This is a genomic window from Ferrimicrobium sp., assembly GCF_027364955.1.
GTDB lineage: Bacteria > Actinomycetota > Acidimicrobiia > Acidimicrobiales > Acidimicrobiaceae > Ferrimicrobium.
In genome coordinates this window covers 1-57671 of the sequence record NZ_DAHXOI010000003.1, presented here as the reverse complement: position 1 = coordinate 57671, position 57671 = coordinate 1, and the positions used below count along the sequence as shown (strand labels likewise).

At 56.7% G+C, this 57671-nt stretch carries 40 protein-coding genes (1 of these 40 running past the window's edge); 22 read left to right on the top strand and 18 right to left on the bottom strand.

Features of this window, described 5'->3' with window-relative positions; all coding sequences use genetic code 11:
• The 11 genes from secF to M7Q83_RS02985 all read left to right on the top strand — a co-directional run.
• Positions 1-637, top strand: the 3' portion of a protein-coding gene (gene secF, locus M7Q83_RS03035; RefSeq protein ID WP_298335242.1) for a protein translocase subunit SecF. It extends 449 nt beyond the left edge of the window; the window shows 637 of its 1086 coding nt (coding positions 450-1086); the start codon falls outside the window, past its left edge; the stop codon is at positions 635-637.
• Between the two features lie 8 nt (positions 638-645).
• Positions 646-2838, top strand: coding sequence for a bifunctional (p)ppGpp synthetase/guanosine-3',5'-bis(diphosphate) 3'-pyrophosphohydrolase (locus M7Q83_RS03030; protein WP_298335240.1), 2193 nt, complete (start codon positions 646-648; stop codon positions 2836-2838).
• Between the two features lie 116 nt (positions 2839-2954).
• Positions 2955-3308 carry a DUF948 domain-containing protein gene (locus tag M7Q83_RS03025; protein WP_298335237.1) on the top strand — a complete coding sequence of 118 codons (354 nt, stop codon included), beginning with the start codon at positions 2955-2957 and terminating at the stop codon, positions 3306-3308.
• 44 nt (positions 3309-3352) lie between these two features.
• Positions 3353-3556 (top strand): hypothetical protein, encoded by a 204-nt coding sequence (locus M7Q83_RS03020; protein WP_298335235.1) that lies wholly within the window; start codon positions 3353-3355, stop codon positions 3554-3556.
• Positions 3546-6113: an alanine--tRNA ligase gene (gene alaS / locus M7Q83_RS03015; protein ID WP_298335233.1), complete on the top strand. Its 2568-nt coding sequence runs from the start codon at positions 3546-3548 to the stop codon at positions 6111-6113. The genes M7Q83_RS03020 and alaS overlap by 11 nt, the downstream gene beginning before the upstream one ends.
• Positions 6110-6514, top strand: a complete 405-nt coding sequence (ruvX, locus tag M7Q83_RS03010) for a Holliday junction resolvase RuvX (RefSeq protein WP_298335231.1) — start codon at positions 6110-6112, stop codon at positions 6512-6514. Before alaS ends, ruvX begins: the two co-directional genes overlap by 4 nt.
• Before the next feature lie 40 nt (positions 6515-6554).
• Positions 6555-7562 carry an endolytic transglycosylase MltG gene (mltG, locus tag M7Q83_RS03005; RefSeq protein WP_298335229.1) on the top strand — a complete coding sequence of 336 codons (1008 nt, stop codon included), beginning with the start codon at positions 6555-6557 and terminating at the stop codon, positions 7560-7562.
• Positions 7559-8404: a shikimate dehydrogenase gene (gene aroE, locus M7Q83_RS03000; RefSeq protein ID WP_298335227.1), complete on the top strand. Its 846-nt coding sequence runs from the start codon at positions 7559-7561 to the stop codon at positions 8402-8404. Before mltG ends, aroE begins: the two co-directional genes overlap by 4 nt.
• A 503-nt stretch (positions 8405-8907) precedes the next feature.
• Positions 8908-10614 carry an ATPase, T2SS/T4P/T4SS family gene (locus M7Q83_RS02995; protein WP_298335225.1) on the top strand — a complete coding sequence of 569 codons (1707 nt, stop codon included), beginning with the start codon at positions 8908-8910 and terminating at the stop codon, positions 10612-10614.
• A 31-nt stretch (positions 10615-10645) separates the two neighbouring features.
• A complete protein-coding gene (locus M7Q83_RS02990; RefSeq protein WP_298335223.1) occupies positions 10646-11743 on the top strand; it encodes a type IV pilus twitching motility protein PilT in 1098 nt (365 codons plus the stop codon).
• Positions 11727-12944, top strand: a complete 1218-nt coding sequence (locus M7Q83_RS02985) for a type II secretion system F family protein (RefSeq protein ID WP_298335221.1) — start codon at positions 11727-11729, stop codon at positions 12942-12944. Before M7Q83_RS02990 ends, M7Q83_RS02985 begins: the two co-directional genes overlap by 17 nt.
• Positions 12945-12976: 32 nt before the next feature.
• Here the strand turns inward: M7Q83_RS02985 and M7Q83_RS02980 are convergent, their stop codons facing one another.
• Positions 12977-14248, bottom strand: a complete 1272-nt coding sequence (locus tag M7Q83_RS02980; protein ID WP_298335219.1) for an MFS transporter — start codon at positions 14246-14248, stop codon at positions 12977-12979.
• Positions 14249-14445: 197 nt separating this feature from the next.
• On the opposite strand from M7Q83_RS02980, the gene M7Q83_RS02975 reads away from it, so the two are divergent.
• The 4 genes from M7Q83_RS02975 (at position 14446) to M7Q83_RS02960 (ending at position 19368) form a co-directional block, all read left to right on the top strand.
• Complete coding sequence (locus tag M7Q83_RS02975) at positions 14446-15786, top strand: MBL fold metallo-hydrolase (RefSeq protein WP_298335217.1); 1341 nt, start codon at positions 14446-14448, stop codon at positions 15784-15786.
• 281 nt (positions 15787-16067) lie between these two features.
• Positions 16068-16634 (top strand): IS607 family transposase, encoded by a 567-nt coding sequence (locus tag M7Q83_RS02970; RefSeq protein ID WP_298335215.1) that lies wholly within the window; start codon positions 16068-16070, stop codon positions 16632-16634.
• Positions 16631-18229 carry an IS607 family element RNA-guided endonuclease TnpB gene (gene tnpB / locus M7Q83_RS02965; protein WP_298335213.1) on the top strand — a complete coding sequence of 533 codons (1599 nt, stop codon included), beginning with the start codon at positions 16631-16633 and terminating at the stop codon, positions 18227-18229. Before M7Q83_RS02970 ends, tnpB begins: the two co-directional genes overlap by 4 nt.
• Positions 18230-18474: 245 nt before the next feature.
• Positions 18475-19368 (top strand): hypothetical protein, encoded by an 894-nt coding sequence (locus tag M7Q83_RS02960; protein WP_298335211.1) that lies wholly within the window; start codon positions 18475-18477, stop codon positions 19366-19368.
• 187 nt (positions 19369-19555) lie between these two features.
• Here M7Q83_RS02960 and M7Q83_RS02955 read toward each other — a convergent pair whose 3' ends face one another.
• Positions 19556-20068 (bottom strand): GtrA family protein, encoded by a 513-nt coding sequence (locus M7Q83_RS02955; protein ID WP_298335209.1) that lies wholly within the window; start codon positions 20066-20068, stop codon positions 19556-19558.
• A gap of 294 nt (positions 20069-20362) precedes the next feature.
• Between M7Q83_RS02955 and M7Q83_RS02950 the strand changes: the two genes are divergently transcribed.
• Positions 20363-21295, top strand: a complete 933-nt coding sequence (locus M7Q83_RS02950) for an NAD(P)-dependent oxidoreductase (protein WP_298335207.1) — start codon at positions 20363-20365, stop codon at positions 21293-21295.
• Positions 21296-21615: 320 nt separating this feature from the next.
• Here the strand turns inward: M7Q83_RS02950 and M7Q83_RS02945 are convergent, their stop codons facing one another.
• The 5 genes from M7Q83_RS02945 to M7Q83_RS02925 all read right to left on the bottom strand — a co-directional run bounded on the left by M7Q83_RS02945 (position 21616) and on the right by M7Q83_RS02925 (position 30641).
• Entirely contained in the window at positions 21616-22455 is an 840-nt protein-coding gene (locus M7Q83_RS02945; RefSeq protein ID WP_298335206.1) for a molecular chaperone TorD family protein, read from the bottom strand.
• A 17-nt stretch (positions 22456-22472) separates the two neighbouring features.
• The gene (locus tag M7Q83_RS02940) at positions 22473-25376 is read right to left on the bottom strand and encodes a molybdopterin-dependent oxidoreductase (protein WP_298335204.1); all 2904 of its coding nucleotides are present in this window, start codon (positions 25374-25376) and stop codon (positions 22473-22475) included.
• A 60-nt stretch (positions 25377-25436) separates the two neighbouring features.
• Positions 25437-26972 carry a 4Fe-4S dicluster domain-containing protein gene (locus M7Q83_RS02935; protein ID WP_298335202.1) on the bottom strand — a complete coding sequence of 512 codons (1536 nt, stop codon included), beginning with the start codon at positions 26970-26972 and terminating at the stop codon, positions 25437-25439.
• A gap of 235 nt (positions 26973-27207) precedes the next feature.
• Complete coding sequence (locus M7Q83_RS02930) at positions 27208-29790, bottom strand: hypothetical protein (protein ID WP_298335200.1); 2583 nt, start codon at positions 29788-29790, stop codon at positions 27208-27210.
• A gap of 47 nt (positions 29791-29837) precedes the next feature.
• Positions 29838-30641: a glycosyltransferase family 2 protein gene (locus M7Q83_RS02925; RefSeq protein ID WP_298335198.1), complete on the bottom strand. Its 804-nt coding sequence runs from the start codon at positions 30639-30641 to the stop codon at positions 29838-29840.
• Positions 30642-31066: 425 nt separating this feature from the next.
• Here M7Q83_RS02925 and M7Q83_RS02920 point away from each other — a divergent pair, with 425 nt between their 5' ends.
• The 3 genes from M7Q83_RS02920 (at position 31067) to M7Q83_RS02910 (ending at position 38049) form a co-directional block, all read left to right on the top strand.
• The gene (locus tag M7Q83_RS02920; RefSeq protein ID WP_298335196.1) at positions 31067-33817 is read left to right on the top strand and encodes a vitamin B12-dependent ribonucleotide reductase; all 2751 of its coding nucleotides are present in this window, start codon (positions 31067-31069) and stop codon (positions 33815-33817) included.
• Positions 33818-34805: 988 nt separating this feature from the next.
• Positions 34806-35780 (top strand): hypothetical protein, encoded by a 975-nt coding sequence (locus tag M7Q83_RS02915; protein WP_298335194.1) that lies wholly within the window; start codon positions 34806-34808, stop codon positions 35778-35780.
• An 898-nt stretch (positions 35781-36678) separates the two neighbouring features.
• Positions 36679-38049 (top strand): dihydrolipoyl dehydrogenase, encoded by a 1371-nt coding sequence (locus M7Q83_RS02910; RefSeq protein WP_298335192.1) that lies wholly within the window; start codon positions 36679-36681, stop codon positions 38047-38049.
• Between the two features lie 331 nt (positions 38050-38380).
• Here M7Q83_RS02910 and M7Q83_RS02905 read toward each other — a convergent pair whose 3' ends face one another.
• The 4 genes from M7Q83_RS02905 to M7Q83_RS02890 form a co-directional block, all read right to left on the bottom strand.
• Positions 38381-39385 (bottom strand): IS3 family transposase, encoded by a 1005-nt coding sequence (locus tag M7Q83_RS02905; RefSeq protein WP_298335515.1) that lies wholly within the window; start codon positions 39383-39385, stop codon positions 38381-38383.
• Positions 39370-39801 carry a hypothetical protein gene (locus M7Q83_RS02900; RefSeq protein WP_298335190.1) on the bottom strand — a complete coding sequence of 144 codons (432 nt, stop codon included), beginning with the start codon at positions 39799-39801 and terminating at the stop codon, positions 39370-39372. Before M7Q83_RS02900 ends, M7Q83_RS02905 begins: the two co-directional genes overlap by 16 nt.
• 452 nt (positions 39802-40253) lie before the next feature.
• Positions 40254-40580: a hypothetical protein gene (locus M7Q83_RS02895; RefSeq protein WP_298335188.1), complete on the bottom strand. Its 327-nt coding sequence runs from the start codon at positions 40578-40580 to the stop codon at positions 40254-40256.
• 257 nt (positions 40581-40837) lie between these two features.
• A complete protein-coding gene (locus M7Q83_RS02890) occupies positions 40838-43510 on the bottom strand; it encodes a right-handed parallel beta-helix repeat-containing protein (RefSeq protein ID WP_298335186.1) in 2673 nt (890 codons plus the stop codon).
• A 366-nt stretch (positions 43511-43876) separates the two neighbouring features.
• Here M7Q83_RS02890 and M7Q83_RS02885 point away from each other — a divergent pair, with 366 nt between their 5' ends.
• A complete protein-coding gene (locus M7Q83_RS02885) occupies positions 43877-44302 on the top strand; it encodes a hypothetical protein (protein WP_298335184.1) in 426 nt (141 codons plus the stop codon).
• A 526-nt stretch (positions 44303-44828) separates the two neighbouring features.
• On the opposite strand, the gene M7Q83_RS02880 is transcribed toward M7Q83_RS02885, so the two are convergent.
• The 4 genes from M7Q83_RS02880 to M7Q83_RS02865 all read right to left on the bottom strand — a co-directional run bounded on the left by M7Q83_RS02880 (position 44829) and on the right by M7Q83_RS02865 (position 48151).
• Positions 44829-45908, bottom strand: coding sequence for an ABC transporter permease subunit (locus M7Q83_RS02880; RefSeq protein WP_298335182.1), 1080 nt, complete (start codon positions 45906-45908; stop codon positions 44829-44831).
• On the bottom strand, positions 45905-46795 hold the full coding sequence (locus tag M7Q83_RS02875) for an ABC transporter ATP-binding protein (RefSeq protein ID WP_298335181.1): 891 nt from the start codon (positions 46793-46795) through the stop codon (positions 45905-45907). The genes M7Q83_RS02880 and M7Q83_RS02875 overlap by 4 nt, the downstream gene beginning before the upstream one ends.
• The gene (locus tag M7Q83_RS02870) at positions 46792-47184 is read right to left on the bottom strand and encodes a GntR family transcriptional regulator (RefSeq protein WP_298335179.1); all 393 of its coding nucleotides are present in this window, start codon (positions 47182-47184) and stop codon (positions 46792-46794) included. The genes M7Q83_RS02875 and M7Q83_RS02870 overlap by 4 nt, the downstream gene beginning before the upstream one ends.
• A gap of 352 nt (positions 47185-47536) precedes the next feature.
• Positions 47537-48151, bottom strand: coding sequence for a TIGR03086 family metal-binding protein (locus tag M7Q83_RS02865; RefSeq protein ID WP_298335177.1), 615 nt, complete (start codon positions 48149-48151; stop codon positions 47537-47539).
• 146 nt (positions 48152-48297) lie between these two features.
• Between M7Q83_RS02865 and M7Q83_RS14185 the strand changes: the two genes are divergently transcribed.
• A complete protein-coding gene (locus tag M7Q83_RS14185) occupies positions 48298-48561 on the top strand; it encodes a VOC family protein (protein WP_366526364.1) in 264 nt (87 codons plus the stop codon).
• Positions 48562-49219: 658 nt separating this feature from the next.
• Here M7Q83_RS14185 and M7Q83_RS02860 read toward each other — a convergent pair.
• Together M7Q83_RS02860 and M7Q83_RS02855 are read right to left on the bottom strand one after the other, a co-directional pair.
• Positions 49220-51589 carry a hypothetical protein gene (locus M7Q83_RS02860; protein ID WP_298335175.1) on the bottom strand — a complete coding sequence of 790 codons (2370 nt, stop codon included), beginning with the start codon at positions 51587-51589 and terminating at the stop codon, positions 49220-49222.
• A 446-nt stretch (positions 51590-52035) separates the two neighbouring features.
• Positions 52036-54387 carry a choice-of-anchor Q domain-containing protein gene (locus M7Q83_RS02855; RefSeq protein ID WP_298335173.1) on the bottom strand — a complete coding sequence of 784 codons (2352 nt, stop codon included), beginning with the start codon at positions 54385-54387 and terminating at the stop codon, positions 52036-52038.
• 472 nt (positions 54388-54859) lie between these two features.
• Between M7Q83_RS02855 and M7Q83_RS02850 the strand changes: the two genes are divergently transcribed.
• Entirely contained in the window at positions 54860-55066 is a 207-nt protein-coding gene (locus tag M7Q83_RS02850) for a hypothetical protein (RefSeq protein ID WP_298335171.1), read from the top strand.
• A gap of 1318 nt (positions 55067-56384) precedes the next feature.
• Here M7Q83_RS02850 and rsgA read toward each other — a convergent pair.
• The gene (gene rsgA / locus M7Q83_RS02845; RefSeq protein WP_298335169.1) at positions 56385-57434 is read right to left on the bottom strand and encodes a ribosome small subunit-dependent GTPase A; all 1050 of its coding nucleotides are present in this window, start codon (positions 57432-57434) and stop codon (positions 56385-56387) included.
• Between the last annotated feature and the right edge of the window lie 237 nt (positions 57435-57671).

Below are 57671 nucleotides of genomic sequence, written 5' to 3'. Positions count from 1 at the left end.
CTCCTCGGCGGTCGCGATCGAGTTTGTGGGTCCGACTTGGGGAGGACAGATCACCAACGCTGCGGTCAAGGCCTTGATCGCGTTCTTCGTCGGCATCGTCCTGTACATCTCCATTCGGTTTGAGTGGAAGATGGCCGCCGCCGCCTTCATTGCGGTGGTGCATGACCTTTTGGTGACGGTTGGGATCTATGCGTTGAGTGGTTTCCAGGTCACTCCTTCGACGGTGATCGCCGTACTCACGATCCTTGGCTATTCGCTCTACGATACCATTGTGGTCTTTGATCGTATTAAGGAAAACGTGGGTGGACTCGTCGACCCCGGGAAGATGAATTACTCGGATGCGGTCGATCTTTCCGTGAATCAAACGTTGGCCCGCTCGTTGAACACGTCGTTGGTTGCCGTCATCCCTATCCTGTCCGTGTTGGTCTTGGGAGCGTACGTGCTTGGGGCCACCACACTAAAGAATTTCGGTCTCGCACTGGTGGTTGGTCTCACGAGTGGGGCCTACTCTTCGCTGTTCATCGCCGCACCACTGTTGGCGCGTTTCAAGGAGCGTGAGCGGCGCTATCGGCAGATCAGAGCTCGTCTTGAGCGTCGCAACGCTCCCGTCGAGGCTGAAGGCTTACCGGCATCGTAGCGAATATGGTGGCCGATCGTGATCTGCAATCACTCATCGATGCGATGGCACTTGACCCATCAAGTGAGGCGGGTGCGACCATCGAACGGGCGTTGGAGTTTGCGCGCGTGGCCCATGGTTCCCAGCGGCGACGATCTGGTGAACCCTATGTGACTCATCCCATCGGGGTGGCGACGATCACGGCTGCACTTGGAGGCGACATGACCGCGGTGGTGGCCGCGCTGCTCCACGATACGGTCGAGGATACTTCGGTGACGTTAGCCCAGATCAGTGCGGAGTTCTCACCCGCGGTTGCAGAGGTTGTCGACGGCCTCACCAAGCTCGATCGCATCAGCTTCGACTCACGCGAGGCCCAGCAGGCGGCGACGATGCGCAAAATGCTGATCGCTATGGCGAAAGATGCACGGGTCTTGGTCATCAAACTCGCTGATCGGCTCCATAACATGCGCACCATTGCTGCACTGCCAGTGGAGAAACAACGCCGCATCGCGCAGGAGACGATGGACATCTATGCGCCGCTTGCGAACCGCCTCGGTATCGAGGATATGAAGTGGCAGCTTGAGGATCTTGCGTTCGCCACCTTGCATCCACGACGTTACGCCGAGATCGATCACATGATCGAGACGAGGGCGCCCGAACGGGAGCGCTATCTGGCCCAGGTTATCGAGGAGTTGGGGAAGCGACTTCAGGTGGTAGGCATCGATGCAGAGGTGACGGGTCGGCCAAAACACCTCTGGTCAATCTATGAGAAGATGATCATCAAGGATAAGGACTTCGATTCGATTTACGATATCATCGGGGTCAGAATTGTCACAGATAACGATCGAGACTGTTGGGCTGCGCTCGGCGTCGTGCATTCATTGTGGGCACCTATCCCTGGCCGCTTCAAGGATTACATCAACGCGCCGAAGTTCAACCTCTACCAATCCCTTCATACCACCGTGCTGCTCGACAAGGGGAATCCGCTCGAGGTGCAGGTCAGGACGCGCGAGATGCACCGGCGGGCCGAGTTCGGCATCGCTGCGCACTGGGGTTACAAGGAGGGTTCGAACTCCACGAATGCTGCCTGGGTAGATCGCATTATGGAACTTCAAGAGGAGCTACCTGACCCGCTGGAGTTTCTTGAACACCTCAAGTCGGATCTTGAGATGGATGAGGTCTATGTGTTTACACCCAAGGGTAAGGTTGTCACCCTCCCGGTCGGTGCAACCCCTCTCGACTTTGCCTACTCGATTCACACCGAGGTTGGGCATCGTTGCATCGGTGCGAAGGTAAACGGTCGACTGGTCCCGCTAGAGTCGACATTGCGCTCTGGGGATACGGTGGAGATTGTGAGCTCTCGGTCGAGTTCCGCAGCGCCTTCGCGTGACTGGCTCTCCATTGTGGTTACCCCGAGGGCGAAGGCGAAGATTCGACAGTGGTTTTCCAGGGAGCGGCGCGAGGAGTCCGTTGAGATCGGCCGTGACGAACTGACCAAGGCTTTTCGTCGGGAGAATCTGGCAGTCAACACCCATCTTTCGCAGGCTGGTCTCGCCAAGTTAGCCAAGATGAACGGTCTCCATGATGGTGAGGGACTACTGGTAGCCATTGGTGAAGGACACGTCTCGGCACGAGCAGTTGCGCAGCGCGTCCAACGCAATGAGCTTGAGACCGACGGCTACGCTCCCACGGTGTCGCACCAGCGCCCTCGCCATCTGTCAAAGGGTCCCATGGTCTTCGTCGAGGGGATGGAGGATGTGCTCGTTCGCATATCCCGCTGTTGCAACCCAATTCCCGGTGACGAAATTGTAGGTTTCATCACGCAGGGACGTGGGGTGGGGATTCACCGTGCTGACTGTCCAAACGTTCTCGACCTTCTTAAACGAGCTGGTGAGCGTCGTGTCGACGTTGAGTGGGCACATGAAAGCGGTGCGAGCTATCAGATGGCGATCGAAGTTTTGGCCTTGGATCGAGCACGATTGCTCGCTGACGTTTCGAAGGTGCTAAGTGAGCACCACGTCAATATCACCATGAGCTCATCACGGACGGGTGGCGACCATGTCTCTCGCATGCGCTTCGAATTTGAGTTGGTTGACCCAGGCCATCTCTCGTCGGTACTTGGTGCCATCCGCCAACTCGATGGGGTTTTCAATGCGTATCGCATGCTGCCCGGTGGTTCACGCCAGGCAGCCGATACTGTTCAGGATGGTTCGCGTTCATGAGTAAGTTCCAATACCAAGATGGCCTGTCTGGAGTTATCCGCACGGTGCCCAAAGGCGGTTCTCTGGTTCATGATGCTCGATAGACTGAGCGCAAACCCAGCCCTGGAGGTCGCGCGTTGGTTTCTTTGATAGCATCGATCGCATCGATCGTCTTGCTGGTCATCTGTCTGATCCTTGTGGCACAGGTCCGTACCTTGCGCTCCCAGATGGACACCTTTGCCAGCGAATGGCGCCAGGAGATGATCGACCTTATTCGGTATGCCAGTACGCTGGCTCACGACGCCACGACAACAGCGAGTGAAACGAAGGAACTCCTCGAGGAGCGTGCGAGTGATGTGCAAGCCCTCGATCGCATGACGAAAACCGTCGTGCATACCATCGGTTATCCGTTTATCTCGATAGGACGACTTCGCCTTGCCGTTCGACGTGGTCGCAATGTGTTTCGAGACCGAAGGGAGGGCTACAGTTGATGCGACGAGGCCGTTGGTTCTTACTAGGGATTGGTGTGGGAGTTATGGGTACGCGCCGCTTGCGGGCCCTGGCGCATCCGATGCTGGAGCGTTCCCTCGAGCGGACAGCGCGCCATGCGGTGGCGCGTATGCGGGGTGACTTGCGTGTGGCACTTCGAGAAGCGATTGCGGCCTATCGTGATGAGCCCAGTCGGGATCGCAAGACTCGTGTACTCGAAGGAGAGGTAAGGGAGATTCATGGACTCTAATGAACTGCGACGCGCGTTTCGCGACTTCTTTGTCGAGCGTGGCCACACCCCGGTGCCATCGGCCAGCCTGATCCCCTTTGATCGGACGGTGTTGTTTACCGTGGCAGGGATGGTCCCGTTTAAGCGATATTTCTTGGGCGAGGAGCCAGCTCCGTATCCGCGAGCGACAAGTATCCAAAAATGTATGCGTGCCGGCGGAAAGCACAACGATCTCGATCAGATCGGCCAGACACTTCGTCACCTCACCTTCTTTGAGATGCTGGGGAACTTCTCGTTTGGTGATTATTTCAAAGAACAGGCCATTCCCTACGCCTGGGAGCTCGTGACCAATGTCCTGGGTTTAGAACCCGATCGGCTGTGGGTAACGGTACATACCAGTGATGATGAGGCCGCTGAGATCTGGCGTGATGTCATTGGGGTTGACCCGATTCGCATTCAGAGGTTGGAGGAGGACAACTGGTGGCAGATGGGGGACACTGGTCCCTGTGGCCCGTGCTCTGAGATCTACTATGACAAGGGAAGCGAGTACGGTGCCGATGGTGGGCCAGCATATGGATCGGATGAGCGGTTCCTAGAGATCTGGAATCTCGTCTTTATGCAGTTTGAGCAGCAAGCAGATGGTGGCCTTGTGCCGCTACCCAAGCCCTGCATCGATACGGGGGCTGGCCTTGAGCGCATCGTCCCTATCCTCCAGGGCCGACCTTCGGTCTTTGAGACTGATCTTGTGTACCCTATTCTCCAAGAGGCGGAGTCGTTGACGGGTCGGACCTATGGCGTCGAGCACCGACAGGATGTTGGACTCCGCATTATTGCAGACCACTCGCGCGCGATGACCTTTCTTCTCGCCGATGGGGTGGTACCCACCAATGAAGGTAGAGGATATGTACTGCGACGAATTATTCGTCGCCTGGTCCTGCGTTCGCAGCTCCTTGGTGCACGCCACGAGGTAGTTGCGCGTCTCGTCAACGGAGTCATTGAAGCCATGGGGGAGGCCTACCCTGAGCTGATCGAGCGGCGGGAACGGATTCTCGAGCTCGGCACCCGAGAGGAGGCGAGGTTTGAGCAGACGCTAACGATTGGTGCACCTATTCTCGAGACGGCAATCAGTGGTGGCAAGGTCGCCGGAGACGTTGCCTTTCGTCTTCATGATACCTTCGGAGTGCCGATCGAACTAACGACCGAGATAGCGGCTGACCGCGGTGTCGAGGTTGATCTCGATGGCTTCCACGCTGCCATGGCCCAACAGCGACATCGCTCGCGCCAGGCTGGCCTTGGTGATGAAGCCATGAGCGAACAGGTAACGGGCGCGCTATGGGTCCTCGAAACACACGGCAAGACTGAGTTCCTTGGTTACGAGGTCGAAGAGGCGGTTGGCGAAATCCAGTTTGTGGAGCAAGAGGCAACGGGACTCGCACTGTATTTGGATCGCACCCCCTTCTATCCTGAGGGTGGTGGACAGGTGGGCGACACGGGTTGGATCGGCACCGCAGGTTTCCGTGCCAAGGTTGTGAATACTGATCAGCCAGTACAGGGCGTCGTTCGTCACTGGATTGAGCTCGTGGAGGGCGAGCCCGTGGTGGGTACCTCGCTCGAGCTCGTGGTCGATCGAGCGAGGCGCGCTCAAATCCGAGCAAATCATACCGCTACTCATCTGTTGCAGTGGGCGCTCCGCGAGGTGCTTGGCGAGCACGTAGCGCAACAGGGGTCATTGGTTGCACCAGAGCGGCTGCGCTTTGACTTCACCCACTGGTCATCGCTCACTGCCGAGGAGATAGAGCGAATTGAACAGCTCATTATGGAGCAGGTGGTGACTGCCGACACGGTGGTAACGGAGATCAAAGATAAAACAACTGCCGTCAACGAAGGCGCCATCGCCTTTTTTGGCGATCAATATCAAGACGTTGTTCGCGTGGTCCACGCGGGCGCGCACTCGGTGGAACTCTGTGGTGGCACCCACGTTGGTTCGCTCGGTGAGATTGGGCTTTTCAAGGTTCTATCAGAGGGTTCCATTGGTGCGAACACCCGAAGGATTGAGGCGGTCACCCAGCTAGCAGCCCTCGATGCAGTGCATGCGCTGGAACGTCAACTCGATACGATCAAGAGTATCCTACCCGGAGGGCGTGAAGCGCTTGCTGAACGTATCGAATCCTTAGTTGTGAAGAGTAGAGAGCTTGAGACACAGATCGCAGCCATGCGTCAAGAAGAGCTACGCGCACTCGCTCGCACCGTCGCAGCACAACACCCTTCCCGGGTGCTGATTGAACGACTTGATGGTCTGTCCGCGCAGGAGTTGCGCTTTGTTGCCCTTGAGTTGCGCAATCGTACCGATGCCGAGGTCGTTGTCTTGGCGAGCGTGCGGGAGGCAAAGGTGGCCTTAGTGGCGACGGTAGCAGATTCTACTGTGCTCAATGCGAGCGAGGTGCTTGCGCCGCTTGCTCAGGCCGTCGGTGGCCGCGTCGGTCCTCAGCGTGAACTTGCACTTTCGGGTGGCCGTCTGGTCGATCAGTTGGATCGAGCACTCGAGGAGCTCCGTAACGGGTTTGATTCCCAACAATGAGGATCGCTGGATTTGATCCTGGTCTTCGTCGGATCGGGATTGCACTGAGTGTCGACGGAGCTGGTTTCCCACTAGCAGTGATTCCTCGCGCCGCCGGTTGGCAAGATCATGTCCGACAGATTGTTGCTGAGTACAATGTGGAGATGGCTGTCGTCGGCGTACCGCTCTCCCTCGCAGGTGCAGAGACCGAGAGCACCCGCATGGCCCGACGTTTCATCGAGCAACTACAGCCGTTGTTCAAAACGCCTATTGTCGAGGTGGACGAGCGCTTCTCGAGCCGCGGGGTGGAGCGCGCGTTGGGAGAGGCTGGGGTCTCGACCCGCGACCAGCGCGGTCGAGTCGACGATCTCGCTGCCGCTGATATCCTCCAGCGCTATCTTGATGGGTCCAATCATGCATAGGTTGGGCCATGCATAGGTTGGGCCATGCATAAGTTGGGCCATGCATAGGTTCCGTCAGGTACTTTGGGCGGGCGTCGCCGTCGTCTTGATCGCAGTTAGCGTGGTGGGAATCAGTTATTACCTTGAGTCGCGACCGAGCCCACACGGGCATTCAGTGGCGGTGGTAGTGGCTCCGGGAGAGTCTGTGAATGCTATCTTTGATCAGCTCGGGGATGCAAGGGTAGTGCGTTCCCCACTCCTCTTCAAGACGTATGCAGAGATTAAAGGTGTCGGCGTGATTGACGCTGGTGTCTACTTCTTACGCACCAATGAGGGGTACGCCAAAACGCTAGGCATCCTTACCGGTGGTCCTTCCTCGTTGAAGATCACCGTATTGCCCGGCATGACTGTCAACGCTATAGCGGCGGAATTAAAGGGCTTACCGGGAGAAGGCCTCTCAGGAGCAAGTTTCCTGCGTCAAGCCAGCGATTTGCGTGCCTTTCATTCTCCGTTCCTTGCGACAGCCTCGAGCTTGGAGGGACTGCTCTATCCCGATACCTACTTTGTCGACCCACTTGGAACACCCAAGGAGCTTATCCAACAGATGTTGGATCGCTCGACCCAGGAGTTTGAGACGGTCGGACTCTCGCCCACAGGAAGATACCACTCACTCACGGCGAATCAGGTGATCGTGGCGGCCTCGATTGCAGAGCGGGAGGCCAACACACCGGTGGGGTATGCAAAGGTTGCCCGGGTTATTTTCAACCGGCTTGCCGCAGGCATGCCACTCGAGATGGACTCGACAGTTCGCTTTGCGACCGCTAACTATTCGAACCCTATCACCGGTGCGCAGCTGCAGGATGCGTCGGCTTACAACACCTATACCCACGTGGGTCTGCCTCCTGGACCAATCGGAGCAGTCGATGCTGCGGGCATCTCAAACGTTCTCCATCCGGCGCGCGGGTCGTGGCTATACTTCGTTGCCCTTCGAGGGCATCGACATCTGTCGTTTTACGATACCTTTGCTCAGCAGCAGGCGGCGATCGCGCGTTACGGAGAGCAGTCGTGAGCAGTACGGTCAGCCAACCGAGTGTGCCATTGGCCTGCGTGCTCGGTGATCCGATCGCCCAGAGCTTGTCACCCCGACTCCACCTCGCTGCTCTTGCCGGGAGCGGACTTGCTGGTGACTACCTTGCGTTTCGGACCTCATCTCCACAACTTGCAGACGTCCTGCGAGCGTTACAGATACTTGGGTTCAAAGGTGCAAACCTCACGGCTCCACTGAAGGTAGAGGTGCTTCCCCTCCTTGATCGGGTAACCGAAGAGGTCCAGAGTATCGGGGCAGCCAATACCGTACTCTTTTCTCAGGGTTCTATGGTCGGTTACAACACCGACGCCCGCGGTCTCCTGGAGGCGTTACGGACAGTCGTAGGTTTTGAGCCATCTGGCCAGCGGGTGCTCATCCTGGGAGCTGGCGGCGCTGCACGGGCCGCCGTCTTTGCGATGCTCACCGCTGGAGCGGGTGAGGTCTGGCTTGCTAATCGAAGTACTGTGCGGGCACAGGTGTTGGTCCAATCCTTCGCGGGTCCAATAAGAATCTGTGAAGATACACGTGACCTGTCGGTCGACCTGGTCATCAACGGAACGGTTGTTGGTATGAAGGGTGCTGGTGTGGAGGGCCATGTTCCGATCGACCTCGCGGGTCTCAAAGGGTCTCCGGTCGTCTATGACATGGTCTATGAGCCAACGACGACACCCCTCATGCAAGCGGCCCGACGCCTGGGTATGCACGCTTTTGATGGTCGCTCGATGTTGGCCGCTCAAGCGAGGATTGCCTTTGAACTCTTCTATGGTGTGCTACCTGACCTCACGGTGTTGATGGACGCACTCCACTCTGGGGTACCAGCATAGGGATTCGGATCTACCTGGCTCGACGTCGAGCTCAACCGGCGACCATGACCGTTAGTCAACCATCGGACGATCAAAATTGCGGAGTGCCCCACCCCCCTTTCTCCGCTCCTTGCGAGCTTTGCCTATCCTTCTTCGAAAGCGTGGCCTTTGAGATACCAAGATCCTCCCCACTTGCCTCAAGAGCAAGTTTCCGCTCTCAACGAGTCTTTGTGCATTCGTCGTCAAAAGCGTCGACGAATCCTCTCTCTCCTGGTTTTGTCTTCTTGACGTTTCTGCATACCTCTAGTCTCGTTGTTCTAAGAGAGACCCGTGTCAAGTATCGTGAGTAGTTCCACTTCCAACGGCATGCTCATGGCGGCGTGCAGCATGTAGGAGTGTCTTGGTTGCGCACTGGTTGGTGCCTCTGATTCGATCGAGATAGGGCAGCATGTGTTCAGAGGGTGACCTATTGGCCGCAGCAGCTGAAACTTGGGTTGAGCAGGTTTTCAGCCGATGCCATGGATATGAGCGAGCCCGAGGCACAGCGTACCTTCACGATCCCTGAGCTCTCTTCCCTTGCTCGCGGGCTGGTGAACGCAGGTCTTGTAGCGGAGGATACACTTCGACAGCTCTTACTAACCAAAGACGAGCAGCGATCGTTGATCAGGGCCTTAGTGGAGGGCCGGCTGGTCGATGAAGGAGCGCTATGTCACTTTCTCTCCGAACGTTATGGCGTCGAGGAGCTTGACCTGAACGGCCTCACCTTCGATCCAGATGTCGTCGCTCTTTTGCCCTCGCGGGCTGCACGCCGCTATCTTGCCCTCCCGATTCGTGAGGAGTCCAGCTCCATTATGGTAGCAATGGTAGATCCGACCGATGTCGTTGCCAAGGATGATCTCAAAACAGTCTTGCGACGTGATCTCCATCTGGTGGTGGTGACCTATTCGCAGCTGCTTGCCACCATTGAGCGTTCACAGCTGAATCTTAAAGAGCAATTTGATCTCTCCGAGCAAGCCGAGGAAAGAAAAGAGGTCGCGAAGCCTGATATCGCGGACGTTGTCGAGGATGGCCCCATCGTCTCGCTCGTCAATCAGATGATCTCCCAAGCTGTGCTCGATAGAGCATCGGACATCCACGTCGAACCCATCAATGGGGCCATTCGGATTCGCTTCCGCATCGATGGGGTGTTGCACGAAGTGGGTCGGCTGAATGTCAATGTTCATGCAAAACTCATGACCCGCATCAAGATTCTCGCTGGCCTCGATATATCGGAGCGACGACGACCCCAGGATGGACGCTTCAGTGTGGGCATCGAAGGCCAGAAGGTGGATCTCCGGGTGGCGACCCTCCCGACCTATCTCGGTGAAAAGGTCGTCATCCGGGTACTCGACACTGGTACCGCTCGGCTCGATCTGGAGGATCTCGGATTCCTGCCTGATGTTCGTCGTCTCTATGATCGGCTGACCGATCAGCCTTGGGGTACGATTCTCATCACTGGTCCCACTGGTTCGGGTAAGTCAACGACGTTGTACGCAACCCTCAACCGGCTGAACCGGGTGGAGACCAATATCATCACGGTCGAGGATCCGGTGGAGTACCAGTTGAGTGGCATCGCGCAAATGCAGGTAAACCCTGCTGCAGGCGTCACCTTTTCGTCAGCCCTTCGATCGATCCTCCGTGCAGACCCGGACATCATCTTGGTGGGAGAGGTGCGTGACCGCGAGACGGCGGAGATCGCGATCGAGTCGGCGCTCACTGGTCACCTTGTTCTCACCTCACTCCACACCAACGATGCACTCTCCACACCGACCAGGCTCTTTGAGATGGGGGTGGAACCCTATCTTGTCGCATCTGCCCTTACCGCGGTTGTGGGGCAGCGTCTTGCCCGACGGCTCTGTCTCAACTGCCGCATTCCCTCCTCGATCACCCGCGAAGGTCTGCAAGAACTCGGCTTTGGCGCTCCGGCGAAGGAGGAGGCCTTCGCACTCTATCGAGCCGATACCAAGGGGTGCGAGCGCTGTTCACGGACCGGTTATTTCGGTCGTGTCGCCTTGCATGAATTGCTTGAGATCACAGAGCCGCTAGGGAGAGCGATCGCCGCACGCGCACCAATGGAGGAGCTTCACCGGCTGGCTGCGGCACAGGGGTTCATCACCCTGCGCCAAGCTGGTTTGGTTCAAGTATTACAAGGAGTTACTTCGATAGAAGAGATATTGAGAGTCCTGATTTGATGAATGCCAATGCAAGAAAGGGTGCCTCCAGGTGTTAGAGACCCAAGATAAATTATCCATCGACGCTCTCCTCAGGGAGTTAGTCGCCGCCCGGGGGAGCGATCTTCACCTCTCGGTCGGGGCACGTCCTCTGATCCGTGTCTACGGTGCGCTACGCGAGATTGAGGGTACACCTGAACTTGACCCTGAGACGATCCGTGATGGCGTCTATGCAATCCTCACCCAAGCACAGCGTGAGCGCTTTGAGGAATCGTGGGAGCTTGATCTCGCTTACTCGTTGCGGGGCCTGGGTCGGTTCCGCCTCAACCTCTTCCGACAACGCTCTAGTATCGGAGCGGTTTTTCGAGTGATCCCGCATCAGATACCTCCCCTTGAGACGCTTGAGCTGCCACCGGTCGTCAAAACGTTCGCGGAGATTCCTAAAGGCTTGGTCTTGGTCACCGGCCCTACTGGTTCGGGTAAGTCGACGACACTTGCTGCTATCGTTGACCTTATCAACCGGACTCAGCGACGTCATATCGTCACGATTGAAGATCCAATTGAATTCCTGCACGCCCACCGGAGCTCCATCGTCAATCAACGTGAGGTTGGCACCGACACCAAAGCCTTCGCCACGGCGCTCCGGCAGGTATTGCGACAGGATCCTGATGTCATCATGGTGGGTGAGATGCGGGACTTTGAGACCATTGCTGCGGCCATTACCGCGGCCGAGACGGGCCACCTTGTCTTTGCCACGCTACACACCCAGGATGCACCCCAGGCGATCGATCGCATGATCGACGTCTTCCCCTCCTTCCAGCAAGCACAGATTCGTGTGCAACTCGCTGCATCACTGCAAGCGATCCTGACGCAACAACTGATCCCACGCTGCGACCAGCCTGGTCGTGCGGTCGCAGTTGAGGTACTTATTGCAACCTCAGCGGTTCGAAACGTCGTGCGCGAGGCCAAGAGCCACCAACTCTATTCGATCATGCAGTCGAGCGCACAGATGGGTATGCAGACGATGGACTCCGCGCTCATTCGATTGGTCAAGCTTGGTCACATTTCACGAGAGGCAGCACTGCTCGCCACGACGAATCAGCGGGAACTCTATGAAGCGATGGGGGGACTCGGTGCTCGAAACCTATGAATATCGTGCCCGCGATACGCAGGGCAACGTCAAACAGGGGGCCATCGATGCTGATAGCCGTGAGGCGGTGCTCCGGCATCTTCGCGATCTCGGATTGCTGCCGGTCTCGGTCAACGCAAAACGGGTGCCAGTGCTCAAACGCGATGTCAATCTTGGCTTCTCGCATCGGGTCAAACTTGCAGAGGTCGCGGTCTTTGCGCGCCAGTTTGCCACCATGATTGAGTCAGGTATCACGATTGTTCGGGCCCTATCGATTCTCCAAGCGCAGACGGACAACCCCACCTTGCGCGATGCAGTGACGGCGATTCGTCAGGAGATCACCGCAGGAAAGTCGTTCTCTGAGGCGGTTGAGGGGTTCCCAAAGGTGTTTGATACCCTGTTTGTTGCGATGATCCGGGCCGGTGAGGTCTCTGGAACCCTCGATCAAGTCCTCTCAAGGGCTGCCGAGACACTCGAGACTCGAGTGGAGCTTCAGCGTAAGATCAAGTCCGCATTGACCTATCCCGCGGCAGTTGTGGTGCTGGTCGTGGTGATCCTCACCGCGATGCTGGTCTACGTGGTACCAACGTTCCAGAGCATCTTCACCTCTCTTGGGAGTCAACTGCCCCTACCCACCCGGATCTTGATGTTCGTTTCGCATCTGGCGGTCACCTTTTTCCCGCTGCTGATCATCTTTTACATAGGAATTGTCGTCGGATTTGTTCGATTGCGTCGGACCAAGCGTGGCAAGGCCATGATGGACAGGTTGGTGCTCAAACTTCCGGTCTTTGGTGTGTTGATTCAAAAGTATGCCGTCGCACGGTTCGCCTCGACGCTGTCAACGCTGATTCGCAGCGGGGTGACGCTCGTTCCTTCGCTAGAGATCGCGAGTGGGGTCGCTAACAACTCCCTCGTTTCTGCTGCGGCGCTTGACACCAAGCGAGGGGTTTCCCAGGGGGAGGGCATCGCTGAACGACTCGGGACCCACCCGATTTTCCCTCCCATGGTGGCACAGATGATTGCAGTGGGGGAGGAGTCGGGTTCGCTCGACACCATGCTCGAAAAGATCGCTCGATTCTACTCCCAAGAGGTATCGGCGATGACCGAATCCCTCTCGTCGCTGCTCGAACCTCTTCTCATCGTTGTGCTTGGAACCGTGGTCGGGGGAATGGTCATCGCCCTCTATCTGCCGATGCTTGATATCATCAAATTGCTCAAATAAAGCTCGTCCGAAGGCGTCTTTTCGAAAGCGCCTTATGTGGTGTGGCCGTTGTAGTCAGCGGATAGTGGTGCGGACGGTTCACGCCCTAGTCGACGCACTGATGGAACTAAGAGCACTAGGACGGCGGAGAGGACAAGATAACCAGCACCAAGGAGGAATACACCCTCAACGGAGATGAGCCTGGAGAGTGGAACGACAATAGCGAGTCCAAGCGGCAGGAATGCCACCGAAGCGAGAAAATCGAAGCTGGTGACCTTCGAGATCACGTCCGCTGGCACATGTGTCTGGAAGCTATATGACCAGAGTGCGCCAAAGAGTTCGAGGCCAGCACCCCCGAGGACAGCAGCCGCGCTCGTCAACCAAACATTCGCGTGAAGCGCGAGGAGAACCATCACTGGCGTGAGTCCAACCATGGCGATGGTACCTGTTCGAACGGGAAATCGTGGATGGTAGCGAAAGGCGACCAGTCCACCGATCACGCCGCCTACGCCCATGCCAGCCCAGATCAGCGCCCAACTGGTGGCACCGTGGTAGTAATGCTCTGCCAACACCGGACCAAGGACCATCAAGGGGGCCCAAATCACCACATGCCAGAGAGCGAACTGTAAATCCACTGACCAGATCCAGCTCCGAGAGCGAAAAGCCCCCCAACCACTGCGCAGCTCGCTGAGCAATGAAGCCTGGGGCTCGACCGTGTTTGCCCCAGTGGGTAGTTTGATAAAGATCGCAGCACCGATGAGCGGGAGGATGCCGGCCACGACCAACGCCCAAGGAGCAGAGATCGCTGCTACCAAGACCGCGGCGAGGAAGGGACCAGCAATCGCACCGATGTTCCGGTAGATACTGCGAACTGCACTCGCCTGTTGCCGCTGTTGGGCCGGGATGACCTGCTGTGCCCAGCCCTCGAAGGCAGGGACAAAGAGGGCGTCGGCGAAACCAATGAGCACGGCGGCTAGAAGATAGTAGGGTAGCTGCCGGACGGAGAAGATCGCGAGGATACCCGAGGCAAGCATGCTGAGGCCAAAAAAGATATCTGAGAGCACCAATAGCGATTTGCGGGGAACGCGGTCGGCGAGTACACCAGCAAAGAGAATCGCGATGACCATGGTCAGCGTCTCCACACCAAGGATCAAGCCAAGGTCGGTGGCTGAGTGGAGGAGCTTAAGAATGGTGAAACTCAAGGCAACCGGCAGCATTCCGTTGGCCATCGACACGAAGCTGCGCGCAACGGTGAGTCGCTGGATGACCGGATCGCGTAGTATCTCACCTGTCTTGGAGCGCTGGTGGTCATGGGAATCTGGCATCGTCTGACCATTCTAGGTCTGCATAGCGGTATCATCTTCGTACTATCCCTATAAGAACGAGCATGTCCTTCGGTATCGAACCAAGCATGTCGTGAATCAGATTTCATACGTACTGCACGCAGTTTCGAATCGTGATAGAATGGACGATACCGTGTAGGGTATCTATGCGGGTGTGTGTTGAGAGGGGAAGCGTTCCTATGGACATTACTGTCGTTGCTACACCTGAACTTGGTGATCGGTCATACGTGGTCTCAGAGGGGACAACTGCGTTTGTCGTTGACCCACAGCGTGATATCGATCGCATCATCAGCTCCTGTGCCCAAAAGGGACTTATCATCGCAGGAATCGGTGACACCCACATGCACAACGACTACGTGAGCGGTGGCTTTGCGCTCGCGAGTGAACTGGGGGTCCCGTATCTTGTTCACGCGGATGACCCAGTTGCCTTTGATCGCGTGGCTGTGCGAGATGGGGATATTTTCGAGTTTGGCCCATTGACGGTCAGCGTGCTGCATACCCCTGGTCACACCCCCACCCATATCTCTTTCCGCATCACCTCGACGCAAGATCCTGTCGGCGCGGTGATGAGTGGGGGGTCCATGCTCTATGGCAGCGTTGGCCGAACCGATTTGATCTCAGAAGAGTTGACGGAGCCCCTGACGCATGCACAGTACCAGAGCGTGCACCGGCTCGCCGACGAGTTGCCGAGTGCGACACAGTTGATGCCTACCCATGGTTTCGGGTCCTTCTGCTCAGCCGTCTGTGTCCAGGAGGTCTCCGACGGCACTGTCGGTGGGGAGCGGCGCGTCAATATCGTCTTCCAGTATCCATCCGAAGACGAGTTTGTTGCCATGCTGGTTGGGAGCTATGACCCATATCCCGCCTATTACCGACACATGGGGCCAGCAAATCTTGCCGGCGCATCGGCACTTCGGCCGAAGACGCCCCGCATGCTTACGGGTGCCGAGGCGGCGAAATTACGTGATGAGGGCGCCATCGCGGTCGATATCCGGCCTCGACGTGATCATTTCGACAACCATCCCACTGGAGCACAGCTCATGGAGTATGGCACCCTATTCTCTACGTACCTCGGATGGACGATCCCCAGTGACTCCAAGATCATCTTGGTCACTGATGGGTCATCTGATCCACTCGCCGCTGTTACCTCCTTAGGTTTTATCGGAATCGAGAACATTCTTGGGCAGGTGGAGGCGAAGGAGTTCAGTGCGGTAGTGGGTGAACACTCAATCCCTGCCATCGATTTTGCAGAGTATTTTTCCACTACGAGGTCCATGCCTCATCAGCTCCTCGATGTTCGCAATCCATCGGAGCATCGGCAGAACCGTCTGCCAGGTGCGAAGCAGATCCCGATCTACGAAGTGCTGGACCGGATTGATGAGATCGACCCGAACACGACGGTGGTCGTTCACTGTGCCGCCGGTTATCGTGCCTCCGCAGCCGGTTCCATGTTGGCAGCAAAGGGTTTCGAGGTCATAGTCATCGACGATGACTTAGCAAATGGCTTGTCGCTCGTCTAAGCAATTCATCTAGGTCGGTCGACGACATCGCTGATCAGCGTGGCATGGTGTTTTGAGGCGTGGTGGCTCAGGGTAGGGGGCGGGGTCAGCCACGCTGCATTGGGTGTTCCCGGTGGCTCCACACTTTTCGTATTCACTTGGTGGTCCGGTTGCGCAGCGGTATAGTGCATGACCGAGCAGATTCATGGAGTTCTCCATGGCCGACAGTTCGGCCGCGCTTATCACCGCGAACGTCTGGGGGTTACAACAGTTGTCGTAGCGACGCACCATAATGATTAGTAATGAACTCGGCCGATTGGGCGCTGTCCCAAGGTATACACCCTCAAACAGCATATAGATGGTATCGGACATCGAAGATGCCCGTCCCAGCACCCAAAGTTGGCCAGCTCATGCTGGTTGGAGATTTAGAATCGGAAGATCCAAAACATGGATCGTCGGTTATCTACGCGCGAGTATCCTCCTCTGACCAAAAACCAGATCTAGATAGGCAGGTGGCAAGAGTACTGGCTTTCGCTGCCGAACACCGATATTCGCTAGAGCGCGTAGTGACCGAAGTCGGTTCCGCTCTCAATGGACATAGACGCAAGTTTCTGTCACTCTTGAGCGACCCCGAAGCCGAGACCATTCTGGTTGAGCACCGAGACCGCCTCTGTCGGTTGAGAGCCGAATACGCAGAAGCTGCGCTAAATGCGCAATCGAGAAGGTTGGTCGTGGTTGACACCGCTGAGGTAGATGATGATCTTGTCAACGACGTCACAGAGTCACTCACATCGTTGTGTGCCCGACTACATGGACCTAGGTCGGCTGTCAACAGAGCACAAAAAGCTATTGAAGCGGCGTGCTCATGATTGTAACGATGCGAACCAAGGCACAGGCTCAGAGGGTAGCTGACATCACCGGTGGTGTGATCGTTGTCAAAAATGGCAAACCAACACCAAAGGTGCAGTTGCAAGGCGACTTCGAACAGCATCGAGCTGCGGTGGAGTCGGTCAGCGTGCTATTCCGGCTCTGCGATGACGCGGGTGAACAAGTCCCGAGCGGCTGGACTGTCACTGGGGCATCCTTTGAGGTCGAGTGGCCCAAAGACCAACACAAAGCATCACTCATACACTCCCACTTCGGCGCCAGAAGGGCCGCCTACAACTGGGCGCTAGCCAAGGTCAAGTCCGACATGGAGGCCAAACAGCAGAACGAAGACCACCTCTCTACGCCGTGGACGCTCGAGGCACTACGCAAACAATGGAATATCGAGAAGAACGAAATAGCCCCTTGGTGGGGAGAGAACTCCAAAGAAGCCTATGCCTCTGGTATAGCCGACCTAGTACAGGCGCTCTCTGGCTGGTCTCACTCCAAGAACGGTAGACGACGAGGCAGAAAGGTCGGCTTCCCAAAGTTCAAGTCAAAGAGAAAAGACCAAAACAGGGTGCGTTTTACTACCGGAGCTATGCGTCTTGAGGATGACCGTCGTACCATTGTGTTGCCGACCATAGGGGCTCTACAATCTAGGGAGAACACTCGCAGAATACAGCGCCACCTAGCCAAGAACAATGCCCGTCTGCTCAACTGCACGCTCTCCGAGAGATGGGGCAGGTTGTTTGTCTCTTGTCAACTCGCAGTGAGGACCAGTATCGTTTCCAACCGGTCTCCATCAAAGCCAAATGCCCGAGTAGGTGCCGATCTCGGACTGCGAGCGTTAGCCACGATAGCGGATGGCGATGGCAACATCAAGGTCTTTCCCAACCCAGCACCACTGCGCACGACGCTCACAGAGCGCCGTAGGGTTGGGCGCAACCTTTCACGACGGATACCCGGTTCAAACGGATACAGGCGAGCGAAAGCCAAGCTCGCCAAGTTAGACCGTAAGTGCGTATATATCCGTCGTGAAAGCATCCACCAGCTGACTCGTTACTTGGTGGATCATTACAGCCAGGTACAGATCGAAGATCTGAATCTCGCCGCCATGAGGCAGAGCATGAGAAGACGAGCCTTTCGACGTTCGGTATCAGATGCCGGGCTCGGGAGCTTTCGACCAACGCTCACCTACAAGGCTGAACGAGCCGGAGTTAAGATGGTCGTTGTGGATCGCTTCTTCCCGTCATCGCAAATACATCACAACTGTACGGGCAGACTCACAGGCGCAAAGCTCGCCAAGAGACTCACTTGTGAGGTATGTCACGTTGAGGTGGATCGAGATGACAATGCTGCGCTCAATATCCGCGACTGGTCGGTCACCAGTCCTGGTCTAGTTGAGGCCAGTGCCCTGTCCGTTCCCAGGCCCTTATCGGGTACAGGCGGCAGTTCAGATGATGGGATGACTTATCACCTGGAGAGAGGATGTAAGACCAGTAGCAATACTGGCCGTACTCAGAGAGGCAAGAACAACTCTCGGACAAGTGAGATCAAGGTCCGAGACGAGAACCTTGTGAAAGGTGCGTCATTATGAGCGGACTCACTATTAATCACTCAGATGCAACGGTTGGCGTTCCTGATGTCCTTCGGAGCGAGTCTCCCCGGTGACAGCGGTGGGCAGCGGGAAAGGTTGATGTGGACCCTGCGTTCGGCTTCCTAAGGAGTGAGACTGCCTTGGTGACACGGATGCGCGAACAATAGAAAAACTATCTAACTCGGTATCTGGGGGATCCAGAGCACAGAGATGGTTCACTCTGCGACAGGGCTAGAGTCATACGAATGGCATCAGCGAACCATGTTCGGCATCCCTATATCGTCGACAAATATAACCTTTATCAGCTTCCTCTTCATTTGGGGGACGCAACTCTGGCCTTGCGTCGGCCATCGAGCTCGGAAGAGTGGGGGCTGTTCTTCGGCCTACACCCAGATGCCATTTTGGCTATCGCCCTTGATGTATCCCCTGGCGGACCCACTCGCGATCCTGGCCAAACGCTTCAGTCAAAAATAGGTAGCCCCGTCATCGGCATCACATTGGCCGCTCCAGACCTTTACCACTTTTGGTATGAAGGGAATCAGGGCTATGCCATGGACATGGCGTCGATGCTTGCAGCCCAGTATCCGAACCATGTAGGGGTTGTCATCGGCGAGGATGCATTGGTGGTGGGTGTGTCTAACGGGGACGCGACACCGGCGAGGGGTGTGGTCCACGGTTGGGGGAGTGCTACTCTTTGGGCCTTGGAATCGCTGTTGGGATCAGCGACTGCGATCGCCGGAGCCTCGGTGCACCCGCTCGACGGATGTTTGAGTGCGGTCTCGGCCAGGCAGCGGGTGTTGGTGGGAGTGTCGGCGACCACCGACACGCAGGTGCTCCTAGCGGCAGCAATTTTTGACTGCGCAGCCACAATTTTTCATGCAGGTAATACGACAAGGTATGTGGTGACCGGTTGGGCGCCCGTAACGCGCGCTATCGCTGCAGACCTCGCGGTTCTTTGCGGTGATTCTGTCCTCTTCGTTGAGCCGGCTTCGGTACTTTCGCGTGGAGGATTGCCGCTGGACCTGGACTGGGGCGAGGAGGTGATGAGCCCAGTGGGTCCACTGCGCCTGTTGCGGAGGACCTATGCGGACTGGGTGAAACTAGGCGCGCGGCTTCGCGAATCGACCGAATCGAGGTAGAACCGCAATTGTTGAGACGATGAAGCCTCAAGAAGGACTAGGGAGATCAACCACGATCACTGCAAGAGGAGAACGCATATGTCAGGCGGGTTGCCGCGTGTCGCTCGTTAGCGTTCCACCGAGTCCCGTTGCGCAAAACAGCGCGCCCCTGACTGGTCCTAGCATACGGGACACCCGAGGAGTTTGACTAAGGGGTGGACTCCGCTAAAGGGGCGCTACGAAAGAGCCACTTGTGCATGAATGTGAACTTGCCAAACCATAAGAGCACAAAGGAGAGAAGATAGGAGCCTTGCACGACGATGTCAGTGGTCAGTCGTGAAGTCCCCAGGAAGCCGGCATGTGAGTGAGAAAAGTCGACGAACCAGGTAGAGAATACGAGGCCCGTCACGGCCATCAGAATATAGGGCAGTACCTCGCGCCGAAAAGAGGTTGGACTTTTTTTGCCCCACGCCCAGTAACGGTTGATGAAATACGATGGTATCGCCCCAATAAGCGTCGCTGTGATCGCCGAGTCACGAGCGTTCTCGAGACGCAGTACCGAGAAGACGAAAAACAGCACAAGCTGCGAGAAGACTGCAGTAATGACCGAGCCAGTCGCATATCGCCAAAAACGAGACCAAAGAGCCCGGATCCTATGGTATTGTTCCTCGCTGATGACGAGAGTAGCGAGCCGCTGTGCAACGATTTCTATGGTATCCACTTGCCCCTAGCATAGCAGCGCTGGGAGCCCGTTGCGTCCAAAACGTAGACGGGTCGCGACCCGAAAGCCCTGGTCAAATGTTACCATTTGGTTAGGGACGACCTATTGCATGGTCCTTGCGTTGCCCGCGATCGGGTAGGATTGATATATTGATTAGCGAATATATAGTTGATTGTCTTGAGCGAGTGTTGGGTCTGAGTGACTGCCGGGAACTCGCCGAGGAGCGAGTAATCGTGGCAAGTTGTGCCTCAGGCCTTCTTTTGTGGTGCCGTCAGAAATGGGATAGGTGTATCGTTGGAACAGAATAGCGCTAGGCGTCACGTGGTGGTCACTGGGGGTTCCGGATTTATCGGTACGCATCTCGTGAAGACTTTGCAGCGTGAGAACTCCCGGGTTGCTATCGTCGATCGTAATCAGCCGCGTGTGGATGGGGTCGATCACTTTGTCCGTGGAGCGATCGAAGATCCTTCGACATGGGTCGCGTTGGCGCGAGCGCTACCCGATGGCGCTGATACGTTGGTCCACTTGGCTGCAAGGACCTCTGTCCTCGAATCGATCAAGGACCCAGCCGATGTGTTTGCCTCTAATCTCGTTGGCTTCCATCATGCGCTCGAGTTTTGTCGACTGCACGGGGTGCCGCGGGTAATCCTCGCCTCCACGAATGCGGTGGTGGGGATGAGTGGCGGGACGGATCTGATCACCGAACTCTCACCGCTTGCACCGCTCACCCCGTATGGTGCGAGCAAGGCGGCTGATGAGATGCTTGGCTCTGCCTATAGCGAATGCTACGGTGTGCGAGTTGCGGCGGTGCGGCTGACGAACGTTTACGGACCGGATATGTGGCGTAAGGATAGTATCGTTCCTCGACTCTTCCGTTACGCCCAGGGTAAGGGAGATTTTGCTGTCTATGGCGATGGCACACAGTTTCGAGACTTTGTCTATGTTGAAGACGTGGTGCGAGCCTTCTTGTCGTTAGCCGATAGTGCATTCGCTGGGCCGGTCTCCTTCGGATCAGGGGAGAGTGTCTCGGTCAATGAACTCGTCTCACTCGTCGGCCAAGTGGTAGGAAAAGAGTTGCACCCCGATCGTGTGCCGGCAAAAACGGGCGAGATGCCGGGCGTGCGAGTATCGCTGGAGCGTGCGCATACCGCTGGACTCAAGGCCGATGTGAATCTAGGTGAGGGTCTAGGACGAGCGTGGCGTGACTTTCTTGCGAGTAGTCAGTAGAGGGGCTCAGGCCAAGACCGAACGATCGCTGCGACCTCGTGACCACGACGGTATGCCGATGTAACCAGCAGTTGATCACAAACGTTCGTCGCTCCCGTCAGGCAGGTGCAGAGGTGCCGGTACCGTCGGGTTAGCGATACCAGAGGTTCTCCGCTCATAGCCAGGTGCAACCCTTTGTAGCACACCATCGGCATCACACCATCGGCATCACACCATCGGCATCACACCATCGGCATCACACCATCGGCATCACACCATCAATGCTCCAGAAGATAGGGCTACAGTGCGTGCCGATCGGCGGTCATGTGAGCGAGGTCGAGTCAGCGGGGAGCTTCGGCCTGAACGACCTGCTTGAGCAAGGCGTTCACCACGGCGTGGGTATGAGTGAGGCGATCTCCCCACCACTGATCAACAGAGGAACTCCGCACACTGTACCAGAGTAACTGAGCCTCAACCGTCTCAAGCACCGCGGCTAACGTCGCCTCGGGGGAGGCATCGAGCAATGACTCGAAGCTAAAGCGTCGGCCGCCAGGACGCATTCCTAGTTCACGTTGATGGGTGATCCTGATGAGTTGCGATCTCGGAAGGAGCAATCCAGAGGCCACTGGTGACAACAAGAAATCAACCAAATCCTTGCGTTCATCAGTCGCTGGTGGGGGTGGGGCATGTCGTAGGAGATATGGTAGGGCACGAGCGGGTGGAGACTCATCCTGCCAGTTCTGGTGAAGTTCACTGAGCAATGAACCAATTCGGCCTAAGCCGGGAGGTGCGAAGGTCGCTACGGCTCGCGCATAGGTACCGAGCCAAGGTGCCATCGCCTCATAGAAGATCGCGTTGGCACGCTCCCAGCTCTCTTCATGGACGAGTAGTGCAAGCAGTCGCAGCAGAAACGCGAGCGAGTCAGGCTGGGCAGGCTGTTGCTCAGGTCGCAGATACGCCGTGAGGAGACCCCGTAAGAAATCCACGGGTGCACCACCAAGGACAGGGCCAATCGTCAGGTAGTAGCTGGCAAAGGGAGGCAGATCGAAGTCGAAGAGCTCAGTGAAGCCGTCCCTCGTCCACTCTAAACCAAGGATCTCCAGGATCGCGGGGTGAGGGTCAGGATTCTCGATCACCTCAGCGAGTGCCTCAAGAATCTCCCCGCTTCTCCGTGGTGTCATGGTCACGTTAGTGGTGCTCAGACCGGTGTGGGAAGCTCGAAGGCTTGCACGCTTGGTTTCAGTGGGCGTAAAAGCCAACGAGGTCGCCGAGTCCCATCGGGCGAGACGTCGCGTGCCGATTGCGTGAGTTGCATCCAGCGATCAAAGATCGCTCGTGAACGCGAGGTATCAACATGCACTTCACCGTGAAGGTCGTTCGGTTCAGCCTTTGTGACCGTTACCACCTGATGCCAGCAGTGCATGCCAGATATCGGATCAGGATGCACGCCAAAGGTGAGGTTCTGATGAACACCAATATCGGTCCACCAGATCCGAGCCGTATCAGGATCGCTCGACTCATAGGGCTCCGCGCCTCCGTGCGGGTGCATGCCCCACTGGGTCCCTTCCTTGGAGAGGCTCACCGAGCGCATCATGGCAGAGGAACCGAGATCGCCAATGCGCCAACGACCCATGTGGTGCGAACAGGCAACCACGCCGGGTCGGATCCCTTCGGTGACCCAGGCCTTTGCCACAAAATAGCCGAGGTCGGTGTTCACTCGAACCAGGTCACCATCGTGGATAGAGAGGCGTGAGGCGTCGATTGGATTGATCCAAACTGGATTAGTGTGTGCAATTTCATCGAGCCATTTTGAGTTTGCAGAGCGTGTATGGATCTGCACTGGCAGCCGGAACGTCGAGATCAGCGGAAACTGATCTTGAGTGAGGCGATCCGGATGGACGTGACTCTTGATATACGTGGGAGTCGCATACTCTTGCCAACCCCAGTCCGCCAACGTGGTCGAGTAGAACTCGAGGCGACCTGAAGGGGTCGGGAAGCCCCGACGGACGACGCCATCAACGACGACCCCAACGGGGCGCCGACCATCGTCATCGGGGGCGGGATCTCCTGTTGGGACCACATTCGCGCTGATCGGTTTGGGAGTCTTTGTGTAGACACGACCAAATGCTGTCACCGCTAGATCTTCAAGCTCTTGTGCTGGCACCTCTTCGGCAAAGACCTGACCCACTCCATTGCGGATCTCGAACGCACCGTAGCGCTGCATATAGCCCAGTGGGCTCAACTCCTCGGCCGCTGCCTTCTCGGGTAGGCCGGGCACAGAGTTCTCGAACATCCAGCTGTAGTACTCCTCCACGGTGAGCTTTGCTCCCGGATGACGCCGTGACTCAAAGTACTGGCGTATGCCGAGAGTTCCATCGGGGTCGATGCGCCAAGAGAGTTCGATGTAGAATTCGTTCTCCTCCCAGACCTCGCCTGGATTCACTTCGCGGGTATCGTAGACGCGTCCACCGAGGCGCTCTCGTGCGACTTTCAGCACCGGTTGCCGGAACCCGATCCACTGTCCATCGTATTGTTCATACGAGAAGGTGTCATGGCGCTCCGAAGCATGCCCCATCGGCAGAATATAGTCGGCGAAGAACGACGTCTCGTTCCACGTTGGCGTCAGCGCCACATAACAACCGATTTTGCGCTCGTCAAGGAGCATCTCGATCCAAGAGAATCCGTCAGGATTAGTCCACACGGGGTTGTAGACGCGGGTCATGTACACCTCAAGTCGTCGACCGGTCCGCTCCATGAGGTGTGGTAAGAGGTAGGAGAGTTCATTCATCGCCAAGGGGAAGTCCAATGGCCATGAGAGCTCATTCCAAACGTTGGGATGGCCCGGCGTATGGATGGGGCGCGGGACATACTTGTTCCAGGCGTTTAGATTGGTGCCTCCTGGGGTTGCCACTGCCCCGAGCAGGGCATTGAGGAGAAAGGTGGTACGCGAAACTTGCCAGCCACCAAGATTCCCAGCCGCAGCGGAACGCCAGTTGTGACTCGAGAGTGCTGTCCCTGAGGTGCCAATGATCTCGGCTGCCTCTCGAAGGGTTTCGATATCGACATGGGTCTCGGCAGCGGCAAACTCCAGCGTATAATCGGCGTAGAGTGCCTTGAGATGTGTCTCGAAGTTTTCAAAGGTCTGCGGTTCGGCTGGTGCCTCAATCGCGAGATACTCTTGCCAGTTCCACCATGACCGCACGAAGTCCCGGTGATAGAGATCATTTTGAATGAGATAGTTCGCAAACGCGAGGTTCATCGCCGCCTCCGTGCCTGGCCAGGGAGAGATCCAGAGATCAGCATGGGTGGCGGTATTGGAGAGTCGGGTATCCACCACGATCAGCTTTGCACCGCGCTGGCGTGCCTCGGTGATGCGTTGCGCATGTGGGTTAAAATAATGACCCGTCTCGAGGTGCGAGCTGATCAGATAGATGACCTTTGCGTTGGCAAAGTCCGCACTGGGGCGATCGATGCCGCTCCAGTAGTGGTAACCGGCACGCCCTCCCGAAGAACAGACGTTGGTGTGCGAGTTGTGACCATCGACCCCCCAAGCAGCTAGAACACGTTCGGTGTAACCATCCTCACCTGGACGTCCAAGATGGATCATGATCTCGTTTTGCCGTTCCTCGAGGATGGCAGTGCGCAAGCGATTGGCGATATCACGCAACGCTTCATCCCAGGTAACGCGCTCGAAGCGCCCCTGACCCCGAGGTCCAACTCGCTTCAACGGATAGAGAATCCGATCAGGGTCGGTTACTTGATTGATGGTGGCCGGTCCCTTGGCACAGTTACGGCCTCGTGATCCTGGGTGCTCGGGATTACCCTCAAACTTGCGAACCTGCAAGGTGCTCCGGTCGACATAGGCCAGTAGACCACAGGCAGACTCGCAATTGAAGCAGGTCGTAGGGATCAACATCGAGTGGCGCTCGACACGTTTTGGCCACTGGCGGGAATCTAATTCGACCCAATCATCCCAGCGCTCCTTGGGGGGGAAGCTCGCGAGGTCGGTTCGAGAGGGTCCCTGGTAGAAGGTCTCGCCAGCGGCATCGATCGCCTCGCGTTTGGCTCGCAGGCGATCGCTTAGCTTGTTGAGTTCACTCATTGCTACTCCTTAAAATCGTGGAGGGTGTGGTCATCGGCACCGTAGAGTTCTTTCATCGCATCAGGCAAGTGGCACCGCTTGTCCGGCCTGCACGAAGGCATGTTCGAGTGGCAAGATGCACAGGAGGGCAGCAACGCCGAGATCCATGCCTACGACCGGGGTGGCGATCGCGAGCAGATTCAAAAGAATGCCGACAAGAAAGAACCATCGGAAACGGCCGCGGGTCATTTCATACGAGGCGAGGTGGGCTTTAGCGGTTGGATGGGTGATGGTGGCCTCACCGATCACCATTGCAAGGTTAATGACCGCCAGGGCGCTCACAATCCGATCAAGATAGGCAACGTGCAGAGGATTGGCCGCTGCTACGCCAAACAACGTGATAGCAGCACCGACCAGAAGGGCTTGAACCACCAAGTGGGGTGGCAGGAGTGGATTCTGCCAGAGATCACGTGCCTTTGCCTGCGCGAAGAGGAAGGCGGTGTACAGAGCGGCGAGACAGGCGAGTGGAATTCCTGGAATTGCCAGTAGTTCCTCCAAGGTTCTCGCGTGAAAGATGGCGGCCACGAGGTCGAGCGTGACGACACCTCCAAACAACATGAGCCCCCAAGCCCCCCGCACAAGCCAACTCTGGATTCGGCCCTTGAGGAAAATCAGGTGAAAGCGTTCGGGATGTTTGAGGTCGATGATGAGTAGCACGCCGGTGATACCGAGGAACACAAGTGAAGTGATCGGTCCCACAAATCGTACCACTGGTGAGGACCAGGGTAGCCGATGGAGCAGTACCAGCAGAATCGGAACGAGGTAGGCCCCGGCCGAGATTCCTTTCGTCCATGTGTAGAGGCTCACCTTCCATCCCCAGGGCGCCGAGTGAGCCACGTCATAGGCAAGCTTGGCCTCTGCAGAGAGGTTGGAGTCATGAAACTCAGCTGGGTGGCCAGACACGGTCGTATTCGGTCCGCGCTGTATCTCGGACCACATGAAGGTATCCCCGCCAGGACGGGTGGCAGCGATCGGGTCGAGCGTTGCTTGGTGGGCTCCTTTGTAATAGACCTTGGGGCGGGTGCCCTTGTCAGGAGAGCGGACCGCCACGCTTTGGCGATGAATGATCTTTGTCACGGGGGAGCTGGGGTCATCGAGACGTCCGATCAGAATCGCCTCTGTGGGGCAGACGACGACACAAGCCGGTTCAAGGCCCACCTCAAGCCGGTGAGCACAAAAGTTGCACTTCTCGGCTGAATGATCATCAGGATTGATGAAGATAGCATCATAGGGACATGCGGCCATGCACGCCTTACAGCCGATGCAGATTGACTTATCGAAATCGACGATACCGTCCGGGCGCTGGTACATAGCACCGGTCGGACAGGCGGCTACGCAGGGTGGATTGTCACACTGGTTGCACCGTGTGACCTGAAAGTTTCGGCGGACATGGGGAAAGACCCCGACGTCAACAGCTTTCACATAGGTTCTCGTGACCCCAAGTGGCACCTCGTTTTCAGACTTACACGCCGTGGTACAGGCATGGCAGCCGATGCATTTGCTCTGATCGAGCACCTTGACCCATGTCTCGGTTCGTTTTGAAGCGTCTGTTAGCAACTGTTCCCCTTTGCACAGTGATGCCCGACTGGCATGTTGCTATCCTATTCCTGTCGAGACCCGCTACCGGGTCGTTGCCGTTAGCAGGCTTTAGGCGTTAGAGAAGTTACCGTTGGTTGCCCAAGCAGCTTGTGAACTGGTAAAACGGCAGGTAATGACTACGAAGCAGCCATTGATCGCTGGTAGGTTACCCTTAGGTTTATGTCAGTATCGGCAATTCAGAGTATTTGCAAACTTATATCGTCCGTCGCCGATCGAACCAAGCAACACTCAAGAGTGCGACGAGCCCTAGCGCGGAGAGCGCACCAATCGCGAGCGCCGCAAGCATTCTAGGTGCGTGATAGCGCAACGTCAGCCGCGTGGTCCCCGCTGGTAGGTCAAGTGCGATCAGACCATGGTCGTTCTGCACGGCGACCGTAGTGCCGGTGCTGGTACTCGCTTGCCAGCCAGGTGCATAGGCCAATGTTGAACGCACCACACTTGGAACGCGGGCCGCAAGACGAGCGGTGAGGGTGCCATCGGCGTGCTGCGTTTGGGACTCGATGTTCACCGCAGCAGTTGATCGAAGGTAGCCGCTCGTGGGGTACCTGCTGACAAAGTCGATCGAGCTGTATTTTCCTTGGAAGGTGCGCCATCGAGACGGATCGAGATGATTGACCAGTGGTCCGGCCACCTCAAGGTCCGTCGAGGCCGTTGTGATGACGACGTCGAAGGGTTGCGTTCGTGTCAGATGAGGGTGAGGCGTGACCACAAGGGAGGCGAGTAGACCAGAGGAGAAGGAAGTCGGTAGGTCAACGGTAACCCACCCATTTGCGCCGACGATCGCGTTCGGATCGACATAGGTTTGACCGTTGACGGTGGTTGCTCTCACCGCTAGCGAGGATACACCGGGTCCCAGCCGAAGCAAGACAGAGCGAGCTGTCCGAATATTTCCAACAAAGAAGGCGCTCGACTTGTCGGCCTGGAGCAAGGGGCGGGCACCATGCTTGCGAAGCGTGCCAGGAGCTAGCGTGCGAATCGGTACATGAAAATAGCGCCGAGCGGTGATCAGTAGATCCATATTGAGGTCCTGGTGGTAGAGGGGTATCAAAGCCGGATCGAGGGTGGACTGGGTCTTGGTGTGGGTGAGATTGTTGTAGGTAGCGAGCGAGAGTGAGGCGTAACCCTGAATCGAGTTTGTGTGGGTAAAGACATTACGGTCGAGTTGTTCATTGGCAACGATCGTCCGATCGTAGAGGTAAAGATTCGGATCGTAGAGTCCATAACGTTCTGATCCATGAAGTAGTTGGCTTGCCGTTGGGGCGGCGGGGTTTCCCAGGGGCTCATAGAAGGCTGGCAATACCACGAATTGGATCGACATGCCGAGCATCTCGAAGGTGAGTGCGCCGATGAGGATCTGTCGGATTCGGCGAGTCGAGCGAGGCGTGGTGTTGTCATCGGGAGGCGAGGGTTGCCGAGGTGGTCTTCGCGCGAGGAGTGTCCCAAGGATCGCCAACATGATGGCGACCTCGAGGAGCACATAGATCCGGATCTCCAAGAGGGCGAGGTGGGTTGGTACAGAGGCGGCATCAACGAGTTTGAAGAAGGATGAGGGTGCCAGTACGATATCGGCGCCGACAGCTACGGTGATCAGGCCGAGCAACGAGAGAAGATAAGTAACTGAACGTGACAACGGCCGCGGCTCACCGTCGTTCCAGTAGTACTGGGCACCAGCAGCGGCGATAAGAACCGCGGCGAGATCGATATCGATGATGTAACGGGATGCAAGGCGCTGGAGATTGAAGAGCGGTAGATGATAGATAATGGTCGCAACGGGTGTCTCGGAACCAAGGGCTAGTAACGCTGCGACGATCATCAGGGTGATGAGGAAGGACTTTGCCCAGGGTTTGATGGTGGGTAGACGACGGGACGCGATACCGATAATGGTGAAAACAAGACCGACCGCAGTGATCGCAATGGTGATTTCTGAGGGGTTGTAGTTCCCAAAATAGTTGGGAAGGTAGCCGCCGCTATAGCCACCATAGGCAAAGGGAAAGAGGATAAGTGGCAGAAAGCGATAGGCAAAGGGACCAAAGCCAGCGTATTGGGCCGGGAGATGCGCCCGATTTGAGAGGGCGGTGTAGGCCAATCCGGTGTACCACTGAGGGGCCGATAGACCGAGAGCGAGCACAGCGGCAACAGCGGTGAGTCCGACGGCGCTGACTCTCAGGCTGCGGTAGGCGAGTCTTACCACAAAGAGCACACCGAGTGCCACGACACTCGCAAGCATCGCCTCGGGCGCGCCGGCAAAGACGGCACACGCAAAGGCGAAGGCGAGGCCCGTGGCATTGGCGATCTGCCCCGAGCGTGTTGGCGCATCGAGTAGGCGCACGAGAAACAGGAGGGCGACAAGAGAGGCAAGGTCACCCTCGATCATGTCGATGTGAACCACCTGCGCCGTGAAGGCACCTGTGCCGACAAAGACGATTCCGGCGGCGACTGCAAACCAGCGACTGATCCCGATGGTTTCGGCGATCTTGACGGTGACGATTTCGGCGAGGAACCAGCACAACGCCAGGGTCAAGGTCATGGCGACGGTGGCAGGAAGCAGCACGAACAAGATCATCAATGGGTAGAGGGCGCCTGCATTGAAGCCAGCGAGCAGTGGAGTACCGTCCCAATTGAATGGATCCCAAGTTGGAAGGTGTCCAGCGCGGTAGTCCTGACCGACCAGCCATCGAAAAGAGATGTTCTGGGTGGCATTATCGCCGAGGATGGGGGGGTGGCCGAGCAGGGCTGGAATCACAATCACCAGAATGGGGAGGAGTGCAAGCGCCATCCAATTCCGGTAAGTGAGGCGGTTCCCTCGGCTCGCCTCTGATGATGTCACGATGGCGCTATCCAGCGCTCACGAAGGTAGGTGCGCAGTGCTGCTCGGCCGTAATACCAACCATAGAGCAGATTTGTCGCCTTCTTGGACTGACCTGCCAGCCTTTTCACCATGTCGACTGGAAATTCCTGGATACGAGCTCCAGCAAAGGCTGCCGAGATGAGAAGCTCCGATGATTGATACTGTGGTTGATCCAGGCGGAGTTTGCCGGCCAGGGTTGCGGTGAAGAGGCGCAAGCCGGAGGAGGTGTCGGTCACCGACACGCGGGCCATACGCGATATCAGCGTGGCGAAGACCTTGACCCCTAAGTCTCGCACGGGATCCCCGACGATGGTGGAGCCAAGGACACGCGATCCTTGGACGAAATCGGCCCGACCTGAGGTGAGGTAGTCGAGGCCAGACACGAGCCCCTCGGGTGACCACTGCCCGTCAGCATCGATCACACAGATGTAGGTCGCACCGAGGCGGAGTGCGGCAAGGTAGCCAAGGCGGAGTGCGGCTCCTTGGCCTCTATTGATGGGAGTTTCGCAACAAAGCGCTCCATTGGCAAGGGCTACTGCGCGGGTTTGATCAGTCGAACCATCTGAAACGACGATGACAGTTGGGGCGACGCCATCGAGCCGATCTGGCATCGCTGCAAGGACTGCTGGGAGGGCCTCTGCCTCGTTATAGGCGGGGATCACCACCACCACATGAACGTCGTCAATGTCAACATCAGACAGGAATGCCGTCAGTGTGCGGCGGTCGATCGGGTCAAGGGGATCGCGAGCGTCGATCGCGAGCGGTCGAGTCACGCGCATCGTGGTTTCGAACTCCTTACCTCATCGTAGGGCCGTAGTACCGTACAGCCATAGTACCGTACAGCCATAGTACCGTACGGCGATACTAACGTAGGTCGATCGTGTTGGCCGTAGCACAACGATCACTGTTACCGGCACGCCCATGCTACCAATAGCGGCAGGGTCACCGAACGCTCACTTTAGTGGTCATCTAAGAGATTGCTCCTCTGTCACAGGCTCGGCCTAGCGTCAACGTTGGAGTTCCTGTAGCCGAGAAGCAATTACTTCCCTGAAAATTGAGAATTTCTTGATTTCTCTCACAGTGGCCAAGTCAACTGGTATAGTGGGTGGTGCGCTAGATGTAGTGTTGTTGGTTTGTTGTGGACGCTACTTGTGGGGGCTACCTGTGGTGGCTGCAGAGTGTCTCTGCGCTGGAAGGAGAAAATATGAAAAGGCAGTTAAAGGGTTTGGAACGGCATTTCACAACTCAGGGGATGAGTCCGTTTGACTCGGTGGTGTGGGATCGACGAGACGCCAAAATCTCGAATTACCGCACGGGCGAGGTGGCCTTCGAACAGCGAGGAGTCGAAGTGCCGAGCACGTGGAGCATGAATGCCACCAATATTCTCTCCCAGAAGTATTTTCGTGGTGCCCTTGATTCAGCCGATCGAGAGGGGTCCTTGAAGACGGTTGCCAATCGGATCGTGGATACTTTGGCACGGTGGGGAGAGAAAGACGGCTACTTCGCTGATGCTGAAGAGGCATCGACGTTCGCCGATGAACTCAAGTACCTTTTGATCCATCAGAGGGCAGCCTTCAATTCGCCAGTATGGTTCAACATTGGCGTTCAAGGGGTACCACAGCAAGGGTCGGCTTGTTTCATCCTCTCAGTAGATGACACGATGGATGCCATCTTGAATTGGTATCGCGAAGAGGGCGTGATCTTTAAGGGCGGATCTGGCTCAGGCGTGAATCTCTCACGGATTCGATCCTCACTTGAGCATCTCAACGGTGGCGGAACCGCGTCAGGACCGGTATCGTTCATGCGTGGTGCGGATGCCTCCGCCGGAACCATCAAGTCTGGCGGCAAGACGCGCCGTGCAGCCAAGATGGTCATTTTAGATGTTGACCACCCGGATGTCGAGGAGTTCATCTGGACAAAGGCGATCGAGGAGCGCAAGGCCCGCACGCTTGAGGCTGCTGGCTTCGATATGGGGGTTGATGGAAAAGACGCCTTCTCGGTGCAGTACCAGAACGCCAACAACTCGGTCCGAGTGAGTGACGAATTCATGCAGGCCGTGCTCGAGGGTCGTGACTGGGAGTTGCGAGCGGTGACCACCGGAGAAGTGCTTAAGCGCCTACCAGCACGGGACCTCATGCGCCAAATCGCTCAGGCCGCATGGGAGTGTGCCGATCCCGGTGTTCAGTACGACTCCACCATTAACCGTTGGCATACGACGCCGAATGCTGGCCCTATTAACGGATCCAATCCGTGCAGCGAGTACATGCATCTTGATAACTCATCATGTAATCTCGCCTCGATCAATCTTTTGAAGTATCTCAACGAGGATGGAACCTTCGATGTCGATGGGTTTAGCCATGCCGTCTCGCTGTTGATTGTTGCTCAGGACATTCTTGTGGGCAACGCAGATTATCCGACCGAGAAGATTGCCCAAACATCGAGGGCCTATCGACAGCTTGGCATCGGTTACGCCAACCTCGGAGCGTTGTTGATGGCGCTTGGATTGCCCTACGACTCGGAGCCAGGGCGCGCCTACGGCGCAACCATCACCGCCATCATGACCGGTGTGGCCTATGACACTTCAGCACGTCTTGCCGCAAGAGTCGGTGCTTTTGATGGTTACGCCGCTGACCGCGAAGGCATGCTCAGGGTTATCGCGATGCATCACGAGCATGTGTCAAAGATCAACTCCTACTTTGTCCCACCGGAGTTGTTCTCAGCGGCTCAGGAGATATGGCAGGAGACTGAAACCCTCGCCCAAGAGCAGGGGGTACGGAACGCGCAGGTCTCCTTGCTCGCACCAACTGGCACCATCGGTCTGCTAATGGACTGCGATACCACTGGTATCGAGCCGGATCTCGGTCTTGTGAAGTTTAAGACATTGGTCGGGGGTGGAACGATGACCTTTGTCAACCAAACCGTCCCTCGGGCCTTGCGATCGCTCGGCTACGACCAGGTAGCGATCGACTCGATCGTCGCCTACATCGATGAACACAAGACGATTCTCGGAGCACCACAACTCCGCCAGGAACATCTGCCGGTCTTCGCCTGTGCGATGGGGGATAACGTCATCAGTTACCGTGGTCACATCGCAATGATGTCCGCCGTCCAGCCATTCTTGTCCGGAGCGATCTCGAAGACCGTCAATCTGCCAGAATCGGCGACGGTTGAGGATATTGAAGAGGCGTATATCGAAAGCTGGAGGTTGGGTCTGAAGGCCGTTGCGATCTATCGCGATAACTGCAAGGTTGGTCAACCTCTCCAGACAATGCGTAAAGAAGAGAAACCCATCGTAACGGCTGAGGTTGACGAGCTGCGACGTGAACTGGCTGCGTTGGGGTCACAGTCCAAACGCGAGAGATTGCCACGACATCGACAGTCGAGGACGTACGCATTTCAGGTAGCCGATGCAGAGGGTTACGCTACGGTTGGTGAATATCCTGACGGACGACCTGGTGAGGTGTTTATCAAGGTCTCCAAACAAGGATCGACGCTTGCTGGCGTCATGGACGCGTTTTCAATTGCGGTGAGCTTGGGCCTCCAGCATGGGGTCCCTATGGAGACGTTTGTCCGCAAATACGTCAATATGCGATTCGAGCCGGCAGGTATCACTGATGATCAGGACATCCGTATCGCCTCGAGCCTTGTCGACTACATCTTCCGTCGTCTCGCTATCGACTATCTTGACACCGAGACTCGCGAAGACTTGGGGATCCATACAACGACAGAACGTACCCGTAGTCTGCTGTTCCCTGCCGATGAGCAGGTGCTGACCTCGACACGGGAGATTGACGAGAGTTACGGGGCTTCCGAAACACCCCTGCCACCCCTTGACGACACTGTATCATTCACCCAGTCGGATGCTCCTTACTGCTACTCATGCGGTAACGTGATGCAGCGATCTGGTTCATGCTTCGTGTGCTCGAGCTGTGGGACAACCTCAGGATGCTCGTAAGTCTGACCACAATCAAGGTGTCCCCTAATTAAGTTGTTGCCAGGGGGTGCTGGAGTGTTAATCTAACCAGATAGGCTGCCCCCAAAGGGACGTCGTCACGATGAGGGATTTTCCCTTGGCACGGACGTTCTCGGAGGGGGCAGCCTTGGTCACAACCAAGGTGTCACAGCCAATCCGGTACGATGATGGCATCGTGCCGATGCTCTTGGGGCGGAGCCGATTTCGATTGACTGCTGAGACGAGTCACTTGCGCCTTTCATTACCGTGAATGATCGCATTCACAGCCTCACTAGTAACTACCTTCACCACCGTGTGCCTTCTCGCCCAAACTCGCTTGCGGTAAGTGCGAACGGCTGGGATTCACCCCTTGGCTATATTGCGGACTTCTACGCAGGTGATAACCAGAATTCTGTATGTGCTGTGGCGTGGCAGTGGATTTCGGGGTCAGCTGACTATGACCAAGTCAGTGGTTCCCGAATCGCGAGCGGTGAAGGCGGTGCTTGCGACTACTTCGCCATTGGTAGGCACATAGGACCTGTTATCCTGGGGAAATGAGGTTCCGCTGCGTTGGTGCAAGCTGCTGGCGGCGATGAACACGGCGATCAATTTCCAGAAAGCGGAGGTTGAGCCCCTAAGTTGTACTTGAGACGTGCTCGCACAGTTCCCTGACGAGGTGCGATGCACGGCCAAGATCTGGACTGCCAAGGCTGGGTGGGTGGCTTGTGACGCAATATGTCGACTGGATGGCGGTATTGTTTGAGTAGGATGCTGTTCGTGCTTGATGCTCAACAGGGGAACCAGAAGGGAACCGTGAACTGCTGCATTAAAGCGGAACGGCAACTGGCCCAAGTCGTAAATTAGTGAGCTTCTGGTGGTTCACGTTGCCTTATAGATTTGTTTGTAGTCTCGTCATGTAGGTCAGTATGGAGCATGTTTTGGTCAGAATTATGGTCGTGGAGGTCTCCTGGGGATGATGAGAAAGGCTAAAGTGTCGGTAGTATCAGCTGCTGTGCTGGTAGTTGTTCTCGTCATGGGAGCAGTCATCTTCGGTAGGATCAATGGTCACACGACCAGACCTAGCGCAACAGCTCCGAATGCCGTAGGTGGTGGATTACTTGTCGGGGTTGGACCATCACTAGGTGGAATATCTATCTATAGTCCCCAATCAGGGCGACCGCTAAAGGAACTTACCGCACCCCCGTTTGGACATTTCCCTTTTCTCAGCCCCAACGGCAGTTCGGTATACTTCACCACTTCAACACCAGGTAACGGGAGCTGCGAATCTGACATAGAGAAGAAGCTGATCGATGGCAAGAGCCATCCGATTGTCCAGGGCCAACTGATCAACATTAACTCGTTCACCATGACCCGGAACCGACACTGGGCACTCTGGCTCTCTTCAAGCGTGGGTTATGACGGCAGACCTCCGTATGCGCTGCACAAGATGAATGTGAAGACCGGCCAGACGCAAGTGAAGAACTACCGTACTTTCGTCGAATCCATGGCCGTAGCGGCCAACGGATCGGAGCTTGCACTCCAACAGGGAGCGATAGCAGTCCCTTTGAGTCAATCACGTGAGAAGATCTACCTCTATGAATGGGCGAGCGCCACACCGGAGGCGAGTCCAGCGAACGTCTTGCCATGTCCCAAGGGCGACTCAGAATGCGCTCAGACATCACCTGCCTTTACCCAGAATGGCGAGCTCTTCTATATCGCATCTATCGGACCCCATGACGCAAACTGTTTTTATGGTGGATGTGCAACACAGAGGTTCATACTCGTGCGTATGCATCAGCACAAGGCGATCCAGGTCGCCTCTGTCGTCGCTCCGAGTTTCCAGACCTATCTGGCCGTCTCACCATCCGGCAACGAAGCAGTGTTGAGCATTGGTAGGCGGTCATACTTTTGGAAGGCAGGTCATGGGCTGGTTCACATAGCGACGCTGTACGAGGAGTCATGGTAGCAACGTGAGTAAGCAGTTCATTCTGGTGGCGACAGTTGCGGACTGAGTATTTGTTACTTCCACTTGATCACTCGAACTAGGCGAGTCGGAATGCGCTTAGATCACGATGGGCCTCTCAATACGCTTGATGTAGTAGACGAAGTTCCACCGTTTGGTCCGAAGTCCCGTTAGAATTCGGGGGCGCACTGTAGGTGGCGTGACTTGCCAACGTATCTTCACTCCACCGAATTGTTGACACGCCTTTAGTTCTGAATGCAAGTAGAGGCGCGCACAAGCAACGGGGCATTTCCGGTAGCGTCAGGGAAGACACCAGATTGCAAATGACTGTCGGTTCGATCGTGTTATCGCGCGCCTACCTTGCAGTTGCTCAAGAGCATGGACGGCCCCCTAGATTTGCGACCGAGGGTACCTCACCATCCTTGCCAAAAGGCTTCAACGGATCTTCCAATGGCAAGCTCGAACACTTTGTGAACACTGGAAGGCATGTGTCAACCCTATGGACTTGCAGGAAAACGCAACGGAGCCCCCAAAGTGACTATGGGGTCAGCGAAATGGGTGCCCTCTTAACACTGTGTAGCTATTCTCATACCCTGGACCACGGTTTCGCGCAACCTCGGGGGTTTCGATCTTGTGGAGAATCCTCGATCTAGTGCCGCTCTTCTCCAAAAAGGGCAAGCAGGGTTTGAACCTGGGTGATGCCCGAGCGGTGGACGACATGCCAACGTCTCATTATCGCTCCGTATCAGCGCGTGTGGGTTGCCCGAGACAAGGTTGCACGCTGATTGGTCCAGTTTCCCTTTCTGTTAGCCAAAGGTCCCTAATGAATGTGTCGCCATCTGCAGCACGACCGTCGCCGTCTAGCTTCAGTGGTAGAGCTATCGGATTGGAGTCAGTTGCTGTGAACGATTATGAATACGATCTCATCACCATTGGAGCTGGCGGCGGTGCTTATCCCGCTGCCTTTCAACTCGCACGTACTGGCCAGCGGGTTCTCATGCTTGATCCAAAGGGAGTGATGAGCGGTAACTGCCTGGCTGAGGGCTGTGTCCCTTCAAAGGCAATTCGTGAAGGAGCTGAGTTATATCGTGGCGTCCGTAGGATGCCATATTTTCGGACAGAGGCTCCGCCTGATTATCGGTCAATGGTTGCATTCAAGGATTCGGTGCAGCAAGTGCGTTATCAGCAACATGATCAAGAGCTCGCCAGTCTCGGAGATCGCATCCGCCTGATTGATGGCATTGCCACTCTCCTAGACCCCCATACCGTGGCATTCGAGACTAAGTCTGAGGTCAGGACGGTGACCGCAAAGTACATTCTCCTCGCTTCTGGGTCGGATATCTCGATACCACCGATCACGGGAATCGAGCACTGCGTCACGAGTAGAGATTTGTTCGCAGTCTCACCAACTGTCACCGAGTTGCCTGCCAAGCTCGCTGTCATTGGAGGCGGATACATCGGGTTGGAGGTGGCGACGATGTGGCATGCCCTCGGTGTCGATGTCACGGTGTTCGAGGTTGCCAATCAGCTGCTGCCAGGTATGGACCCCGGCTTCGCAAAGCTGGTTGCCGAGGGACTAGCGCAGGGAATTGGTGTCGAGCTTGGCGCCGAAGTGACGGAGATCGACGACCGTCATCGTGTGAAATACTCCAAGCTCGGAAAGTCTTTGCTCTTTGAAGCAGACCTGGTTTTATTGGCCACAGGGCGACATCCAGTGCTCCCACTCGGTGCCGAAGCCCTTGGCCTTCTCGACGAACGGGGTCGGCTCGTTGTTGGACCTGGAGGGACGACGAAGGAGCGATCAATCTTTGCGGCAGGGGATATCACTGGAACCCAGATGCTTTTCCACGCTGCCACGCGTGAATCGTTAGCCGTCGCCCACAATATCCTGGCGGGTCGAACGGTAGATCGTGTCGATCCCCAGACGATACCTGCTACGATCTTTACCTTCCCGGAGGCAGCCTGGGTAGGGTCGACTCGAGCCGACCTAGCCACCAGAGGCATCGAAACAGTAGAGGTGGCGGCACCCTTCGATCATGAGGCACGCACGCAGATCTTGAATGAGCCCTATGGTGAGGTACGACTCTTTGGGGAAGCCCGTTCAGGTCGCCTGCTCGGGGCCTGGGTGGTAGGAAAAGAGGCAGGCCAGCTCATCGGTGAACTAGCGACAGCGATCGCGCTAGGGGCGACTATCGCAGACGTGGCCTCGGTTGCTGATCAACATCCGTTGGCCCATGAGGCGATCTCCAGGGCGGCCCGTACTCTGGTCTGAGCTGTTATTTGAGGCCTTCGCACGGCTCGGAAGGCCCTTGGCGACTATGGATTCGACAATGTGGTGGTGCGTAGAGCCATCGGTGGGGTGCTGATGTATGGACGAGGCGCTGGGTCTGTGTGACATTCAACCACCGTGAGCGATTACAGTGAGGATTCCCCGACCATCTGAGCATTGATTCCTTTCGCGAGTAGTTTGCTGATCACGAGGAACGAGGAACGATTGCCTGGCGATCAAAGACACCGACATGCTCTGCCTCAACGGAAGGTCTCTACAAAAAATGTACGAGGTACTCATCAGTTTAGTATTCAAAACGTTAACTTCCGGCCGCCTAAGGACCCTCTTTCATCTCCTCTTCACTTGGTCGGTTGATCCAGACCTCGTTGTTGAGGGTGGGTGGGGTTGGGATCTTTCTCACAAAGCGCTCAGGGTGGACTTCATAGGCGTCACGTAAGACCTCGGCTCTTCGTTCGGTGATCACCTCTGCGTAGCCCTCATGGACGTCAGCGGGCGTCATAAGTCCAAGGCCTGCGTGGTGATGTTCGTACTGGTACCAGGTGAAGAAGCGTTGGAAGAAACTCCTCGCCTCCTCAAGGCTCCCAAAGCGCTCCGGGAAGTCTCCTCGGTACTTGAGCGTCTTGAACTGGGCTTCGGAGAAGGGGTTGTCATTGGAGGTATGGGGACGAGAGTGACTCTTTTGTACCCCGAGGTTGGCGAGGAACTCTGCGACGCTATGAGAGGCCATAGAGGCTCCATTATCAGCATGGATCGTCAACTGGTTGGGATCGACTTCCTCTCTTGCAATTGCCTCACCCATGAGCTCTTGTGCTAGATCGCTACTCTCATGATCCTCGATTCTCCAGCCTACGATCGATCTCGAGTAGATGTCTATGATCACGTAGAGCTGGTAGTAGATCCCCTTGGTTGGACCTTTGAGTTTGCTGATGTCCCACGACCATACTTGCCCTGGTCCCGTGGCTAAGAGCTCAGGTTTTACCCTGGCGGGATGGGTTGCCTGTCGCCTCCTCTCTCGTGTTTCACCAGCCTCTGCCAGGATCCGATAGATCGTGGGTACTGAGGCGAGATAGATCCCCTCATCAAGGAGGGTGGCATAGATCTCTCTGACCGATACATCACAGAAGCGCTCCGAGTGACAGACCTCCAAGATGTGTTCTCGTTCGGCATCGCTTAGCCGCCTGGGACTGGGCCTCTTCGGCTTTGGTTCCCTGACCGGGGGATCGACCAGGTAGTAATAGCTTGAGCGGGCGATCCCAAGACACTCACAGGCAGCGACGAGACCGATGATCTCCGTCAGTTCTCCTACTCCCTCGACAATGGCTGCGTTTGCTCTCTTTGATCCTCGGCGCTTCCCCGTGAGAGCTCTTCTAGAAGCACCGATAATTTTCCCTGAACTTCAATGACCCTCCGAGACTTCTCCAGCTCAGAACGAAGTCTCTCATTCTCGTGTTCGAGCTCTCTGACCCGAGCTCGCAAGGGATTGGCCTTTGGTCCACGCTTTCTAGAGAGCGCCTCTGCACTCTGTTGGTCAATCACCCGACGCCATTCGGTAATCTGGGACGAGAAGAGTCCCTCTCGTCGCAACAGCTCACCCTTTCCTCCCTGAGGACAAGCATCGTACTCCTTCAAAATCCTCGCCTTGTAGCTCGGGGAGAGTACCCGTCTTGTTGCCTTGGGTGGGACCGTCACCTCTTGGGTTGTCTTGTCTTGCACCGTTTCATCGTAGGTAGCCATGCCAACATCTCTGCCTTCTCGCCCTCATTGATTTATTTTTTTAGCCGCGCACACACTGATACTGAGACCTAGGGCTATGACCCGATCGAATCCCGGCAAAGGCCAGTGCACACGCAAGGTAACTCTTACCTTTATGTAGAGCTCCACATAATGGCAATTATGTGGAGCTGGGGGTTATGGTGAGTTGTAACCTATTATCCCTGTCCATCGATGCTCTCTGACGTGCATTACTCACCATAACGCCTCACAATGAGAACAAGCCACCCGGCTCTGGAAACGCTTGACCAATCTGGCCCCACCGAGATCTATGCCCGGGCTGATGCCAAAATGAAACGAAAGGCCCTGGAGTCGGCGACAATACCAGCAATGGACATTTCACCGATGTCATGGACAGAAGATTCTGGACTTGCTCACCAAATGGGACACTGGACCTCGCTTACCTATGCAGGCTGTTACGTAGCGGCGTGTTCGAGCGCAAATGAGCGACAAGTAGTCGATGCTCGACTGACGACGTCTCCGGTTGTACCCCTAGATCCGGTCAAGGCTTGCAGTTTTTGGGGTTCGGGTAGTAACGGAACGAAAAAGGCAGTAAGAGTTGCCGGCGCGTGGGTCGCGTCAGCGAGCAGTCGCAGGCGCTCCTGCGCTACGGATTCGGGTACGTTAAACGAATAGCGGACCAACATGCCGATGTGGTGATGGCCAAGGGGAGACAGCGAACTCAGGCCCGCCTCGTCGATGGTCAGGCTGTCCGCACCCAAGGAATCGACTACCGCCCCCATCTACTGCGTATTTCAGAGGACAATCGCACTTGCGACCAACCCCAACGGACCAACTAGAGTCATGGACACACCAGTGTTTCATGGGTCCCAACGGCACAATCCGTGTCACATTTTGTGTCACGAAATCGTGACTAAGCCTGCATATTCATGACAACGTATGATGAACACACCCTCTTTGACCTGCACTGATGCTAACGCATGAGTATGTATGATGGGTTAGGATTCGAACTTCGGATCTGAACTACCTCTCGTGGCCCCTAACTCGCCCGTCTCCTCTTTCGGTTGAGACCAAAGAGGCCTAGGACTCCACTGGCACCGAGTCCAAGACCAATAGGGACCAAAGGAGTCGTCGTACTGGGTGCAGAAGGAGGTCCCGTCTTGATGGTGACCGACTGAGGCTTGGTGGTTGGAGTACTAGTTGTCGATGATGAGGTCTTTGGAGCTGGGGTCGATGATGTGGTTGAAGATGGTGTAGTTGAGGAGGTTGACGTAACCGGAACCGCGACTACGTTCACGCTCTGGGTGGTGCTCGCAGGGGCGTACTTGCTATTGCCTCCCTGACTAGCGGTTACGGTACAGGTGCCAACTCCCGTGAAGGAGACCACTCCGCTTGAGATGCTACAGACACTCGCTGGGGAGACGGCAAAGCTTACTACCAACCCCGAACTACTCGCCGCAGCTGGGGTGTAGGTCTGTCCCACTTGGGCATTGGTAGGAGCGGTAGAGGAGAAGGTGATGGTTTGGGTTAACGTCTGGGTTGCTTGAGAAACACTGATGCTCTGAGTCACGGAAGGAGCAGGGGCGTACTTGCTATTGCCTCCCTGACTAGCGGTCACACTGCAGGTACCAGCTCCCGTGAAGGAGACTACTCCGCTTGAGATGCTACAGACACTCGCTGGGGAGACGGCAAAGCTTACAGTTAGGCCCGAACTACTCGTCGCAGCTGGGGTGTAGGTCTGTCCCACTTGGGCATTGGTAGGAGCGGTAGAGGAGAAGGTGATGGTTTGGGTTAACGTCTGGGTTGCTTGAGAAACACTGATGCTCTGAGTCACGGAAGGAGCAGGGGCGTAGTAGTAATCCTGATGCATCCCCCCTCGGTCACTAGCCGTGACGGTACAGGTGCCAGCCCCATTGAAAGATACCGTAGTGCCAGTGATGGAGCATACACTTATTGAACCCTGAGTGATAGAAAAGGTTACCGGAACAGGAGAGGTTGAAGTAGCCGAGGTGTCAGCAGTACCACCTACTAGCGCTGACGAGGACAACGAGAACGTGATTGTGGGCTGAACATAGCTTGCCTGAAAGGAACCAGCATCACAACTAGCAGCACCAGAGTCCATAACATAGCCACGCTGATCAGATGGAGGACACAGGTGCGTCGACACCGGTATGGCTCCGATAGCTGGACTGTTAGCAGTGGGTTCAATTAGTAACCCAACGTCTTCCAGGTCACTGCCGGCACTCGCAGAAAGTACAGTACTAGAGGCCCGTGAATCACAGGAGTTGTTACCGGTCACTATATAATACTCAGCCACGTCAGTTCCTAGGGAGCAGGCACCTCCTGGGTTGTTCGGAGTTGCGATGAGATCCCCGGTGAGGTCAAGGGTATCGGAGTTGTATATCTCCGCACCTAGAGCGACTCCTTCGCTCGCACTCGCCGTATTGCCCGAGATCGTTGAGTCATCGATAGTAACGGTCCCAGAGTTGTTGTAAATCCCCCCACCCTGGGCGATTCCTTGTCCGCTCGTTGTGGCAGTGTTGTTCGAGATCGTTGAGTCATCGATAGTAACGGTCCCAGAGTTGTTGTAAATCCCCCCACCACCGGGGAATCCTTCGCTCGCTGTCGCCGCATTGCTCGAGATCGTTGAGTCATCGATAGTAACGGTCCCAGAGTTGTTGTAAATCCCCCCACCTAGCTCACTCGCGCTATTGCTCGAGATCGTTGAGTCATCGATAGTAACGGTCCCAGAGTTGTTGTAAATCCCCCCACCTGCGGCGCCTCCTAGTCCGCTCACTGTCGCCGTATTACCCGAGATCGTTGAGTCGTCGATAGCAACAGTCCCGGACTTGTTGTAAATCCCCCCACCGAAGACTTCTCCTGCGGTGCCTCCTAGTGCGCTCACTGTCGCCGTATTACCCGAGATCGTTGAGTCATGGATAGTAACGGTCCCGGACTTGTTGTAAATCCCCCCACCGTAGGCGTACAAATCGCTAGCTGTCGCTTTATTGCCCGAGATCGTTGAGTCATGGATAGTAACGTTCCCGGAGTTGTAAATCCCCCCACCGTAGGCGTATCCTTCGCTCACACTCGCGGTATTGCTCGAGATTGTTGAGTCATCGATAGTAACGTTCCCGGAGTTGTAAATCCCCCCACCGTAGGCGTATCCTCCTCCGCCCGTCAAGCTCGCCGTATTGCCCGAGATCGTTGAGTCGTCGATAGTGAGGGTGCCAGCGTTGAGAATCCCCCCACCGTCGGCAGTTCCTCCTAGTGCGCTCACTGTCACGCTATTGCCCGAGATCGTCACCCCAATGAGGGTAAGGTTGGCAGAACCATGAACTTTGATGCTTGAAGTTCCCTGCCCATCAATCGTTGGATCCGCTACACCCGGCGCGGCCTCGATGGTAACGGTCAAGGATTTCCGTATGGTCTGGGCACCATAGGTGCCACTAGTCCCAGGTGTGACGAGTTCGATGGTATCGCCAGAGGCAGCTTTGTTGATCGCGGTACTGAGGGAACAAGCATCAGTGGTTGCTGAACAGTTCCCCGTTCCCTGTGGTGTGAGCGCAGCATACAAGGTACTCGTAGTAGCAAAGGCACTTTGAGAAACCGTAACGGTCCCAACCATGAGGCCAAGGGCTAACCCAAGTCCTCCACCAATACGACCCAAGTACCTAAAGAGCTTTCGCCCTCGTGATCGAGAGGTAGTCATTGTCTTCTTCACTCCCTACCCTCAAGATCATGAGGATCATCCCTGCGACACAGTGCGGACCAACTATCCCTACGCTACCAGGGAAAAGACCACCAAGTGAGTCCCACCGACAGATTTCTTGACGCTTTGCTGTCAACTAGCACACCATCATGTCATGCGCCCACCCAGAGTGAAGATTCTCCCGTCTCTGAGGGTTCTTCTCCACCTACCCGTTAGCCTGAAGAGCGAGGCGTAGGTTCTCAAAACACAATCGTCAACACGGCTCGATCCGTGTCACGTTTTGTGTCACGAAATTATGAGTAACCATGCATATTCATGACAACCTATGATAAACTCACCCTCTCTGACCTGCACTGATGCTAACGCATGACTACATATGAGAGGTTAAGATTCGAACCACGTCTCCTGCGATACACTGGTTCGGTGTCACAGTATCCCGTCAGTGATGAAATCGGCACCGCAATGGGCAAATCTTTCGTCGGAGGAAGTTGCCTGTCGCATAATGCGTTCACCACCGTGTTTGTGGAATCGGGTTATGAGCAAGACGCTCCTTACGATTTGGACGCGAAGACACTCAACCAGGAGACGCGAGTCCAAGTCGCCATCAAGGCTGCGATTCGCCGTCTAAAGCACGCCCGCAAACTAGTCGACGGGTTGCTCGTCCAGTTGCGAGCCATCTCTCCTATTCCGCCCACTCTGAACTGGACAAATATCCCGGCTAACCATCGAAACGACGGTTGTGTGGCATTGCGATGCCAGGGTTGTCAGTCTCGTCTGGTAGGCATTGACTAAACCGAAGATGCAAGTGGCCCCACGGGAGTGTGCCAACGTTGGGCCGAAATCGATTCGCTGTGTATTGTGAACCATAGGTTTCCACGCGTTACTTGGGTTCTATGGGCGGATTCAAGTTGACACCAACTTGGTTCGCGAGAGCCCGAATGGCAAGTTTCATGTCTGTTGCGCTACGAGGCAGGTAGTTTGACCGAGATCCCCCAAGCGGTGACGGGGCCGAGGCCGCCATGATTGCCTTTGCGACCCATGTAGTCGATGGGAAGTGGTTCGCGCAGTGGTTGAGAGAAGGGGTACGCTTCACGAAGGGAGAGGAGTACCAAACCTCTGGGAAGTTTTCGAAGGTCACAGGGCCTCGCCCGTCGCCGCAACGACCCTAAGTTCCACGGGATCTGACCGACATTTTGACCGACATTTTCTGACCCTGAGCGATGTAAACCCTACACTACCCTTCGAGCACCATAGCACTCTGAAGTGCGAATACAGGGTTAGCGTGCGTCAACCAAGTGCTGCCACAGAGAACTCTCAATCACGCGTACTTACGTCGCAGCCACCAGTAGGTGACTCCGCATAGTGCTACCGCAGCCACAAGGTAGATCCCCATTTCGGCCCACTGGAACGGCCAGAATCGACTCGCCGGCTGGTAGGCGGCAACAGCGTGGAAGGTCAAAGAGAGCTTGTTGAGGCAGTCCTGAAGCCGGGTAGGGGTAGCTGTTCCTGGGTTTGACAGCTGTTTGAGCACGGGGCAGGCTTTAAAGAGGTACTGGCTCGATGGGGCATGCCCCGCCTTATCTGCGACCGACGTTGAGTAAACCCACGCGTTCGGGATCGTTACCTGGGGAGGCGTGAGAACGACCGCACCCACCTTTGGTGTGACACCGTTGTGGATAACAGCATTGAAGTTAAGAGTTCCTTGAGAGGTGCCTAAGGCAAAGCCAGGACCGGACCCGGCATCAAGATGGAAGGATTTGTGTACGGGCGATGCGAGGTAGGGACGAATCCAGAAGGTAACGGCGAGGCGTGCCGCTATGAACCCCGCGACCGTTACTGCCATTGCCGGTACCGTCCTTCGCAAAAGCACACCCGCCGTTACCCCGAGTGCGAAGGCGAATGCCGCGTATCCGATCGGCACGATGCCGTTGGTGCCAAAGTTGGCAACGCCAAATCGATTTTGGGTCACGGCATTGACCGGGCTCGCCCACCAGTTGGTCATCCATGTGAGCAGTCCGGCAAACACCATGGAAGCCACGCCGACAATCCCGAGCTTTGTTATGAGCCAATGCTTTCGCGTTATGCTCTGGGTCCAAGCGAGTCGATAAGTCCCGGTCTCAAGTTCTCGAGCAATGAGTGGCGCACCAAAGAAGATGCCGAGAAGCGCCGGTACAGCGGTCACGATGAGTGGTAATGCACTCTGTAGCGAGCTATCGACACCAATGACCGGGTTCGGAGTCGTGGCACAGTCTCTGGCAGCTCTACAAGATTTCTCAAAGGCGTCATAGACGTGCACGAGGTGAGGACCCGTGATAGCAAGCACGATCGCAAACAAGACCAGCAGTACCGCGCCGACAATCCCTTCGGTGCGAAATTGACGGAGCGCTACCCGGATCACGAGCGGACCTCGAGCTTCGGTCGACGGCGTTGTGCACTCGCATGGGCCATGTAGGTGAGCACAAGGTCTTCAAGGTCTAGCTGTTCAACCGACCATGACGGATCAAGAACAGGCTCGCTGGTCCGCACGACCAGAGTGCTCTGCTTGTCGGTGTGACTCTCGCTGATGAGTCGCTGGTCTTGGGGCAACTTGTCGCTGTCATGACGAGGACCCGTCAGTCGAAAATGGGTGTTCAACAGTTCGTCAATATCTCCCGCAACTTGAACACGCGAGTCAACGAGCACAACAAGGTAGTCACAGACTCGCTCCAAATCGGCCACGAGGTGTGAGGAGAGAATGACACTTGTCCCGTTGTCAGCGACGACCTCCATCAGTCCTTGGAGGAACTCGCGCCGCGCGAGAGGATCAAGATTTGCGACGGGTTCGTCGAGCACAAGCAGCTCTGGGCGCTTGGCGACGGCAAGAGTGAGAGCGAGTTGTGCACGCTGGCCCCCTGAGAGCCTGCCCACTCTTTGCCGAGGGTCAAGTCCCAGTGCTTCGATTCGCTCTTGAGCAAGGATCAAGTCCCAGTTACGGTTCATCCATGCGCCGAGTCGGAGGTGATCTCGGATCGACAGTCCGGCGTAAGTCGGGGTGTCCTGGGCGACGAATCCCACGCGCGAGAGTTGCTCAGGTGTTGTTCCAGGGCGACCACCGAGGACGCTAATGGATCCAGAGTCCGGCTGCAAGAGACCGACACACAACTGAAGCAGCGTACTCTTGCCAGCGCCGTTCGGACCAACAAGACCTACAACTTTGCCAGCAGGGATGTCCACCGTGCACTCCGAGAGCGCGCACTTGTTGCCGTATCGCTTGCCGAGGTCCCGTGCCTCCAAGACAGCAGTCACGCTACGTCCCTCGCGGAGAGAGAGCGAAGGCACTCCTGGTAGAGCGCATCGATGCTTTCGTCGTCAAGACCTGCCTGCCGAGCCTCGATCATCCACCGTTGGAGACTCTGACGTAGTGGACCGAGAGCAACGAGGGACTCCTCGCCGAGTGTCTTTGTCACGAACACACCAATCCCAGGCCGGGCGGCAACGAGTCCAAGGTTTTCTAGCTCCTTATAGGCCTTGAGCACCGTGTTTGGATTGATCGCGAGACTCGCGACGACTTCTTTCAGGGTAGGTAGTTGGTCACCGACTTCTAGCAGACCGAGTCGCAGAGCATGGCGAACCTGTTGAACGACTTGTTGGTATGGTGGGACGGCCGAGCGTTTATCGAGGTGGAACTCTATCACAGTACATCTCCATGGTTATCTAGTAACGTAGGTAACTATAGCACTAGCGGCGCGCATCTGTCAATGCAGGGCTGTAATTTAACCAAGGAATATCTCTGCGCAGTTCTCGTGTGACTCGTTCGACGAGTTCACGACCGCAAAACGCATCGCTTCGTGACGCCGAGAGTGCCTTCGAAGTCGGCGCTCCCGATCCATGTACACTGATTCCAATGAGAGCAAGAGCAGGGCTCACCTTAAACACATGTAGGGTCGTTCTGCAACTACTCACGATACGGGACACGAACGCCTTGCGATAGTGGGCGTAGCCTTGAAGCTACCTGGCCCCAACTACCGGCGTTACGGGATCCGTCGATCAAGTGGACGGATCCTTGTCGAGCTGTGCTCGGGGGTCGCGACCCATGAAGGCAGCAAGGCGCTCCCAATCGTCGGCGTCGGGAGGTGGCGCCACTTCCGACCCGAAGGGAGCCCCTGGCGCGACCATGTTGCGGTAGTGGGGTTTGATCATGGCTTGCGCACCGCCGAGTGCCGGCCGGGCGAGGGAAGGATCCAACCTGTCGAGCTGTCCGGTCGCTCGGGCTAGATCCCATGTGTGTGCGGCTAACTCGGCCAGGTACATGTCCACCAGGGTCGCCCCGCTGTACTCCTCGCCCCAGGGCATGGTGAACTTGGATGACATGGCAGAGTCGTCGGCCCATGCCTTTGTCGCCTCTTTGGCGGCGCGCCGCATCTGGCCCGGAGCGTCGCTGAGCTCGATGTGAGGCGACTCGTCTCCCGATGGTGGTGTCTGTCCCCGACCGAGAGCAGCTGCCCGGTAGCCGGCGTCGACGAGGTGGTCGATCAGTCTGGCCACGTCGTATTCGGGGCACGGCGTCGGATGGCCGAGTTGCTCAGCATTTATCGCCGAGATGATCACTGCAGCGTTCTCATACGAATCGACCAACGAGCTTCGGCGGTCACGATCAGCCACAGGATCCCTCCACGGTGCAAGACCGTACTTGCCCAAGTCAGACTACCCGATAAGTGACCTTCGGCCGGCGATTGGCGATACCTGGGGGCTGCCGTCGTTAGGGGCGGGGCGGGCCCGGGCGAGTTCTCGTCATAGGCTGAACGTCAGTGCCGAACATCTGGTCCGGCGTGACCATCGACTGTCTTGACCCCGAGGGGCGGGTGGCGAAGTTTTGGAGTGCCCTGCTCCAACGTCAACCTAGGCCTTCTCAAAGCGGCTGGGTGTACTTGGGGGAGCGGGGCGACCCCCCGCCGCGTCTGGTGTTCCAGCCTGTACCCGAGCCGAAGAGGGGCAAGGTCCGTATTCATTTAGACGTCGTCGTGATGGCCGATCCCGAAGGCCACGAGTTTTGCTTGGTCCAGTACTACTGAAGCCCTGCCGCTGCAGTCATCCAGACTGCGCTGACCGGCTGGGACCGCCAGCTTTATCAGAGGTTGGACGGGCCGCCCCAATATCCCATCCGGATGACCCATGAAGGGGTGCCCATCAAGTGCCGCAAGGTGATGGCCGTACGACGCTTGCGGCTGCATGAACTTACTCACCAAATGAGACACTGAAACCCGCTTACCCATTCAGCCGGTCGCGCAGCTGACTGCTCGGACGCAAATCGGGAATAGATCCTCGATGCTTGGCTTGCGGCGTTTCCGACGATGCCTCTAGTTCCAATTAAGAATAGTGCTTCCTTCGAAGTTGAAGAAGATTGAGTCGGTCGCAATCTCGTTGACAGGTGCCTAATGGTAGCTTTGGCTAACTGTTCATCCCAAACATGACTCAGCCACAGGGTAGCGACTGGATCCGAGTCTGTGGACCAGCTAGAGTCATGGATGCGCCAGCGGTTTATAGGTTACAACGGCGAGAACCGTGTCACGTTTTGTGTCACGAAATTGTGACTAAGCCTGCTTATTCATGATAACGTATGATGAACATACCCGTTCTGACCTGCACTGATGATAATCCATGACTACAAATGAGGGGTTAAGATTCGAACTTCGGATCAGCGGTTCGGATCTGAACTACCTCTCGTAGCCCCTAACTCGCTCGTCTCCTCTTTCGGTTAAGACCGAAGATACCAAGGACTCCACTGGCACCGAGCCCGACACCAATGGGGACCAAGGGTGTCGTGGTACGGGGAGCAACGGGAGGTCCAGTCTTGATCGTGACCGACTGAGGCTTGGTGGTTGGGGCACTGGTTGTCGATGATGAGGTCTTCGGAGCTGGGGTCGATGGTGTAGTTGAAGATGGCTTTGTGGAAGATGGCGTGGTTGAGGTAGTTGACGTAACCGGAACTGCGACCACATTCACGCTCTGGGTTGTGCTCGCAGGACCATACTCGCCACTGCCTCCCTGACTAGCGGTTACGGTACAGGTACCAGCTCCCGTGAAGGAGACCACTCCGCTCGAGATACTACAGACATTTCCAGGGGAGACAGCAAAGCTTACAGCTAGTCCCGAGCTACTCGTCGCAGCTGGAGTGTAGGTCTGTCCCACTTGGGCATTGGTAGGAGCGGTTGAGGAGAAGGTGATGGTCTGGGTTGCCTGGGAGACGTTGATGTTCTGGGTTGTGCTCGCGGGAGCGTACTCGCTATTGCCTCCCTGACTAGCGGTTACGGTACAGGTACCAGCTCCCGTGAAGGAGACTACTCCGCTCGAGATGCTACAGACATTTCCAGGAGAGACGCCAAAGCTTACAGCCAACCCCGAGCTACTCCTTGCAACCGGGGTGTAGGTCTGTCCCACTTGGGCATTGGTAGGAGCGGTTGAGGAGAAGGTGATGGTTTGGGTTGCCTGGGAGACGTTGATGTTCTGGGTTGTGCTCGCGGGACCATACTCGCTATTGCCTCCCTGACTAGCGGTTACGGTACATGTACCAGCTCCCGTGAAGGAGACTACTCCGCCTGAGATGCTACAGACATTTCCAGGAGAGACGCCAAAGCTTACAGCCAACCCCGAGCTACTCTTTGCAACCGGGGTGTAGGTCTGTCCCACTTGGGCATTGGTAGGAGCGGTTGAGGAGAAGGTGATGGTTTGGGTTAACGTCTGGGTTGCTTCAGAAACACTGATGCTCTGGGTTGAGCTCGCGGGAGCGTAATGATAACCCTGATCCATCCCTCCAGCTTGGCTCGCCTCGATCGTACAGGTGCCGTTGGTGTGAAAGGACACCGTCGTGCCCGTGATCGAGCACACACTTGCCGAAGTCCCACGTACTAAGAACGTGACGGGAAGGGGAGACGTCGAAGTCGCACTGAGGCTATCAGAGGTGCCGGCCACCGCAGTCGAGGGTGGTGAGAACGTGATTGCTGGGGCAACATAACTCGTTTGATAGGCACCTACATCACAAGTTTTTGCACCCGAGACCGGAACATAACCACGCTGATCGGCTGGGGGGCAGAGGCCCGTCGAGGTTTTGATGGCACCGATGGCGGGGTTATCAGCGATAGGTTTCACCATCTCGAGCACACCGTTAACCTTGATGTTGCGAAGGTCAGTTCCAACACTCGGTGATTGGTAATCAGTAGATCCCTTGGGATCGCATGAGCTGTTGCTCGTAAACACGTACTGATCGGTGCGGACCTTTCCAAGAGCACAAGCGCCAGAGGGATTTGCGAGTAGATCAGCGGTGAGGCTGAGTGTGTCGCTGTTGTAAATCCCCCCACCGTCGGCATCCCCGCCGGATTTCGCGCTCACGCTATTGCCCGAGATCGTCGAGTCACTGATGTTGACGGTGCCGTCGTTGTTGTAAATCCCCCCACCGTCGGCATCCCCGCCGAATTTCGCGCTCACGCTATTGCCCGAGATCGTCGAGTCACTGATGGTGACGGTGCCGTCGTAGTTGTAAATCCCCCCGCCGTCGGCGACCACACCTCCCCCGGTCGTGTTCACGCTATTGCCCGAGATCGTCGAGTCATAGATGGTGACGGTGCCGCCGTTGAAAATCCCCCCACCGGCGGCACTCTTGCCGGATTGCGCGGTCCAGCTATTGCCCGAGATCGTCACCCCAATGAGGGTAAGCTTTGCAGAGGTATCAACTGTGATACTTGAGATTCCCTGCCCATCAATCGTGGGATCCACAACTCCGGGCGCGGCCTCGATGGTAACGGTCAAAGATTTCCGTATGGTCTGGGCGCCATAGGTCCCACTAGTCCCAGGTGTGACGAGTTCGATGGTGTCGCCAGAGGCAGCTTGACTGATCGCAGTGCTCAGAGAACAAGCATCAGTGATGGTTGAACAGTTGCCGGTTCCCTGTGTGAGAGAGGCATACAAGGTACTCGTGGTGGTAGCAAAGGCATGTTGTGAAACCGTAACGGTCCCAACCATGAGGCCAAGGGCTAACCCAAGTCCTCCACCAATACGGCCCAAGTACCCAAAGAGCTTTCGCCCTCGTGATCGAGAGGTAGTCATTGTCTTCTTCACTCCCTACCCTCAAGATCATGAGGATCAACCCTGCGACACAGTGAGGACCAATTGTCCACCGATCTCTAAGCTACCAGGGAAAAGACCACCAAGTGGGCTACACCAATAAGTTTCTTGACGCTTTGGTGTCAAGTAACACACCATCGCGTCATGCGCCCACCCAGAGTGACGATTCTCCCGTCTCTTGGAGTTCTCACCCAAGCAACCGGTAGCCTGAAGAGAGAGGCGTAGGTTCTCAAAACACAATCGGCAACAGGGCTTGATCCGTGTCACGTTTTGTGTCACGAAATTGTGACTAAGCCTGCATATTCATGATAACGTATGATGAACATACCCGTTCTGAGCTGCACTGATGCTAATCCATGACTACATATGAGGGGTTAAGATTCGAACTTCGGATCAGTGGTTCGAATCTGAACCGCCTCTCGTAGTCCCTAACTCGCTCGTCTCCTCTTTCGGTTAAGACCGAAGAGACCAAGGAACCCACTGGCACCGAGTCCGAGACCAATGGGGACCAAAGGATTCGTAGTGCTGGGTGCAACGGGAGGTCCGGTCTTGATGGTGACCGACTGAGGCTTGGTGGTTGGGGCACTAGTTGTCGATGATGAGGTCTTTGGAGCTGGGGTCGATGGTGTGGTTGAAGATGGTGTAGTTGCGGAGGTTGACGTAACCGGAACCGCGACCACATTCACGCTCTGGGTTGTGCTCGCAGGGGCGTACTCGCTATTGCCTCCCTGACTAGCGGTTACGATACAGGTACCAGCTCCCGTGAAGGAAACCACTCCGCTCGAGATACTACAGACACTCGAAGGGGAGACGGCAAAGCTTACTACCAACCCCGAACTACTCGTCGCAGCTAGGGCATAGGTCTGTCTCACTTGGGCATTGGTAGGAGCGGTTGAGGAGAAGTTGATGGTTTGGGTTGCCTGGGAGATGTTGATGCTCTGGGTTTCTCCATTGAGGCTGGTGTAGCCAGCTCCTTGTGAAACATGAGCGATGAGCTGACATTGGCCCGCTCCGACGTAGCTCACTACCAGGCCTGAAGCGCTACAAACACTTGCTGGGCCAGCAGTTACTGACGTGGTCCCGTCTCCGGAGGTGGTCACCGAAGCGGTGAAGCCTCCCCCGACGATTCCTCCAGTTGGCAGGTTGGTGATCGTTGGAGTGCTTGGGGTAGCTGGGGTGACGTTCAGTGTCTCGGAGACCTCAGGAGCTGGGAGATAATAATTCTCACCCGCTTGGTTGATGTCGATGATGCAGTTACCGACACCCGTAAAGGTGACCGTGGAGCCATTCGTACCAGAAACATTGCACACCCCGGTGCCACTTGTAGAAGCGACACTGAAGACGAGCGGTTGACCCGATCCTCCACCACTTGCCCCGAGGGTCCCAGATGATCCATAGACCGCAGGTGACGGACCCTCAAAACCGGTGATCGTCTGGGTGAGAACCTGGGTGGATCCAGCATCACAGCGCACTCCGTTAGGAATTTCGAAACCTCTCTGATCGGTGGTGGGGCACAACTGCACGGATTGACCATCCACCATGACTGACTTATCAGCTGGGATGAGACCAATGGCAGGGTTATCTAATGTCGGGAGAATGGTTTTGGTGGTTCCACCGTAATTACCAAGGGAGGTGAGGTCTTCGGCATCCTTTGAGTCACTGACACTGGTGGATGTGGAGGAGGTGTTAAACCCACAGGTTGAGTCATCGGAGACGTTGTAGCCTTCGTCGGTGAAGGTACCCCCTCCCGCACATTCACCGCCGCTTGGGGCTCCTCCCGGGGTGGCAAGTAGGTCAGCGGCTAGGTAGGCTGTGCCAGCGTTGAGAATCCCCCCGCCTTCGGCGACCGCGGCTGTCCCGCTCGCGCTCACGCTATTGCCCGAGATCGTCGAGTCGTTGATGGTGAGGGTGCCGACGTTGGCAATCCCCCCACCCTCGCCGGCGCTCGCGCCTTGACCGCTGACGCTATTGCCCGAGATCGTCGAGTCGTTGATGGTGAGGGTGCCAGCGGAGATGTTCGCAATCCCCCCGCCTCCGGCGATCGCGCCTGTCCCGCTCGCGCTCACGCTATTGCCCGAGATCGTCGAGTCGTTGATGGTGAGAGTGCCAGTGAAGATGTTCGCAATCCCCCCGCCTGCGGCGATCGCGGCTGTCCCGCTCGCGCTCACGGTGTTGCCCGAGATCGTCGAGTCGTTGATGGTGAGGGTGCCGACGTTGGCAATCCCCCCGCCTTCGGCGACCGCGCCTGTCCCGCTCGCGCTCACGCTATTGCCCGAGATCGTCGAGTCGTTGATAGTGAGAGTGCCGCCGTTGGCAATCCCCCCACCTAAGGGCGCGTCTGTCCCGCTCGCGCTCACGGTGTTGCCCGAGATCGTCACCCCAATGAGGGTAAGAGAGCCATCTACCGTGATGCTTGAGGTTCCATTCCCATCAAACGTTGGATCCAGTACTCCGGGCGCGGCTTCGATGGTAACGGTCAAGGAGCCGGGTATGATCTGGGCACCATAGGTCCCACTAGTCCCAGGTGTGACGAGTTCGATGGTATCGCCAGAGGCAGCTTGACTGATCGCGTTACTGAGAGAACAAGCATCAGTGGTGGTTGAACAGTTGCCGGTTCCCTGTGGTGTGACCGCGGCATACAGGGTGCTCGTAGTGGTAGCAAAGGCACTCTGAGAAACCGTAACAGTCCCGACCATCAGACCAAGGGCTAACCCAAGCCCTCCGCCAATACGACCCAAGTACCCAAAGAGCTTTCGCCCTCGTGATCGAGAGGTAGTCATTGTCTTCTTCACTCCCTACCCTCAAGATCATGAGGATCAACCCTGCGACACAGTGGGGACCAAGTGTCCACCGATCTCCACGATACCAGGGGAAAGACCAGCAAGTGAGGTGCACCAATAGATTTCTTGACGCTTTGGTGTCAACTAGCACACCATGAAGTGATGCACTCACCCAGAGTGAAGATTCTCCCGTCTCTCGGAGTTCTCACTCAAGCAACCGGTAGCCTGAAGAGAGAGGCGTGGGTTCTCAAAACACCATCGTCAGCAGGGCTTGATCCGTGTCACATTTTGTGTCACGAAATCCTGATTAACCCTGCCCATTCATGACAATGTATGATCAACATACCCGTTCTGAGCTGCACTGATGCTAATCCATGACTATGTATGAGGGGTTAACTTTCGAACTACCGGTTCGACGGTCCGACTGCCCGACTGGCAAGGCAACGACCGTGATTGGCAGATCGCGGAGGCGGTGGCCCTCTACCTTCAGCTCCTGCGCAATGCCAACCACGGCTTCGCTCCAGAGCAGGACGCGAACCAGCGGCGAGACCAGATACTCCTCTTCGCCCACGATGGCGACATCCCCAGCGACATTGCCTTCCTTTCGTATCTGTACTGGTTGGACACCATCGTCAACCCCGAGCGACTCGGTCGCCGACTGTGCCCGCGCTCACGATGAACCGAATCCCAACCCACGGGGACGAAGCCGATGAGGAGCCCACTATCACCCACTTCTCAGACCTAAATCGAATCTGACGGCTGTGGTAAGTCCGATCTCGAGGTCATACTCGCGCCTCTGAAGATTCTACGGGCAATAGCTGGGTTGTGTCAGCAGCACGGTGCAGTCACTACTGATCGGCCAGATGGTCGCAGTTATGTATTCTACGCAACCCGTCTCTGCCAGCACTTTTACCGAAGGGGGTTCGTCACATTTTTACATGAGTTAGCGGTGTACCATCCGAGAGAGATCACGTCACGCGTGCTACGTCCGCTAGTTCATAAAGACCACAAGGCAACGAGGCGTTTTGTGATTCGACACTGGCTTGAACCTACCCAAGTTTTCTAGCGCCGCGCCGGTTTCTGGCGCTGACTTCCCTGGAAACAAGCAGGTCAGGGCAGTTTGCGGCGTTGGGTATAGCAGTAGAACTCCTCGGCTTGCGGTTCGCACCCTGCGGGCATGTGTGCCGTGAATGCGAAGGGAGGTGACGACGTGCGAACGTCGTAACCAACGAAGCAATGCTGTACAGAAGATGGAGGAAGGAGCGGATGGTATGCTCCCTGGCCCTCCGGTGCCAACTCTGCGAGGGAGGGGTACCAAACCACTGCAAGGGGCGTCTGTTAAGAGCAGGGGTCTTGAGCGTTGCAGGAAAAGGCAGGGAAACCCCTGTCAGGTATGCACTACGGAGTTGAGCGAAAGCGAACCTTCCGATGACGCGTCGACAGGTGTAAAGATGACATCAGAACCAGGGGTGATGCCCTCCTCTGGGATGAGCCTGGCGAGATAATCTCGCTCTTGGCCAGGCGGTGTCCGGCGTAAAGGGGGCAAGAACGTGGTGTGGGCTTTTGTACGGAACACGGGAACCAGTCGTAGCGTGGCCCCTCTCATGACAGAGGGAACGGGAGTACGCCGAGGCCATAAACCGAAGGTAAGAGTACCGGATGCGTTACACTGGGGCGGACTGGGGTGCAGTAGTGATGAAGCTCTTGTAATGAGAGTCGAGCAATGGCCCCAGGCGAACGGGCTGTGATGAACTAGCCAACCTAGCAATGGGGATGAGCCAACACAGAGCAGCTGCGAGCAGGAAGCCGGATGAATCGAGAGGTTCACGTCCGGTTTGACGGGAGCGGGAGGGGGAGGGGGAAGATCCCTCCCGCCACCCTACTGCAAGCTGGACATGGTCGAGCGCGACGACGCGAACGTCACTCGTCATTGCCGCGCCACGCATCGCTGCAGTCGAGCTGTCATCCCCAGACACCCGCGCTTCATCCCACCAACACTACGGCGCGTCCTGCCCGCGGCGCTTCTCCTGCCCGCGAGCACGTCCCTCCCGCCCCCGCTGCTTCAACATCTGGCGCTGGGCCTGGCGAGCCACAGGATCCACTCGCCAGCGCTCCACCTCGACCTCCCGTCGCAGCTTCTTGTAGCTCGTGAGCCTCGCGACGTCGATAGTCCCCCGTGCGACGGCGTCGAGCACGGCGCACGACGGCTCACTCTCGTGCGCGCAGTCCGAGAACCTGCACTCGCGGGCAAGTTCGTCGATCTCGGGAAAGACGTCCCCGAGCTCGGCGGGCCCCGCGAGCCCGAAACTGCGCAAACCCGGGGTGTCGATCAGGACCCCGCCTCCCGGGACGCACAGGAGCTGGCGCGCCGTCGTCGTGTGGCGCCCGCGGCTGTCGGCGTCCCTCACCACCCCGGTCGCCTGGACGTCGCTACCCAAGAGCGCGTTGGCGAACGTGGACTTCCCCGCGCCCGACGGTCCGAGCAGCACGGCGGTTCGGCACGGGCGCAGGAGCGCCCGCACCTGCTCGATGCCGGCCCCTGAGTGCGCGCTGGTGCCGATCACGTCGGCTCCGACGAGACGGGAAGAGAGCTCTGCAACCAGCCGGCCCCCACCTCCTCCAGCTCCGTCGCCTTCCAGGTCGCCCCCGGCCTCCAAAGCGGCCTCGAGATCGACCTTGGTCAGCACCACAACAGGGCGTGCGCCCGCGTCCCAGGCCGCGGTCAACTCGCGCTCCACGCGCGCCGCGCTCGAGCGGTCCGCCGGGGTGGTGACGAGAACCAGGTCGACGTTCGCCGCGAGAACCTGGACTCCCGACCCGGAAGGATCCCGGCGCGTCAGAGCGGACCAGCGATCCAGCACCACGCGGATCGACGATCCCGATATGCCGACCCAGTCACCGGCCGCGACACCCTGCCCTTGGAGTGCCTCGCCCGGCAGAGCACCCTGCGGCGACCCGACCCCAGGTTTGGATCCGGGCCCGGGCCTGAGCTGGACGACGTGGTCCGTCCCGTCGTCGCAGGCGACCACGGCGGCCGAGCGTTCCACGCGCACGACACGCCCGGGCCGCAGATCATCGTGACCGGCGACCTCGTGCCAGAGCGCGAGGACTCGATCGGACCACCCGAGGGCTGCGAGTGGGTGCTCGGTTCCGGACTGTGTATTCTCGCTAACTTTGCCACCCATTCTTGCTGAAACTTGCCACCTGTTATCGCTGAAATATGCCACCCCCTAGGAGGGTGCGAGAGGGACTGGTTGTAGTGTATCGCTAATCGGTCAAGTGTC

Excerpts from the sequence above, each read along its gene's own strand:
- ruvX (WP_298335231.1), top strand. The coding sequence starts at position 6,110 with ATGAGGATCGCTGGATTTGATCCTGGTCTTCGTCGGATCGGGATTGCA.
- M7Q83_RS02895 (WP_298335188.1), bottom strand. The coding sequence starts at position 40,580 with ATGGGGGCGGTAGTCGATTCCTTGGGTGCGGACAGCCTGACCATCGAC.
- tnpB (WP_298335213.1), top strand. The coding sequence starts at position 16,631 with ATGATTGTAACGATGCGAACCAAGGCACAGGCTCAGAGGGTAGCTGAC.
- M7Q83_RS02925 (WP_298335198.1), bottom strand. The coding sequence starts at position 30,641 with ATGCGCGTGACTCGACCGCTCGCGATCGACGCTCGCGATCCCCTTGAC.
- mltG (WP_298335229.1), top strand. The coding sequence starts at position 6,555 with ATGCATAGGTTCCGTCAGGTACTTTGGGCGGGCGTCGCCGTCGTCTTG.
- M7Q83_RS02975 (WP_298335217.1), top strand. The coding sequence starts at position 14,446 with ATGGACATTACTGTCGTTGCTACACCTGAACTTGGTGATCGGTCATAC.
- M7Q83_RS02890 (WP_298335186.1), bottom strand. The coding sequence starts at position 43,510 with ATGACTACCTCTCGATCACGAGGGCGAAAGCTCTTTAGGTACTTGGGT.
- M7Q83_RS02885 (WP_298335184.1), top strand. The coding sequence starts at position 43,877 with ATGACTACATATGAGAGGTTAAGATTCGAACCACGTCTCCTGCGATAC.
- M7Q83_RS02970 (WP_298335215.1), top strand. The coding sequence starts at position 16,068 with ATGAACTCGGCCGATTGGGCGCTGTCCCAAGGTATACACCCTCAAACA.
- M7Q83_RS02920 (WP_298335196.1), top strand. The coding sequence starts at position 31,067 with ATGAAAAGGCAGTTAAAGGGTTTGGAACGGCATTTCACAACTCAGGGG.
- M7Q83_RS02930 (WP_298335200.1), bottom strand. The coding sequence starts at position 29,790 with ATGGCGCTTGCACTCCTCCCCATTCTGGTGATTGTGATTCCAGCCCTG.
- M7Q83_RS02960 (WP_298335211.1), top strand. The coding sequence starts at position 18,475 with ATGGCATCAGCGAACCATGTTCGGCATCCCTATATCGTCGACAAATAT.
- M7Q83_RS02945 (WP_298335206.1), bottom strand. The coding sequence starts at position 22,455 with ATGACACCACGGAGAAGCGGGGAGATTCTTGAGGCACTCGCTGAGGTG.
- M7Q83_RS02860 (WP_298335175.1), bottom strand. The coding sequence starts at position 51,589 with ATGACTACCTCTCGATCACGAGGGCGAAAGCTCTTTGGGTACTTGGGC.
- M7Q83_RS02940 (WP_298335204.1), bottom strand. The coding sequence starts at position 25,376 with ATGAGTGAACTCAACAAGCTAAGCGATCGCCTGCGAGCCAAACGCGAG.
- M7Q83_RS02855 (WP_298335173.1), bottom strand. The coding sequence starts at position 54,387 with ATGACTACCTCTCGATCACGAGGGCGAAAGCTCTTTGGGTACTTGGGT.
- M7Q83_RS02900 (WP_298335190.1), bottom strand. The coding sequence starts at position 39,801 with ATGGCTACCTACGATGAAACGGTGCAAGACAAGACAACCCAAGAGGTG.
- M7Q83_RS02995 (WP_298335225.1), top strand. The coding sequence starts at position 8,908 with ATGAGCGAGCCCGAGGCACAGCGTACCTTCACGATCCCTGAGCTCTCT.
- alaS (WP_298335233.1), top strand. The coding sequence starts at position 3,546 with ATGGACTCTAATGAACTGCGACGCGCGTTTCGCGACTTCTTTGTCGAG.
- M7Q83_RS02980 (WP_298335219.1), bottom strand. The coding sequence starts at position 14,248 with ATGCCAGATTCCCATGACCACCAGCGCTCCAAGACAGGTGAGATACTA.
- M7Q83_RS03020 (WP_298335235.1), top strand. The coding sequence starts at position 3,353 with ATGGGTACGCGCCGCTTGCGGGCCCTGGCGCATCCGATGCTGGAGCGT.